Source organism: Actinomyces stomatis, assembly GCF_031292835.1.
Taxonomy (GTDB): domain Bacteria; phylum Actinomycetota; class Actinomycetes; order Actinomycetales; family Actinomycetaceae; genus Actinomyces; species Actinomyces stomatis.
Map to the genome: position 1 here is coordinate 1 of NZ_JASPEP010000023.1, position 44911 is coordinate 44911.

Annotated in this window: 38 protein-coding genes; 12 read left to right on the forward strand and 26 right to left on the reverse strand. The window is 68.3% G+C overall.

The window, feature by feature from the left end; genetic code table 11:
• Both RIV12_RS10650 and RIV12_RS10655 read left to right on the forward strand, forming a co-directional pair.
• On the forward strand, positions 1–388 hold a 388-nt coding region (locus tag RIV12_RS10650; protein ID WP_428978935.1), incomplete at its 5' end, for an alpha/beta fold hydrolase.
• A gap of 138 nt (positions 389–526) precedes the next feature.
• Positions 527–1822 carry an AI-2E family transporter gene (locus RIV12_RS10655; RefSeq protein ID WP_309323737.1) on the forward strand — a complete coding sequence of 432 codons (1296 nt, stop codon included), beginning with the start codon at positions 527–529 and terminating at the stop codon, positions 1820–1822.
• Positions 1823–2008: 186 nt separating this feature from the next.
• Here the strand turns inward: RIV12_RS10655 and RIV12_RS10660 are convergent, their stop codons facing one another.
• From RIV12_RS10660 to RIV12_RS10685, 6 genes are all read right to left on the reverse strand, one after another.
• On the reverse strand, positions 2009–2956 hold the full coding sequence (locus RIV12_RS10660; RefSeq protein ID WP_309323739.1) for a siderophore-interacting protein: 948 nt from the start codon (positions 2954–2956) through the stop codon (positions 2009–2011).
• Between the two features lie 369 nt (positions 2957–3325).
• Positions 3326–4273: an ROK family glucokinase gene (locus tag RIV12_RS10665; RefSeq protein ID WP_309323741.1), complete on the reverse strand. Its 948-nt coding sequence runs from the start codon at positions 4271–4273 to the stop codon at positions 3326–3328.
• 191 nt (positions 4274–4464) lie between these two features.
• Positions 4465–5301, reverse strand: coding sequence for a DsbA family protein (locus RIV12_RS10670; protein ID WP_309323743.1), 837 nt, complete (start codon positions 5299–5301; stop codon positions 4465–4467).
• A gap of 202 nt (positions 5302–5503) precedes the next feature.
• On the reverse strand, positions 5504–5986 hold the full coding sequence (locus tag RIV12_RS10675; RefSeq protein WP_309323745.1) for a fluoride efflux transporter FluC: 483 nt from the start codon (positions 5984–5986) through the stop codon (positions 5504–5506).
• Positions 5983–6558 (reverse strand): FluC/FEX family fluoride channel, encoded by a 576-nt coding sequence (locus RIV12_RS10680; protein ID WP_309323747.1) that lies wholly within the window; start codon positions 6556–6558, stop codon positions 5983–5985. Before RIV12_RS10680 ends, RIV12_RS10675 begins: the two co-directional genes overlap by 4 nt.
• Entirely contained in the window at positions 6551–8221 is a 1671-nt protein-coding gene (locus RIV12_RS10685) for a DUF2079 domain-containing protein (RefSeq protein ID WP_309323749.1), read from the reverse strand. The genes RIV12_RS10680 and RIV12_RS10685 overlap by 8 nt, the downstream gene beginning before the upstream one ends.
• 80 nt (positions 8222–8301) lie before the next feature.
• Here RIV12_RS10685 and RIV12_RS10690 point away from each other — a divergent pair, with 80 nt between their 5' ends.
• Both RIV12_RS10690 and RIV12_RS10695 read left to right on the forward strand, forming a co-directional pair.
• Positions 8302–9771 (forward strand): amino acid permease, encoded by a 1470-nt coding sequence (locus RIV12_RS10690; RefSeq protein ID WP_309323751.1) that lies wholly within the window; start codon positions 8302–8304, stop codon positions 9769–9771.
• Entirely contained in the window at positions 9768–10637 is an 870-nt protein-coding gene (locus tag RIV12_RS10695; protein ID WP_428978936.1) for an inositol monophosphatase family protein, read from the forward strand. Before RIV12_RS10690 ends, RIV12_RS10695 begins: the two co-directional genes overlap by 4 nt.
• A 100-nt stretch (positions 10638–10737) precedes the next feature.
• Here the strand turns inward: RIV12_RS10695 and RIV12_RS10700 are convergent, their stop codons facing one another.
• The 6 genes from RIV12_RS10700 to RIV12_RS10725 form a co-directional block, all read right to left on the reverse strand.
• Positions 10738–12054, reverse strand: a complete 1317-nt coding sequence (locus RIV12_RS10700; RefSeq protein WP_309323755.1) for a GDSL-type esterase/lipase family protein — start codon at positions 12052–12054, stop codon at positions 10738–10740.
• 203 nt (positions 12055–12257) lie between these two features.
• Positions 12258–12467, reverse strand: a complete 210-nt coding sequence (locus RIV12_RS10705) for a hypothetical protein (RefSeq protein WP_309323757.1) — start codon at positions 12465–12467, stop codon at positions 12258–12260.
• 267 nt (positions 12468–12734) lie between these two features.
• Positions 12735–13043, reverse strand: coding sequence for a hypothetical protein (locus tag RIV12_RS10710; protein ID WP_309323758.1), 309 nt, complete (start codon positions 13041–13043; stop codon positions 12735–12737).
• A 147-nt stretch (positions 13044–13190) separates the two neighbouring features.
• Positions 13191–13475, reverse strand: a complete 285-nt coding sequence (locus tag RIV12_RS10715) for a hypothetical protein (RefSeq protein ID WP_309323760.1) — start codon at positions 13473–13475, stop codon at positions 13191–13193.
• Between the two features lie 1215 nt (positions 13476–14690).
• On the reverse strand, positions 14691–15380 hold the full coding sequence (locus RIV12_RS10720; protein WP_309323762.1) for a response regulator: 690 nt from the start codon (positions 15378–15380) through the stop codon (positions 14691–14693).
• Positions 15377–16576, reverse strand: coding sequence for a sensor histidine kinase (locus RIV12_RS10725; protein WP_309323764.1), 1200 nt, complete (start codon positions 16574–16576; stop codon positions 15377–15379). The genes RIV12_RS10720 and RIV12_RS10725 overlap by 4 nt, the downstream gene beginning before the upstream one ends.
• Positions 16577–16870: 294 nt before the next feature.
• Between RIV12_RS10725 and RIV12_RS10730 the strand changes: the two genes are divergently transcribed.
• Positions 16871–18742, forward strand: a complete 1872-nt coding sequence (locus tag RIV12_RS10730) for an alpha/beta hydrolase (protein ID WP_309323766.1) — start codon at positions 16871–16873, stop codon at positions 18740–18742.
• 87 nt (positions 18743–18829) lie between these two features.
• Here the strand turns inward: RIV12_RS10730 and RIV12_RS10735 are convergent, their stop codons facing one another.
• Both RIV12_RS10735 and RIV12_RS10740 read right to left on the reverse strand, forming a co-directional pair.
• A complete protein-coding gene (locus RIV12_RS10735; RefSeq protein WP_309323767.1) occupies positions 18830–20011 on the reverse strand; it encodes an SGNH/GDSL hydrolase family protein in 1182 nt (393 codons plus the stop codon).
• A 304-nt stretch (positions 20012–20315) separates the two neighbouring features.
• The gene (locus RIV12_RS10740) at positions 20316–23270 is read right to left on the reverse strand and encodes a lysylphosphatidylglycerol synthase domain-containing protein (protein ID WP_309323769.1); all 2955 of its coding nucleotides are present in this window, start codon (positions 23268–23270) and stop codon (positions 20316–20318) included.
• A gap of 159 nt (positions 23271–23429) precedes the next feature.
• Here RIV12_RS10740 and RIV12_RS10745 point away from each other — a divergent pair, with 159 nt between their 5' ends.
• The 3 genes from RIV12_RS10745 to RIV12_RS10755 all read left to right on the forward strand — a co-directional run bounded on the left by RIV12_RS10745 (position 23430) and on the right by RIV12_RS10755 (position 25700).
• On the forward strand, positions 23430–24074 hold the full coding sequence (locus RIV12_RS10745) for a hypothetical protein (protein WP_309323771.1): 645 nt from the start codon (positions 23430–23432) through the stop codon (positions 24072–24074).
• 10 nt (positions 24075–24084) lie between these two features.
• Positions 24085–24486, forward strand: a complete 402-nt coding sequence (locus RIV12_RS10750; protein ID WP_075417963.1) for a winged helix-turn-helix domain-containing protein — start codon at positions 24085–24087, stop codon at positions 24484–24486.
• A gap of 209 nt (positions 24487–24695) precedes the next feature.
• Entirely contained in the window at positions 24696–25700 is a 1005-nt protein-coding gene (locus RIV12_RS10755) for an alpha/beta hydrolase (RefSeq protein ID WP_309323773.1), read from the forward strand.
• A 29-nt stretch (positions 25701–25729) separates the two neighbouring features.
• Here the strand turns inward: RIV12_RS10755 and RIV12_RS10760 are convergent, their stop codons facing one another.
• From RIV12_RS10760 to RIV12_RS10770, 3 genes are all read right to left on the reverse strand, one after another.
• On the reverse strand, positions 25730–26533 hold the full coding sequence (locus RIV12_RS10760; protein WP_309323775.1) for an ABC transporter permease: 804 nt from the start codon (positions 26531–26533) through the stop codon (positions 25730–25732).
• Positions 26534–26538: 5 nt separating this feature from the next.
• Complete coding sequence (locus tag RIV12_RS10765) at positions 26539–27294, reverse strand: ABC transporter permease (RefSeq protein WP_309323800.1); 756 nt, start codon at positions 27292–27294, stop codon at positions 26539–26541.
• 104 nt (positions 27295–27398) lie between these two features.
• Positions 27399–28523: an ABC transporter ATP-binding protein gene (locus RIV12_RS10770; RefSeq protein ID WP_309323777.1), complete on the reverse strand. Its 1125-nt coding sequence runs from the start codon at positions 28521–28523 to the stop codon at positions 27399–27401.
• A 144-nt stretch (positions 28524–28667) separates the two neighbouring features.
• Between RIV12_RS10770 and RIV12_RS10775 the strand changes: the two genes are divergently transcribed.
• Entirely contained in the window at positions 28668–30254 is a 1587-nt protein-coding gene (locus RIV12_RS10775; RefSeq protein ID WP_309323779.1) for a sensor histidine kinase, read from the forward strand.
• Positions 30255–30381: 127 nt separating this feature from the next.
• Positions 30382–31116 carry a response regulator gene (locus RIV12_RS10780; RefSeq protein WP_075417876.1) on the forward strand — a complete coding sequence of 245 codons (735 nt, stop codon included), beginning with the start codon at positions 30382–30384 and terminating at the stop codon, positions 31114–31116.
• 10 nt (positions 31117–31126) lie between these two features.
• Here RIV12_RS10780 and pulA read toward each other — a convergent pair whose 3' ends face one another.
• From pulA to RIV12_RS10825, 9 genes are all read right to left on the reverse strand, one after another.
• Entirely contained in the window at positions 31127–34051 is a 2925-nt protein-coding gene (gene pulA / locus RIV12_RS10785) for a pullulanase-type alpha-1,6-glucosidase (RefSeq protein WP_309323802.1), read from the reverse strand.
• Between the two features lie 477 nt (positions 34052–34528).
• Entirely contained in the window at positions 34529–34798 is a 270-nt protein-coding gene (locus tag RIV12_RS10790; RefSeq protein ID WP_309323782.1) for a type II toxin-antitoxin system antitoxin, read from the reverse strand.
• A 3-nt stretch (positions 34799–34801) separates the two neighbouring features.
• Positions 34802–35794, reverse strand: a complete 993-nt coding sequence (locus RIV12_RS10795) for an SPFH domain-containing protein (RefSeq protein WP_309323783.1) — start codon at positions 35792–35794, stop codon at positions 34802–34804.
• A gap of 337 nt (positions 35795–36131) precedes the next feature.
• Positions 36132–38723 carry a heterodisulfide reductase-related iron-sulfur binding cluster gene (locus RIV12_RS10800; protein WP_309323785.1) on the reverse strand — a complete coding sequence of 864 codons (2592 nt, stop codon included), beginning with the start codon at positions 38721–38723 and terminating at the stop codon, positions 36132–36134.
• Between the two features lie 376 nt (positions 38724–39099).
• Positions 39100–39417 (reverse strand): DUF4235 domain-containing protein, encoded by a 318-nt coding sequence (locus tag RIV12_RS10805; protein ID WP_309323787.1) that lies wholly within the window; start codon positions 39415–39417, stop codon positions 39100–39102.
• Positions 39418–39693: 276 nt separating this feature from the next.
• Positions 39694–40059 (reverse strand): hypothetical protein, encoded by a 366-nt coding sequence (locus tag RIV12_RS10810; RefSeq protein WP_309323788.1) that lies wholly within the window; start codon positions 40057–40059, stop codon positions 39694–39696.
• A 73-nt stretch (positions 40060–40132) separates the two neighbouring features.
• On the reverse strand, positions 40133–40567 hold the full coding sequence (locus tag RIV12_RS10815) for a TetR/AcrR family transcriptional regulator (protein ID WP_309323790.1): 435 nt from the start codon (positions 40565–40567) through the stop codon (positions 40133–40135).
• Positions 40568–40655: 88 nt separating this feature from the next.
• Positions 40656–41723 carry a YdcF family protein gene (locus tag RIV12_RS10820; RefSeq protein ID WP_309323792.1) on the reverse strand — a complete coding sequence of 356 codons (1068 nt, stop codon included), beginning with the start codon at positions 41721–41723 and terminating at the stop codon, positions 40656–40658.
• Positions 41724–42024: 301 nt separating this feature from the next.
• Complete coding sequence (locus RIV12_RS10825) at positions 42025–42456, reverse strand: winged helix-turn-helix transcriptional regulator (protein ID WP_309323794.1); 432 nt, start codon at positions 42454–42456, stop codon at positions 42025–42027.
• Between the two features lie 111 nt (positions 42457–42567).
• Here RIV12_RS10825 and RIV12_RS10830 point away from each other — a divergent pair, with 111 nt between their 5' ends.
• Positions 42568–43398, forward strand: a complete 831-nt coding sequence (locus RIV12_RS10830; protein WP_309323796.1) for an NAD(P)H-binding protein — start codon at positions 42568–42570, stop codon at positions 43396–43398.
• Between the two features lie 337 nt (positions 43399–43735).
• Positions 43736–44821 (forward strand): thiamine ABC transporter substrate-binding protein, encoded by a 1086-nt coding sequence (locus RIV12_RS10835; protein ID WP_309323798.1) that lies wholly within the window; start codon positions 43736–43738, stop codon positions 44819–44821.
• The last annotated feature ends 90 nt before the right edge of the window (positions 44822–44911 follow it).

A 44911-nucleotide genomic window follows, 5' to 3' on the forward strand; every position in this document is an offset into this window, starting at 1 on the left:
CGCCCGGGAGCGGGCTCGTACCGCCGAGGTCGCCGACCTGCCCGCCGCCGTCGGACGCGCCCTGGAGACCATGCCCGACGCCGAGGCCCTCCTGGGCGTGTGGGCCTCCCAGCGCACTGATCCGGCCCTGCTGCTCTCCGGCGTCGTCACCCCCGAGGTCCCCTGGGACGAGGCGATGGCCGCTCTCGACGTCCCCACCCTGCTGCTCACCGGTGACCGGCCCGGCAGCGCCCGCGTGGGACGCGAGGGCCTGGAGACCGCCGCCCGCAATCCCCGCATCTGCCCGGTCCTTGTCCCCGGGGCCGGCCACCAGGTGCGCCGCAGCAACCCGCAGGCCTTCTACCGCGCCGTCGACACCTGGCTGGCCGAGGTCCTGCCAGTGGGGTGAGGCGAGTCCCCAGGCAGCCGGAGCGCTACCGGAGTGCCGCCGCTGGCCGTCGCCGCGGGTGCGAAGGACGGGGAGCTCCTGCGGCGCGCTGAGGCCGTGGCGTCGGGGTGCGTCGTCGGTCCGTGGGAGGATGCGCCCATGGCAGCTGTGTCGGAAAAAACTCGGAAGGCCTCCGTCCCCGTCCCCGGGGAGCGCACGCAGGGGGAGACCGTCGCCTACCTCCTGGCGGCGCTGACGATCGGCTCGGTGGGGCTCTACCTCATTCAGGACCTCTTCGCCCCGGCTTTCTTCGCCCTCACCCTCGTGGTGACGGTCCGGCCACTGGTGTCCTGGATGACGCGCCATCGGGTACCGCGCTTGGTCGCGGCGACGGCGGCGATCCTGCTCATCTTCACCTTCGTCGTGCTGCTGTTCGCGGCCCTGGCCGTCGCGGTCGCCCAGCTCGTCGACACCCTGCCGCAGTACGCCCCCAAGTTCCAGGCGATCTGGAAACAGGCCGAGACCCAGCTCAACGGCATGGGGGTCGACCAGTCCACGGTGCTCAAGCAGGTCACCGACATCCTGGACACCTCCCAGCTCGTCACGGTGGCGCAGACGGTCCTGGGGCAGCTGACCTCGGCCAGCGCGATGCTCGGCGTCATGGCGATGGTGGTCGTCTTCCTCATGTTCGACACCGCCAAGATCGAGATCCGCGCCGCCGCCCTCAGCGTCCTCAAGCCGGGTATGGCCGCCGCCATGGTCTCCTTCTGCGAGGCAGTGCGCTCCTACTGGATGGTCTCGACGGTCTTCGGCCTCATCGTGGCCGTCATCAATGTGCTGACCCTGTGGTACCTGGACGTACCGATGGCCATCACCTGGGGCGTGGTCTCCTTCATCACCAACTACATCCCGAACATCGGCTTCGTCCTGGGTGTGGTCCCGCCGGCGGTCCTGGGGCTGGTGGACTCCGGGCCCTGGACCGCACTGTGGGTGGTCCTGTCCTACGTGGCGGCCAACTTCGTCATCCAGTCCCTCATCCAGCCCAAGTTCACCGGGGACGCGGTGGGACTCAACACGACGACGACCTTCCTGTGCCTGCTGTTCTGGTCCACCGTCATCGGGGCGCTGGGGACCATCCTGGCGGTGCCGCTGACGCTGTTCGTCAAGGCCCTCCTCATCGACTCCGACCCCCGCTCGCGCTGGGTGGGGATCTTCCTGTCCGCCGGCGACTCGCCCGTGCGTGACCCCGATGAGCTCGACCAGGAAGTGCTCGACCAGCTCGACCTCGACGGCGACGGCGTCGGCGAGGCGGATCCCGACCACGGCCGGCCGGTTGTTGAGCGGATCGCCGACAAGGCTGAGAAGGTTGGGGCAACGGCCCAGAGTGCCGACAGCGCCGAAGACGTCGACGGCTCCGTGCCATCCGGCAGCCGTCAACGCTCCCAGGCGGACTGACCGCCTAAGGACGAGCTGGGCGCCCCTGGGAATCGGCGACTGCGCTTCGCCGCGAGAACGTACTTCTCCCGCAGACGACTGAGGTCCACCCCCAGTCATCTGCGGGACAACGCAGTTCTCGCGCGGAAAGTACGTTCTCGATGACGCGATCTGCCGTTCAGTTGGCCGGTGCGGGAGCCCTCGGGCTCAGGCCTCGGCGCGGCCCTGGCGCCAGTAGCCCATGAAGGCCACAGAGCGCCGGTCGATGCCACGTTCGCTGACCAGGTGGCGACGCATCGTCCGCACCGCAGCCGCCTCCCCGGCGAGCCACGCGTACAGGGTGGTGCGCTTGAGTGCGTCCCCGCCCTTGGCGTGGCGCGGCACGTCCCACAGCAGCTCACGGTCGACGTCGATCTCCTCGACCTCCTGCGGCACCCCTACCGGACACAGCTCCTCGGCGGCCCGGCGTACACCCTCGACGAGCAACTCCCCGTGCGAGCGGCCGTTGCGCCCAGCCACCCGCACCTCGATCCCGGGGTGCGTAGGCAGGTAAGGGGCATCCGCGTCACCGGGCATCTCGACGACGGCGACTCCCCGCGCGCTCGCGGGCAGGTCCTCTAGGATCCGGGCGATCGCCGGTGCCGCCGTCTCGTCCCCGCCCAGCAGGTAGCGCTCGGTCACTTGCGGAGGTACGAAGTCCACGCCCCCGGCATCGCCGTCCCACTGCCGGTTCGGCCCCAGCAGGACCGCCTCGGTACCGACCTCAGCCTCAAGGATCCACCGAGAGGCCGGGCCGAGCGGATCGTGCACCACCATGTCGACGTCCACCTCCGCACGCGTTCCGTCCGGAACCTCCACCTCGCGGCGAACCGTGCGCGTCGTGTAGGTACGGATCGGGCACCGGTGCTCCTCGGGCAGCTTCATCAACCGGCCGTACCAGTCCTCGCCGTCGGGTAGCTGCTTGTAACCCGACGCCGGCGCCGGCAGCACCAGCTTGATCCGCTGGTCCCAGCCCGGGTCGGCGTAGTGGACCAGATCATCCCCGATGAAGGTGAAGCGCCGCATGGACGGCGTCACGTCGCGGACTGCCGCCACTGTGACACGGAAGAAGCGGAACGGAGATGTCGGTGAGGCGGACGGTCTGGCTGGGCTCATCTCGGGACTCCTTCGTGCGTCTGGTGGTGTGGTGTTGGGGAAGCGCCCTCGAGGCCGCTCTGAGGACTGCTTGAGGCGGCTATCAGACGGCACCGGTAGTTGGGCGATCGGATGGGGCTGCTCCCGTTCTCCGGTGCCGTGCACGCCATGGCGGCCCTTGGGAAGGATGATGGGCGTGCCGAAGGCCGGACCGGAGATGGGCCTGGAGGGCGGGGCGAGTATGTCGACGCTAACCGAGGTAAGCCATACCTAACAATGGGTGGGTCGGTGCAATAGCTCACGCTGACGCCGCGTCATCTCGCAAGGTTCCCGTAAGAGCCTGGATGGCTGATGGTTTCCAGGCCGACCCGAGGATGGTGCCCGGGTGGTTCAGGACTGGCGGGCGAGGTCGGCGGCGCCGACGAGACCGGCCTCCTGGCCTCCCTCGGCCAGGACCACCGGAATGGTGGGCCGGTAGGTGCCGGCCGTGAGGTTCTCGGCGAAGGCCTTGCGGGCGGGAGTCAGCAGGATGTCGCCGGCCTCGGCCAGGCCACCGGCGATGACGATGACCTCAGGGTCCAGCAGCGCGCACATGTCCGCCAGCCCCACCCCCAGCCAGTGGGTGAGCTGCTCGTAGCACTCCAGGGCGGCCGGGTCGCCCTCGCGGGCCGCGGCGGTGACGGCCTTGCCCGAGATGTGCTCCGGGTTGCCGCCGGAGAGCTCAATGATGCGGGCCGCGTAGCCGGGGCGGAACTGCGCCAGCTCCCAGCCGTTGACCCCCAGGGCCGTGCCGGCGCTGTAGCGCTCCAGGCAGCCTCTCAGTCCGCAGCCGCAGGGGCGTCCGCCGGGGACGACGTTGATGTGCCCGATCTCCCCGCCAAATCCGGCCGCCCCGCGCAGGAGGTGGCCGTCGACGATGATCGCCCCGCCGACGCCGGTGCCGATGGCCACGATGAGGGCGTTGCGCTTGCCCCGGGCCGCCCCGAAGCGGGCCTCGGCCCACCCGAAGGCGTTGGCGTCGTTCTCGACGACGACGGGCAGGCCCACGCCCTCGGAGATGACGTCGCCGATCCGCATCCCGGTCCAGTCCAGGTTGGTGCCGTGCGCCATCGTGTTGCGGTCCGAGGACACCATCCCGGCCGCCCCGATGCCCACGGTGGCCACGTCGGGAAAGTCCTCCTGCAGCCGGTGCACCACCATCGTGATCGTGTCGATGATCGCCTGGCGGCTGAAGGCGGGAGAATCGCGCCGAATCGTCTGAAGAACCTTCCCGTCGTCGTCGACGACGCCGGCCGCGATCTTCGTTCCGCCGACATCCACGCCGATGCTCAGTGCCATGCTCGCGCTCCTTGTTGAAACGACCGTTGTTGACGTTGCCATCCGCGTTGCTGCTCGTCAGACGATCGATGGGACAGGTGGTGGAAGAATAGCGTCCCCGGGCCCGCCGGTGGGGCGAGTCGGGGGATGAACCCTGAGGCGGATCGAGTGAGCACGCCGCCCGACCCCGTCGTTGCTCCGCTCCGTGGTGGTCAGTTAGCCGACGCCGGTGCCGCGGGGCTCGTGGCTCCCTTGGTCTCCTTGGCCTTGGCGGCCTGGCTCTTGACGACCGCCGTCATGTAGTCGGCGTCCTGGTAGCCGTTGATATAGGTCTCGCCCACGATCATGAACGGGGTGCCCTGAATGCCGATGGAGTGGGCATGGTTGGTGGCCTCGGAGACGGCCTTGACGGTCTCGTCGGCGGTCATGTCGGCGCGGAACTTCTTCAGATCCGGCACCCCGGCCTTCTTGGCGAAGTCGACCAGGGAGTCCTCGGTGTAGGCCGGGTGGTCCTTGGGGTCGGCGGCGGCGTAGACGGCGTCGTGGAACTCCCAGAACTTGCCCTGTTTGGCGGCGGCCCGCCCGGCCTGAGCGGCCAGGGGCGAGGTCTCACTGATCTGGGCCAGGTCGCGCCATTCAATGCGCAACGTCCCCTGGTCGACCAGCTTGTCCAGCTCGGGCTCGACGTTCTGGGCGAACTGGGTGCAGTAGGGGCAGGCGAAGTCGGAGTAGATGACCATGACGACCGGTGCGTCGACCTTGCCCTTGGCCTGGCCGTCGGCCGGGTCGCGATGGGTCTCGGAGCGGATGAGCTCCAGGGTCTGCTGGTCGGCGACCGGAGGGGCCGGTACGGGCTCGCGGACCGCGGTGGAAGAATCGGAGCCGGAGGCCTGGCTGGTGGCGGCGGCGTCATGGCGCCGGGAGGCGACGTTGTGCAGCAGCACCGCGGCGAGGACGGCCAGGATGACGGCGATGACCACGAGGGTGATCACCGTGGCGCGGTTGGTCCTCGACTGGGTCGGCGTCGGAGAAGGCGGCTGAACACTCATGGCAGCGAGTCTGTCAGAGGAGGCACGCCCCACAGCACGCCTGATACGGCAGATGAGAGCACAGTTCGTCACAGCCGTCTCAGGTTGGTCTCGGAGCGACGTCGTCGCGCATACTTCGACCGAATCTTCACAGGCGACACGTATACGCGTCGTTTTTGAAGATTCGGTCGAAGTGAGTCGGGGATCCCGGCCGGACGCTGCCCTAGCGCAGTGCTGCGCCGCCGGCCAGCCCGAGTCCGACGGCGCCCAGCGTCGCCACCGTCATGAGGGTCGTGTGCACGATGGCCGGCCCCCACCGCCCTGCCAGTACCAGGCGCGCCCCCTCGACGCAGGCCGTGGAGAAGGTCGAGTACCCGCCCAGGAATCCGGTCCCCAGGACAGTCAGCGCGGTGGTGGCCCAGCTCCCGGAGTGCGGCGGGCCTCCCGCCCAACCCACGAGCACGCCCATGAGGAGGCAGGCCGTCACGTTGACGACGACGGTGCCCCACGGCATCCGCAGCGCCCGCACCCCGGAACGACGCCGCTGCAAGGCGCCCGCTGAGGCGTCCCGGACGGCTCGGCCGCTGAAGCGGCTGACGGCGGTGTCCACGCACCAGCGGCAGGCCGCCCCCACCCCGCCGGCCATCGCCAGGGGGAGCCAGTCGGCGAGCCAGGTCGCCAGTCCGGGGGCAGCGGCCCCGCTCATGACGCCTCCGGGAGGAGACCGCCGTCTGCGTGGCCCGGGCGGTGCAGGCGAGAGGCCAGCCACAGCCCGAGGCCGGCCGCGCCCAGCCCGGCCGCCATCGACCCCACCAGATAGGCGGCGCCGAGGACCGGGTGGCCGGCGTCCCCTCCGGGGGCCAGCAGCCGGTGGCTCTCCAGGATGAAGGTCGAGTGCGTCGTCAGCCCGCCCAGCACCCCCGTGCCCAGGGCCAGCCTCAGGCGGGGACGTCCTTCGCCGAGCGTCCCGAGCAGCAGACCCAGGGCCAGGGCCCCGACGACGTTGAGGGCGAGCGTCGTCACCGGCAGGTGCCCGGGTGCTGTGGGCCAGGCCCGCGCCAGGGCCGCGCGCACCAGCGTGCCCGCGCAACCTCCCGCGGCGACCAGGGCCAGGGAGGCGGCCACTGACGGAGCCCGCCCGACCACTGGCGGGGAGCCCGCAGCGGCCGTGGGTGATGGCTCAGCCTCTGGGTCGGGGACGGCCCCTGGTTGGGGAACGCCCCCGGCCGCGGAGGCGTCGCGGGTGTCAGCATCGGCGCCGGGGCCCGCCTCAGTCATCGCGCTTGGCGATCTGGTAGCCGTCCTTGTTGAAGATGAGGGAGTAGGTGGCCCCCTGCGTGGTGTGCCTCTCGCCCCAGGTGGCGGCGTCGGTGGTGCCCCACTGGTTGTTGCTGTTCCGGCTCATGACGATGTACTCCTTGTCGGGGCCGCTCGTGCCCGACCAGGAGACCTCGGCCCGGGGTACCAGGTAGGCCAGCAGCGACAGGTCGGTGACCACCGTGGCCCCCTCGGGGATGGTGGCGATGACCTCGCGGGCGGTGGCCACCCGCCGCGTCTCGGGCTTCTTCGCCTCGTCGGTCTCCTTGGCCTCGGCGCTCAGTGGGTCGAAGTTCTGGTCGGTGGCCTTCCACAGCGGGAGGTAGGGGCCGGTCAGGACCCCGGTGACCACGGCGGTGAGGATGCTCGTCGCGACCACGAAGCGGTGCCGCATCGGCACCGTGAGCCAGGTGGGGAAGGCGGTCGGGTGCCGGTGCGGGACCTCGACGTCGGACTCATCAGCGGTGCTCTCGTCCTCGGAGGTCTCGGCTGAGGAGTCCATGACCTCCCGGCCGTCGACCCCCACCTCTCTGACGGGGCGGTCGGCCACGTAGGAGCCGTGCGCTCGGCGGCGGGCGACGACATCGAGCAGCGCCCCCAGGGCGATCGGCATGAGGGTGACGTTGTAGTGCCAGTTGTCCCACACCCAGTAGAACTCCACCGACCCCAGGAACCGCCACGCCAGCGTCGGCAGCACCACGAGCAGCCACGGTGAGGTCACCCCGACGATCCCGCTGGTGAGAATCAGCATGACGACCACCTTGACCTTCTGGGCCAGGGCGTCCGGTGAGGTGGGCTTGTCCTGCGAGCTCAGCCCGTAGTCCCACACCCCGTTGATGTTGAAGGCCGGCAGGAACACCAGGATGGAGAAGAGGAAGGCCGCGATCCCGCCGACGATCATGCCCACGCCCAGGCGCAGCCCCCGACGCCGGTTGCGGGCGGCATCGGCCTCAGCGGCGTCGTCGAGGACGTCGGCTCCCCGGCCACCGGCCCCGCTGACCGTGCAGCTGCGGTACCAGGCCGGCACCAGCGAGGTGAGCATGACGGCCACCCCGATCATGAGGACCGTCAGCCCCATGTCCTCCTTGACCAGGACCAGTGGCGCCGACCAGGCCGTCACCGCCACCCAGCGCCGCTCCACGAAGGCGACCGAGGCGCAGGCCAGCATCGGCATGGCGAAGGCGATCTCGTGGAACTGCGCGGCCACGGCTCCCTGCATCCCCCAGGACAGGACGTAGACGAGCCCCAGGGCGCCGCCCACCCACTGATTCGTCAGCCGGCTGGCCAGGCGGGTCAGCGGCCAGGCCGAGACCGCCAACAACAGGTCCTGGGTGATGAGCAGGCTCAAGGGGGTGGGGAAGAGCCGCCAGATCGGTCCCAGGAGAAGGAGAATCGGGTGGAAGTGATCACCCAGGAGGTTGTACCCATCACCCTTGACCGGCACGATCGGGGCCTGGAAGTGGGAGTAGGCCTTGGCCAGCTCGGAGAAGATCGCCAGGTCCCAGCTGGGGACCTGCTTCATCGTCTCCCACTGGACGATCGAGTAGTAGATCATCACCCAGGCGCCGATGACGACGACGATCGCAGCCGGAATCGAGTGGCGGACCTGCTCCTTGAAGTTCACGGCGCTGAGCCTACCCGTGTGAATCGGGGATGAACCTCGTAGCGCTAGGCTCGTGGCGTCACCCACGATCAGGAGACGAGATGTCCCACACGCCGCCGCCCGCCGATTCCACCTCGGCGGCCGAGTCCTCAGCGCCGCCCATGCGGCCTGACCTCGACCCGATGGTGGAACACGACGCCGAGCCCCGGCTCCAGCGCCACCTCACCAACCGCCACGTCCAGCTCATCGCCATCGGCGGGGCGATCGGAACCGGGCTGTTCATGGGGTCGGGAAAGACGATCGCCCTGGCCGGTCCCGGTGTGTTCCTCGTCTACGCGATCATCGGCGCCATCCTCTTCCTGGTTATGAGGGCCCTGGGCGAGGTGCTGCTGTCCAACCTGTCCTACAAGTCCTTCGCCGACGTCGCCCATGACCTCATCGGGCCGTGGGCCGGTTTCTTCGTGGGCTGGACCTACTACGTGTGCTGGCTGGTGACGGCTGTGGCCGAGGTCATCGTCATCACCGGGTACGTGAGGTACTGGTGGCCGGACCTGCCGTTGTGGATCACGCCGGTGGCCACCGTGGTCCTGCTGTTCAGCCTCAACCTCGCCACCGTCAAGGCCTTCGGGGAGATCGAGTTCTGGTTCTCCATCATCAAGATCGTGGCCATCATGGCGCTCGTCGTCGTCGGTGTCTTCATGGTGCTGCGCGGGTTCACGGCGCCCAACGGCGCCCACGCCCAGCTCTCCAACATCTGGAGCGGAGGCCTGTTTCCCAACGGTGCGAGCGGGTTCTTCGGGGCCTTCCAGATCGCCATCTTCGCCTTCGTGGGCACCGAGCTCGTGGGGACCGCGGCCGCCGAGGCCAAGGACCCGGAGGTCACTCTCCCGCGGGCCATCAACGCCATCCCGGTGCGCATCGTCCTGTTCTACCTGGGGGCGCTCGCGGCCATCATGGCCGTCACCCCCTGGCAGGAGATCAACCCCAAGGACAGTCCCTTCGTGGCCATGTTCGCCCTGGCGGGGCTCGGCGTGGCCGCCAGTGTCGTCAATTTCGTGGTGCTCACGGCCGCGGCGTCGTCGGCGAACTCCGGGGTCTACTCGACCTCCCGGATGCTCTTCGGCCTGTCCTGGGCGGACAACGCCCCCCACATCTTCCGCAAGCTGACGGCCCGTTCGGTGCCGGGTGTGTCCCTGGCCGTCACCTGCGCCAGTCTGCTCACCTCGATCCCGTTGCTCTACACCTCCAAGTCCATCATCGAGGCCTTCACGACGGTGACCACGGTGGCCAGCGTCCTGTTCATTCTCGTGTGGTGCATCATCGTCGTGAGCTACCTGCGGTTCCTCAGCCTGCGGCCCGAGCTGCACCGGGCCAGCACCTTCCGCCTGCCCGGTGAGCGCTGGGCGGCCTGGCTGTGCCTGGCCTTCTTCGCCTTCGTCGTCTGGACCCTCACCCAGGCCCACGACACCCGTATCGCGGTCTTCGCCTCACCCCTGTGGCTGGTGGTGCTGGGTGTGGCCTGGTTCGTCCACAGCCGCCGACTCGCCAGACAGCAGGAGCTCCAGTCGTGAGTGCTGGTGGTGGAGGGGCAGTGACACCGAAGCCGTCGGAGGGGTCGACGTCGTCGGCCTCCCTGGAGGACCTGCTCGCTCGCGGGGTGGCTGCGGTCCGCCGGGCGGCCGCCTTCGCCCTGGACCCGGGTGAGGAGCTGCGCGTCGAGGCCAAGGCGCATCGCAACGACCTGGTCACCCAGGTCGACCGCGGCGTCGAGGAGCGCATCGCCGGCCACCTGGAGGCCACCGGCATCCCCATTCACGGCGAGGAGGCGCACCGCGTCGAGGACTTCGAGGACTACCGCGGGCAGGCCTGGGTGCTCGACCCCATCGACGGAACCCTCAACTACGTGGCCACCCACCGCGACTGGGCCATCTCCCTGGCCCTGGTCGACGACGGCGAGCCCGTGGTCGCAGTCCTCGCCGACCCCGTGGCGGGCCGGCTCTACACGGCCATCCGCGGACGGGGCGCATCGGTTCAGCCGCTCACGGTGGAGGCGGCGGGCGCCGACGGTGCGACGCCGCGGACGCTGGAGCCGGTGGAGGACCTGCCTCTGAGCGAGGGCATGCTCATCGCCCACTACCAGCTCACGCAGGACGCGGGCATCGGTCGGGCCATCGAGGCCTCGCGCGGCATGCGCTGCTACGGGGCGGCCGCCCTGGAGATGGCGGAGGTGGCCGCGGGCGGCGCGGTCGTCTACACCCAGCCGCTGCTCCAGCCCTGGGACGTCGCGGCCGGGGCGCTGCTGTGCACCGAGGCCGGCGTGGTTCTCACCCGGATGGACGGGGCGCCCTTCGATGTGCGCCGCGCCGGCTCGCTCCTCGTGGGCACCCCGACCGCCCACGCCGAGGTGCTGAGGCACCTGCGCGCCGCCGGCGACTGAAGCTCGCGAGGATGGGCCGCTCCGCGCGGTCGTACCTGAGGGTGTGCCTTCGAGGAGTAAGGGCACGACCGAGCGACCTACCCCGCGAACGCGCGGACGGTCAGCCGGCGGCCGGGGAGACCTGGCTGGAGAAGGTCTCCTTGCCCTGGTTGTCGGTGATGACGGCGGTGACGACGGCCTGCTCATCGGCGGGGACCGTGGTGGTTGCCCGGGCACCGGTGAGGATCTCCTCGGTGCCGTCGGCGTGCTGGACGTACCAGTCGACGCTCGCGATGGCGCCGTCGGTGTCGGTGGAGGCCGAGGCGTCCAGGGCCAGCTGATCGCCGTTACGGGAGACGCTGATCGCAGCCACGGGCCGGGCATTGGCGGCCTGCGCCTCGACGTCGGCGAGCTGGGCCGGCTGGGTGGTCCGGTTGGCGACGCCCAGGGCCTTGATGACGGCGTCGGCCGTGGCGCGGTGGCCGTCGATGTTGGGGTGGAAGCGCCCGGTCTCGAGCAGCCCGAACATCCACGAGCCGTGACGGCCGCACAGCTCGTGGCGCTCGAAGTTGTCGGTGGGGTCGGCGAACAGGTAGCCGTGGCGCAGGGCCGCGGCCTTGAAAGCGGTGTTGAGCTCGTCGGTCTTGGCGTTGATCCAGCGCTGGTCCACCTTGGTGACGCCGTGGCAGCGGCCCAGGAGGAGCCCGCCGGAACCGCCCTGCTCGGGGAAGAGGCGCGGGTAGCCGACGGCGACGACCGCTGCGTTGGGGGAGCGGGTGCCGATATCGGTGATGATCGACTCGTAGCTGTAGACGCCGTCGAGCGTGGTCTTGCCGGCCAGGGCGTCGATGGCGCCGTCGACCGCACCGGTCACCTCCGCGTCGCTGCTGCAGCCGGCCGCTGAGAGGAAGCCCCGGTCTCCACCGCCGATGCAGTCGCCGAGAATCCTGGCGAAGCCGGCGTCATTGCCCCCGATGGAGAAGGTGACCAGGCCGGTGGCGGGGCCGAGTCGGTCGAGCTGGGCGACCTCTCCCCAGGACTCGTTGGCCTCGTAGAAGCTGCGGGTCCGGGCCCCGGAGCAGGCGCCCATCTCCAGGTTCCGCCCGATCCTCTTGCTCACGATGTGCGCGTAGGAGCCTGCTGAGCGCCGGCAGGTGTTGCCGTCCGTGACGTCGGTGCCCTCTGCGTAGGGCGGCACCCCGAAGCCCGAGGCGTAGGAGTCGCCCAGAGCCACGTAGGCCCCCTCCGGCAGGCCGCTGAGGTCGGGTGGGTCGAGATGCACCGCGGGTGTCGCCTGGCTCGCGCCGAGCAGAACCGCGATGACCGTGAGCATCACCAGCCGCCCGGCCGGGCGGCGCCGACGGCGTGGGTGGTGAGTGGTCGAGTCGGTAGAGCCGACCTGGTCGGCGGGCTGTGGCGGGGTGCCGGACGCGGGCAAATGGCGCTCCTCGGATCGTGGTAGGGCGTTGAGTCAACCACGACCCGGCAGCGGTACCAAGTCGGCGACTTCGGGAAGGGACGGATGCGCCGTCGGCGCCCTGATGGCCGCGCTTTGCCTTTCTAACAACAGATTCTTCACAGACGACCCGGAGCCGCGTCGTCTGTGAAGAATCTGTCGATATTGGGCCGGGATTCTGGCTGTTAACCGATGGTGGGGGAGGTCTGGGTGGTGAAGGTCTCCTTGTCCTGGTTGTCGGTGATGACGGCGGTGACGACGGCCTGCTTGTCGGCGGGGACCGTGGTGGTTGCCCGGGCACCGGTGAGGATCTCCTCGGTGCCGTTGGCGTGCTGGACGTACCAGTCGATGCTCGCGATCGTGCCGTCGGTGTCGGTGGAGGCTGAGGCGTCCACGGCCAGCTGGTCACCGTCGCGGGTGAGGGTGAAGGAACCGGCGGGGTGCGGAACTCCGCATGCTGGCTTACCTCTGCCTGCTTTACCCAGGATGTGGTGGAGCTGGGCCTTGGAGATCGGCTCGGTCAGACGAGCGTGATTGTCTGCCCCAAGGCCCAGCCATCTACAACCGCCTCGCCCAGCCCCAGACGGGCGTAGGCATCGTGTAGGGCCTCCCACATGACTTGGACACGATCTGCACCGGCGGGCCCTTGCGAGTTTCGTGGATCAGTTACTGTACAATTTGAAAGGCTCGTTCCAAATGTCTCGCTCCGTCGTTCTTACGTGAGTGTGATTGGAACGAAAGTGAGCGGTGGCTGTGCGATTTCCGCAAGCAAGCAGGCTTTCATGTCGAGGCGCTTGCGATGATCCGGGCGTGTAAAATTCGATGTCGAGTTCGCGGCACTTTCCGGAACCGGGGCCGGTGACGCTGAAATCGCGCTCGATAACTGCAGCATTGGCTGATGTCGCCAGGCTACTTGCCAGGATCACGCCAACGACGCCGGCTGTTAATGCCCCCTTGATTGATGCCTTCATTCTGTGTCTCCCTTTCGATACTGAGGTGATGGTGGGCCGGTGTGCACCACAGTCCTTTGTGGTGCACACCGGCCGATGTTGAACTGTGACTACGCGGATTTCCTGAGCTGTTGTCGACAGTTGCGCGAGAACTGAGGGCTAGGGGATTCAGATACGGTACACTCGGTTACCGATGATCCGCCACTTAGTGTGGTTCGAGTTGTAGTTCCGAACTGTTTTGCCAGTACCGCACTTAGTCATGCGTTCGATCCTTGAGTGCTGCGCGGATCCCGGCGTGTAGAATTCAATAGTAATCTCATGGCACTTCCCCGGTCCGGGGCCCGTCACGTAGAAGGGGCCTTTGATAGCGGCGGACGCGGGAGAGGCCATTCCTCCTGCAAGGATGATGCCTGCGGCGCCTGCAGTGATTGCGCCCTTCAGATACTTCTTCATGATCGCTCCTTGTTTCTGTGGTGATGACTAGTGATGTCGTCAGTTGGGTGAATAGCGCAGCCATTCGAAGATTGTGCGTAACCGTGCTATTCGTGCGGTTCGACATACGCGATGTGGGTGCTCTTTATTGCGTGATATGATCTTCCTTTCCTGGAATGTGCTGCATTAGAAATAAGGTCGATGGGTGGCAGTGTGGTTGTTCGTCGTGAAAATTGTCAGCAGAACCCAATAAGCCAACATGCCCAATCAAGGCCAGAATTTGAATCAGTTGGATTTGGTAGGCGCCTGGATGGAAGGAAGAAAAACATTGAGACTCCCTTTTAGGTTGATGTGGTCGGTGTGACGAATCAATAGTGGCACCACTTTCACGCCAGGGGATCGGCCGATCGGTTGGTCCATGTGGATGATAGTCGCATCGATAAGATATAAGACTTCCACCGCGTATATTGACAGTTTTTGCTTTTAAATGTTTTCGGCATCCCACTGTTATGGAGTGGGGAGGTGAGTCCGCCTCTACGTGACGTTCTGGGCAGTCTCAGAGTGATGGCCGTGCAGATCGCGATCAGAGGAGAGATGTTGGAGCGGAAGCGATTGCCAATACGAGCGCGGTCAACAACACCGCCGATGAGAATGTTACCAATAATGATTATCGCTGCGTTGCTCTGGGGTAGCCAGTCCCGGACCCTATCCCGCGCTGTCGATGATTCGTCGACTTCGGCCGGTTAGGCCGGTACTCGGTGATGTGAGTTGAGCCTGGTGCTCGGTCGCTGCGGAAGATGCTTGAAGGCGCCTTTGTCCATTTGGCGGCGGCAACAGGATCGACAGATCTGCCTGCGCTATGTCCCCGCGGATGGGACTGACGTGTGCTTGTGCGACGTACACCCCTGCACATCGTACGTCGCGGCCGAGCACGAGGACGACCTCAAGAAAATGCGCTACTCCAAGGAGCGACAGGATGCCTCAGGTCATTGCTGGGCTACTGGCCTTCCGCAACGGCCTCCCGCTTCAGACCGGGTGCAAGGGTGACCGTGCTGAGCCTGTCGTGATCATCCCCATCGTCGAATCTTTACCAAAGCTCATACCATTCGGAAGTCTGTAGCTATCGCTGACTCAGAACCGTTCACAATCGATGTTTCTCACTCGTGATTTCCTGCCATGGCTGGTTAGTTGCATGCCCTCATTTGTCGAAAACTATGCACGTTTATCGGGAAAATTCTAGGCGAGTCCGTGACGCAACGCTTTGACTACTGCGCCTACTCGATCGTGTACTCCAAGTTTAGCGATGAGTGTAGAAACATGAGTTTTCACTGTTGCCTCACTGACGTTGAGCCGTCTGGCGATTTGCTTGTTAGATAAAGCGTCAATCATGAGTTTCAACACTTCGATTTCGCGAGGTGATAGGCAGCTAAGTTCGGGAGGGCCGGAGGTATCTGCTGCCTTCGTCTCCTCAGTGGGCCTTGGTTTGGCTTCGTCCGCCGTTGATGGAGTTCTCGTGCGTAGCTGGTTTCCAGGGCCGGGGGATAGTACTAAATTTCCTCCGACCGCTTGACGAATTGCTCCGGCGATGGATTCGATCGAGTCTTCTTTCGCGATATAGCCGTTCACTCCGACCGCCAGGGTACGGTCAATTAGTTCTCTATTGATAAACGTCGTGAGTATCAGTATCGCGATGTTGGGCAGCTTTTTGTGAACGATAGTTGATAAGGTGATCCCATCCATTCGGGGCATTTGAATGTCAAGAAGAATGGCCTGGACAGACGAATTCTTGGGCGAGCCGAGAAGTTGGATCACTTCTTCCCCGTCGCTAGCCGTCCAGGCCACAGAAATGTCACTCTGTGCATTGAGAAGCGTGGTGAGTGCATGGCGAACAAGGGCGTCATCATCGACAATGCCGACATCAATCACGTGGTGTACTCCGTGTCCTTAATCGAGGGGATAGGAATGATTGCGCTGACGAGCCATGTTCCGTCCTCATTTGAGGTCGTGAGTGTGCCATCGAGCGCTGCCAGTCGTTCTTGCATACCCAATACGCCCATACCAGAAGAAGGTAGAGGTGAGGTTCGACTCTCGCGCACAGAGTTGGTGGAAAGCAGCCGGACATGCTGCTGGTTCTGAGAGATAAAGAGACTTGCAGGTTTATTGGGATCGCCATGTCGGATGATGTTTGCGGCCATCTCCCTGAGAACGCGAGACAAAATCGATATTTGACCTCGGTTGAGATTCACGTTGTCCGCTATATGACACTCTATCTGAAACCCTGCGTTGCGAAGATCTTGCGCCACGAGGCGCATGGATGCCTCGATGCTCTGACGTGGCTGCATGGACACCTCAAGCGTAGGAAGTGAAGAGTAGTTGGAACTTTTTCGTAGGGCGTAAAGAAGTATTCGCAGTTCATGGAGGGCGTCGGCTCCGGTTCCGGCAAGTGCAGAGAAGTCATTACGAGCTTCTTGAGGGTAAGATGGATTCTCGGCTGCGAGCCGGGCACGAAGTACGGTTTGCGACATGGAGTAGGCAACGAGATCGTGCATCTCTTTAGCGATCTCATCGCGAACTTCATTTAGGCGTTGCTCAGTAGCGCGAAATTTGTTTCTCCAATATTTTTCAGCCTGATAAACCGTGACGCCGATCGTGATTAATATTAGACCTGAGATGGCGTTAAAAAGAAAAGTCCTTATCTCTTGAGTCGGAGGCTTGGTGGGGGCGAGAGCGAGTGCGTATGCCGACTCATTGAATAGAAAAACTATGGCTAGTTTATTTATGGATAGAAAGCGACCGAGAAAAAAGTGAAATAGTAAATTGGTTATTATCATGTCGCTGACGGACGCATGCGGTGCGATGAGCAAAACGAGCCAGCATGCAGAGTATGCAATGCTCGCCGGATGGGGGAAGAAGGGGATGAGCGAACATAAAAGGGGTGCCAGCGTGACGAACGGAATGTCTGAGGGGAGCATAACGTCGCGCGCTATTGGTAGGGAGACGTTGATGAGAGCAAAAACTATGCTGATGATAATGTAGGGCGTCGGTACGGTTTGAGAGTTCTTTCTGACATGCTTTAAAAGCCTCAAAAGAGCGGGCTGGGTAGAACGGAACGCTGCTGTCACGATGTCCGTCCCTCCTGACTCATGTCAAAAACAACCACACGATCGGATCTTGCTGGTATAGCGTACGACAGGGGCGGAAGGTCAGACAAATTTCGAGTATGGAGTGTCCCCCTCTGACATCAGCGGTGTGCGTCGCTACCCGATCCCGACTTCACATCATCTTCCTGCTGTCTCATCCGAATGGATGAGCGATCGTTCCTTGGTGGGGCCGACCCTCATTCTTTGGTCGGTGCCGCTGGGCACTCGTGGCAGGTGAAGGAACGCTGTGCGGCAGGCACAGGTCGCGTTTGTAGGATGCCGGACATGAGAAGAACAGCGAGGCAGCGCCCGGTCGACTCAGGGCGCGCCAACCCGGCGCAGACGGCTGCGGAGTCCTTGATGACAGGCGGCTCGCCGCGCCGTCGACGTGCGGGGATCAGCGCCTTGGCGGTCCTCGTCGGCGGGTGCCTGAGCGCCTGCGGGACAGGAGTCGCCCCCGCAGCGGGCGGCTCGGCCACCGTCCCGGGCCCGATTCCCTCCGGCCTGGAGTCCTTCTACCGCCAGGCCGTCAACTGGTACTCCTGCGGCGCCACCGACGGCATGGAGAAGACCTCCGAGAAGACCGCCCAGGCGAGTGCCTCCACGACGACCGCAGCCACGACGTCGGCGCAGACAACGGCCGCCCCGAGCTCCGACGGCGCGACCGAGACGTCCGACTCCTCCGAGGAGGAGACCGATAACGCCAGCTTCAGCTGTGCCGTCATCACTGTCCCCCTCGACTACGCCAATCCCAAAGGCGAGACCATCTCAATCGCCATGAAGAAGCGCGCCGCCACCGGCGGCCACTCGCAGGGCGCCCTGTTCATCAACCCCGGTGGCCCCGGCGACTCCGGGGTCTCCTTCGCCGAGCGGGCGGGCAACGCCTTCAGCCCCGATCTGCTCAGCGCCTACGACATCATCGGCTTCGACCCGCGCGGGGTCGGCTCCTCCACGGCCATCACCTGCTCCAGCGACGACGACTCATCCGGTAGCACCGCCGAGCCCTCCGCCTCCGGGGACACCTCGGCGTCGCCGTTGGCCTCGAGTGCACCCTCCGCAGGCAGCACGGCTTCCGCAACGGCCTCCGCCGGGACCGCATCGAGCGGCGACTCCTACGAGGAGTGGGCGGAGTCGACCCGGCAGTCCTTCCAGGAGCTGACCGAGCAGTGCGCCTCCAATACCGAGCCCGCCGCCCTGCTCGACCACGTCGACACCGTCTCCGCGGCCCGGGACCTCGACATCCTGCGGGCGCTGGCCGGTCAGGAGAAGCTGAACTACCTGGGCTTCTCCTACGGCACCTACCTCGCCTCCGTCTACGCCGATAACTTCCCCGCCAACACCGGGCGCATGGTGCTCGACGGCGCCATCGACCCCTCCCTGTCCCTCGCCGAGCAGGGGCTGGGGCAGGCCAAGGGCTTCGAGCAGGCGCTGCGCACCTACGTCGACTACTGCCAGGCCTCCGCCGGCTGCCCGCTGAACGGCGGCACCGACGCCGGAGTCCAGCAGGTCCGTGACCTCATCACCTCCGCCAACAGCACGCCCCTGTCGACCAGTGACCCGAACCGCACCGTGACCGGCTCGGACATCGTCACTGCCCTGAGCGAGTACCTCTACACCACCGAGCAGAACTGGGAGCCCCTGAACAAGGCCCTCGACCAGGCCATCAACCACCGCGACGGCTCAGCCTTCGCGGCCACCGAGGAGCAGGACGCCGCCTCGAAGGACGACAGCGGTGGCGCCTTCCAGGCCGTCACCTGCCTGGACTACCCGGTGGAGGGCGACAAGACGACCTGGGCCGCGCAGTACGAGGAGGCCAAGCGTGTGGCCCCGATCTTCGGGAACACCTCGGTCGGCATGGACCTGGTGTGCAGCGTCTGGGGACACAACGGGACCCGGAAGCCCACGCAGATCCACGCCCACGGCGCCGCGCCGATCCTCGTGGTGGGAACCACCGGGGACCCGGCCACCCCGTACGCCTGGTCGAAGTCCCTCGCCGAGCAGCTCGACTCCGGCCAGTTGCTGACCTGGGAGGGCAACGGGCACACCGCCTACGGCGGCGACGCCTCCTGCGTCAACGACGCCGTCGACACCTACCTGATCTCCGGCACCATGCCCAAGGAGGGCCTGACCTGCCGCGGCAGCGAGTAACCGTCGCATGAGCGGGCGGGGCCGGGTTCGCTCGGCCCGCCCGCGGTCGTAGTTGAGGGCGTACATCCCCTACGAACATGCGGACAGTCAGCCGGCGGCGGGGGAGGTCTGGGTGGTGAAGGTCTCCTTGCCCTGGTTGTCGGTGATGACGGCGGTGACGACGGCCTGCTTGTCGGTGGGGACGGTGGTGGTTGCCCGGGTGCCGGTGAGGTTCTCCTCGGTGCCGTTGGCGTGCTGGACGTACCAGTCGATGCCGGCGATCGCGCCGTCGGTGTCGGTGGAGGCTGAGGCGTCCAGGGCCAGCTGGTCACCGTCGCGGGTGAGGGTGAAGGAACCGGTGGGGCGCGTGTTGTTCACCTGTGCCTGTGTTGCGGCGGGCTGCTCCTGCGCTGCCTCCTGCTCCTGGGTGTTCAAGGCGCCCATGATCGAGGAGGCCATGGCCTTGTGGCCGTCGGCGTTGGGGTGGAACCGTCCGTCCTCGATCAGGCCGTCGAACCAGGAGGACTGCTGGCCGCACAGCTCGTGTCCGGCGAAGGAGCCGGACGGGTCGACGAACCGCTGGCCGTGGCGCTGGGCGGCGGCCCTGAGAGCGGTGTTGAGCTCGTTGGTCTTGGCGTTGATCCAGCGCTGATCCACCTTGGTGACACCCTCGCAGCGCCCCGGAACCGGGAGGATCTGTCCGGCTCCCTGCGAGGTGAACATGTGCGGGTATCCGACGGCGACGACGGTCGCGCCCGGTGCGCGAGAGGCGATGTCCGCCATGAGCATGTCATAGCTGGTGATGCCCGCGCGCGTGGTCTTGCCTGTCAGGGCGTCGATGGCGCCGTCGACCTGCTCGGAGACCTCTTTGTTGCCGGAACAGGTGGAGAAGGGGGCGGCGGTGACGCACTTGGAGAAGATGGTGGAGAAGCCGGCGTCGTTACCGCCGATGGAGAAGGTGACCAGACTCGTGGAGGCGTTCAGACGGTCGAGCTGGGCGGGCTCGTTCCAGGAGGTCCTGGGCTGGTAGAAGTCGGAGGTGCGGGCTCCTGCGCAGGCGCCGAAGTCGAGTGCCTTGCCGGTCTGGCCGGCCACCTGGTGGGCGTAGGCGCCCGCGGCTCGTTTGCACCCGTTGCCGTCCTTGACATCAGTGCCACTGGCGTAGGGCGGTGCCCCGACGCCGGAGGCGTAGGAGTCGCCCAGGGCCACGTAGCCGCTCCCCTGAGGGGTGGAGTGGGCCGGTGCACCGCCGCCGATGGTCCAGGCCAGAACTGCGACAGAGGCCAGCATGCCCAGACGGAAGAGGGGACGACGACGCCTTCGAGTCGACTGTGTTGCCGCCCGCAGCCTCGTTAAGGAAGTGGAGGAGGAATGAGTGTGGTTGAGCATGCAACATCCTTAGGTTTCGGCTAGCGCACTCAAGAATTCTATCGACACAAATAATATGTGGGTGCTTCGCCTGCCTAAGACGTTTGTTGGTGAGGCGCGGTGGGGGAGCGGGTACGGCACGGGAGGTCGTCTGTGCTGCACGAGGCTGAGGTCCTCGTGCAGCACGGGTGGGAAGCCCGGTTCCGGGCGCCTTTAGCCGCCGGCCCTAGAGGTCCCCGACCTTCTGGAGGCGCTGGAGGCTGAGCCAGCCCACTGGGATCGGGATCCAGAAGGTCACCAGTCGGTAGACGATCGCCGTGGACAGCGCCACCCCGTAGGGGACGCCGGCGGCGACGAGCCCCGCGGTCAGGGCGAGCTCGACCGGCCCGATACCACCTGGGGAGGGCACGATCGAGCCCACCGTGTTGGAGGCCAGGTAGGTGATGGCCAGGACCGCGAAGGGCACCGTGTAGCCGAAGGCCCACAGGCTCGCGCTGAAGGACAGGATGTAGGACAGGGTCAGCATGAGCGCACCGCCCACGCCCAGCACCAGGCGCACCGGGTTGGACATGACCCACACGAGCCGCGGCCACACCTGGCGGTAGGTGGGTTCGATCTTGGCCCACGCCCAGGTGCGCGCCTTGGGAATGGTCAGAACAACCGCCGCCACCACGACGATGGCGCCCGCGGCGACCAGGACCCAGCCCGAGGGCAGAGTCAGTCCCGTGGACTGGCCGGTCATGGCCGCCAGCACCACGAGCAGCACCACGGTGACGACGAACTGGACCACCTGGACCAGGGCCACTGTGGCCACGCCGACCGCAGTGGGCACCCCCTTGCGGTTGAGGAAGCGCAGATTGATGGCCGCCCCGCCCACACCGGCCGGGGCCACGAGCGAGACGACGGCGCTGGCCAGGTGCACCTCGGTGGAGCGCCACAGGGAGAGCCGCTCGGGGCTGAAGGCCACCAGCGTCAGCCCGGCGCCCACGTAGGTCGCCACGGAGAAGACCAGGGCCGCCAGCATCCACCAGATATTGGCCTGCGAGACGGCGGCGGAGACCTGCTGGAAGTCCATCCCGGCCATCAATGTCCACACCGCGACCAGCCCAACCACCACCATGAGAACAACACGCGTGGAGAAGCGGTTGAGGCGGGCCGGCTCGGCGTCGGCCGTGGGGGTGAGCGCCACGAGGGCGTCACGTAGATCCTGGAGCACCTGCCGGCTGGCACCGCGCCGTCCCATGACCTCGCGGGTCTGGCGCGGCAGCACCACCCGCTGGAGCATGGGGGCGATCGAGGCCAGCTGCGCGATGGTCAGTGAGCGGGAGGCGGCGTCGATGGCCCGCTCGGCACCGACCGCCAGCGCCGTCAGCGCCAGCGCCTGAGCCAGGTCCACGCGGCGGGAGAGCTCGGAGGAGATCGTCTCGCCCGAGGCCCAGTCCAGGAGCCACAGCCTCCCGGTCGCATCGACGACGACGCTCGATGCGTCGATGCTCCCGTGCGCCAGCCCCGCGGCGTGAGCGCGCTGGAGCTGGCTCCACAGCTGGTCCAGGACGTCGTCGTCGACCTCGGCCCCCAGGTCGCTGATGGACCGGGCGCCGACGACGTGGTCGGTCACGAGCAGCACGGACTCGGCGGCCTCGGCCATGCCCAGTAGGCCGGGGGTGCGCACCTGGGCGCGGCGAGCCTCCATCGTCATGAGGGCGGCGTGCTCGGCGGCCGGGCGCAGGGACAGGTCACGGGTGGGGGACAGGCCCCTGACGCGGATCTGGTCCCAGATGTTGGAGAGGAACCCGGCCACCTGCCGATCGGCGTCGAGGAGGGTGACGTTGCGGCGCTCGCCGGCCGAGTCCCACACGGCGTACATCCGGTGGACCGAGGCCCGCTCCTGAGACAGGGCGTCGCTGGAGGCCTCGGCCAGAACCGCGGCCAGGTCGACGTCGGAGGCCGGCCTGATCGTGTTCGCGTCCGCCGACGTCTCCGTGCTCCCGGCCCCCGCCGTGTCCGACGGCGTGGGGTCGAGGGTGGAGGCGGACGCCCCGCTCGACGATCCGGCGGTCGCGTCGGTGACCTGCTCGTCGGCTGGGGTGGAGACGTCCCCGGCGGGGCGCTCGAGGCTCGCCGGCTCCTGCGGGGCCGGGTTCAGCGGGTTCTCGCGCACCTGCTCACGGACCTGCTCGGTGTAGCCCAGGGGGGCGTCGGTGGTGACGACCCAGGCGCGCGCCTCGGGGGCGCGGTCCATGCGGACCACGCGCACGGCGTCGATCCCGGCCCGACGCAGGGCGCGCACGAGCGTGACCCCGTGGGCGCGGCGGTCCTCCACTCCGAAGACGTAACGGACCAGCAGGCCGACGGTGCGGCCCAGCAGCAGGGACAGCACCGCCCCCGGCAGGGTCAGGGCGCCGCGCAGGACGGCCATGCCGAGGACCACCCACAGGGCCGCCCAGCCCGAGCGCATCACGGTGGAGCTGTTGCGATCACCGGCACCCGTGAGCAGGCCCGCCATGGAGGCGAAGACCGTGGAGACGCCCAGCTGGGCGGTGCCCGAGGCGGTGACCGTCAGCCCCATGACCAGGGCGGTGGGGCCCCAGGCCACGAGGCCGGTCATCGCGGCGATGGCGACCGAGTAGCCGGCGATCCCCGACAGGACGGCCTGGCCGCAGGAGCGCCAGGAGCGGCGCAGGACCCGGTCCAGCAGGACGGCCAGCGGCACGATGAAGGTGGCCAGGCCCTCAATGGTCTGCAGGGGGAAGACGAGGATGCGGCGCAGCACCACCGCCAGGGCGTTCTGGACGTCCTGGGTGACGCCGGTGGTGGTCTCTCGGGCGTAGATCGCCAGAACGAGGACGGCGAAGATGCCCAGGAGCGTCAGGGTCAGGTCGAGCAGGTCCTCGGTGCGGCGCAGGCGGTGCGCGGTGGTGTCCACCAGCAGCGTCGTCGAGCGGGGGGTGGCGGGGCTGGAGACCGCGGCGGGCTCGGCCATCGGGGCGACCCCGATGACGGGGATGCCGACGGGGGAGGTGGAGGCCGACTCGGCTGATGGTGCCGAGGTTGCCGAGGTGGCCGACGGGTTGGATGCCGCAGATGCCTGCTGGGCGACGGCGCTGGGCGGCTCGGTGAGCGTCGAGGCGTGGTCGAGGTCGCCGGCCGGCGGGGGCGAGCCTGGTGCGGCATCTGTCATGGCGGCGATTCTAGGGGGCGAGCCTGTGCACACCCTCCTACGTCGGAAGGAACCGCTCGGCAACGGCTGACTCATTCAAAGTAGTTTGCAACGCAAACTAGAAGCCGCTATCCTGGAACTGGTTTGAAACGCAAACCACTGTTCACGAGGAGGTCCACCATGAGTGCTGCCACTGAGCACCAGAAGGTTCCGGCGGGGCCCGACGAGGCCCTCGCTGTCATCGACGCCCAGCGGAGCGCCTTTCTCAAGCGGCACGGGATCAAGGCGACCCCGCTCCTGACCGCCTGGGGGCTGGCCTGGCTGGTCGGCTACGCCGCCCTGGCCCTCTACCGCAGGCCGGACTACGGTCTGCCGTTGGCGCCGTACCTGTTCTTCTGCGGCTGCCTCGCGGCGGCCCTGCTGTTCACCTTCGCCTACGTCGTCCCCAAGACGCGCGGTATCCGCGGTCGGAGCAGTCGCGAAGGCACCTACTACGGTCTCGCCTGGGCTCTCGGGATGCCGCTGGGCGCCATCATCCTGAGCCGAGTGAATGCCTTCCTGGCCACCCTCAACACGAGTCAGGCCAATGAGGTCTCCAGCGTCGTGTCCAACGCCGTGCCCTGCCTCGTCGTCGGCGTCATCTTCCTTATGAGTGCCGCACTGTGGAACGAGACGGTCATGGGGGTCCTGGGCGGCTGGATCCTCCTGGTCACCCTGGTGGTCACGATTGTCGGGATGCCCTGGGCCTGGTGGATCATGTCCGTGGCCGGTGGGGGCGGCATGCTGGTGGCCGCCGTCGTCGGTGCCGCCACAGGATCGAAGTGAGGTGTGTGACATGACCGGAGTGGTGCGGGCGCAACGGTCCGGAGGGGTGGAGGACTCCGGCGGGGCAGCGGAGTCGGCAGGGCCGGCCGGTGCTGGCGCCTCCGCTGCCTCCACGGTCTCCGCCGTCGATATCGACCCTGTCATTCACGCCCAGGCCCGCCTGCGGATCATGGCGACCCTGGCCGCCGTGCCCGTCGGCGACGAGCTGCACTTCCCCCGGCTGCGCGAGCTGCTGGACATGACGGCCGGCAACCTGTCCACTCACCTGTCCAAGCTGGAGGGGGCGGGCTACGTTCAGCAGAACAAGACCTACTCCGGGCGCAGTCCCGCCACGTACCTGGCGCTGACTCCTGAGGGGCGGGTGGCCTTCGAGCGGTACGTGCGCAATCTGCGTGCCCTGCTCGACGCCTGAGGTCCTCGGGGGGTAGGTCTCGACAAAGGGGTTTTATTAACCGTTCGGTTAGCGTATGGTGTGAATCAAGTCTCATAGGTGGGTGCCGATGGGGGTGCTGCCGTGAGGCCCTGTCGCAAAGGTCGGCCGGTGTCCGTCGGCCGACCGGACTCCGGGGCGGGCAGCCCGCCCCGCCATTCCCGTCACCGTCGACCACCCAAGGACACACCATGCCTCTCAGTGCACAGACCACGCCCACCGACTCGCCATCCCGTCTCCAGCCCAGCCGCGTTTGCGCCCATCGGCTCAGCCGACGGACCCTGCTCAAGGGGGTGGGCGGGCTCGCCGCCGCCTCCTTCATCGGGGGCGGCGCCGTCGTCGCCGGATCGGCCCCGGCGCAGGCCGCCCTCACCGTGGCCGAGCACGAGGACCACGGCCGCATGCAGTACTACAAGCTGGCCACGTCGTCGGTCGGCTTGCTGCCGCGCGTCAATGTGCTGCTGCCCGACGGCTACGACACCTCGCGCCGGTACCCGGTGCTCTTGCTGCTGCACGGCGGCGGCGAGAACTACTCGACCTTCGACACGAAGTACGACATCCGCAACCACACCGCGGGACGCGACCTCATCGTCGTCATGCCCGACGGCGGGGCGGCCGGCTGGTACTCCGACCCCGAGTCCTCCAACGTGGGGCCGCGCAACTGGGAGACCTTCCACATCAAGGAGCTCATCCCCTGGGTCGATGCCACCTTCGCCACCACTGCGCAGGCCTCCGGCCGCGCGGTCTCCGGCTTCTCGATGGGCGGCTTCGGGGCCTTGAAGTACGCCGCGAAGTACCCCGAGCTCTTCGGGTCGGTCTCCAGCCACTCGGGGCCGGCCGACCTGCGCATCCAGGACGGCGCCGTGGTCCACTGGGCGAACTTCACCGCCGGTGCCACCGACCTCAAGGGCGGCACCATCTACGGGATTCCGTGGGACCAGGCGCGGGTGAGCGCCGACAACCCGGTCGAGCACGTGGAGAGCTACCGCGGCAAGCGCGTCTTCCTGGTCTCCGGCACCGAGAGCGATCGGTACGAGAGTGTCGTCCTGCCCAGCCAGCAGAGCTTCGGGAAGGCGCTCGCCGGCGCCGGGATCGGCTACGAGCACTACGAGGACACCGGTGCCCACATCGTGCGCTGGGGCCGCATGCAGCAGGACATCGACTCCCTGCTCAACCACTTCGCCAAGGCCGGGTGAGAGCCGGGCGGCTGCCCTGGCCGATCTGGCTAGCGCACGCCGCCGGTTCGGCGGGCGACGAGGACCAGCAGACCCCACATGACAGCGCCTACGCCGACGGTGGAGAGCAGGAGAGGAAGCGTGCTCGTCGCGTCCAGTTCCCCGGCTGTCATGGCTGTTGATCCCAGAGACAGCGTCATGCTGACAAGCCCTTGGGGAGTGGTGTAGGCCAGAGGGCTCTGTGCCGCTCCCAGGCCGAATCCGATGATGCAGCCGACGAATCCCAGTGCCACCGGCGCGGCGAAGGACCGCATGAGCATGCTCAGCAGTGACTGCAGGGCGATGAGCGGGATGATGCTGACCACTGCCAGAAGATTTGAGGCGACGATGGTGCCGGGCATTGCAAGACCGAGACCCATCACGAATGCTCCTGAGATCCAGGCCAGCACGATGAACGCCACCTGCATGGTCAGCACCGGAAGCAGAATGACCAGGGTCTTGGCGAGGATGACGGATACCGGGGAGTGCGGGGAGGTCCGCATGGCGTTCCAGCTCGTGCCCCGGTGCTCCATCCGCCAGGCGGCGGAGGCCAGCAGGGCCACACCCAGCGAGCAGAAGAACATCGAGTAGAACAAGGATATCTGGGACGTCAGAACTCCCCATTCCGCGGAGAAGACCGCCTGATTTCGGTAGAAGTTGAAGGTGCCGGTGATAACTGCGAGCAGCGGCAGCAGGACGGCCACCACCCACACCGAGGAGCGCTTGAGCTTGATGATCTCGGAGGCCAGCAGGGACGGGAAGCCACCGCTGCCCACGCTGCGGGCCGTGGCGGGGGTACGTGCAGGAGTGCTCACGGGGGCTACCTCTCGATCCTGTTGAGCCGGTGGGTGACAACGGTGAATATGAGGGCCGTCAGGATGAAGAATCCGGCGATCCACCCCGCCGGGACGTCAATGTAGGTGACGTCCGACTGAGAGTGCGCGGTGGCGCTCATGGCGGCGGGAGTGATGAGGGCGTAGTACCCCCAGGGGGTCCATTGGACTATCTCAGGCGGTACGAGCAGGGTGAAGATTCCGATGAAGCCGCTGAGTAGCCCGGTGCTCATGACGATCATCTGGTTCTCCACCACGGCTGCGAGCCACAGGAAGTAGGTGCACATGGCCAGGTCCACGCAGATGAGGAGGGCCGTGTACGTGACCCAGGGGCCGACATCGAGCGCCACCGACAGTCCTCTGAAACGGGCGAGCATGATGATGCCCAGACTCTGAACCGTCACGGCTGGGACGATGAGGAGTGACAGCGCCGCGAGCTTGGCCCGGCACAGGGTCCCCGGTGTCAGGCCGGAGGCGGCGGCCAGGTTCCAGCCGGAGCCGGTGTGCTCGATATCCGTCTGCCGACTGGCGAGCACTGAGACGAGGATCGGTCCGACCATCGCGTTGAAGAAGCCTGTTGTCAGTAGCAGCCTTGCCCACGGCATCGCATGCGGCTCATGGGAGAGCTCCGTGAATGACGTGCCGAACAGGTTCATGCTGCACAAAGCCACCGATGCGCTGACGATCAGCATCGTGATCGCAGGGGCGCGCAGCCGACGCATCTTGAGGATCTCGACACCCACGGCCGTCAAGAAGCCAGGTCCGGATGAGCTTTGGGAGCCCGGAGAGTGGTGAGACGACGTCGGAGCAACGACGGCGGGTGCTGACGAGAGTGCGGCGCTGGTCGTCACAGCACACCTCCGCGACCGGTGAGGTCCATGAAGACGTCCTCGAGGCTCTGGGCCTCGCGCCGCACCTCGTGCAGTTCGACGCCGGCGCTCACCAGCCGGTTGATGAGCTCGGCGACCGTCTCCTTCGACATCCCCGGGATGCGCACGCCCTGTGGCGTCAGCGTCGGGCCTGTGGCAGAACCGGTGACGGGAACGGCGGTCGGGTTGGGTGAGGCGGACGCGTCGGGGGCACCGGCCGCCGTCAACGCCGCGAGTGCTTGCGTCGGCACCAGCCCGGCCAGGACCTGAGGGTTCAGGACGGCCTGCGGCGTCGGGGTGACGACGAGCACGTCCGGCACCGAGCGCTCCATGAGCTCGGCGCGCGTGCCCTGGAAGACGAGGCGGCCGGCCGACAGGATGCCGAGCGTGGATGCCATGCGGTCGATCTCGTCGAGCAGGTGGCTGGAGACCATGACGGTGACGCCCTCGTTGGAGAGCTCGACCAGCAGCCGGCGTACCTCCTCGATGCCGGCCGGGTCCAGGCCGTTGGTGGGCTCATCGAGGATGAGCAGCTCGGGCTGGCGGGCCAGCGCCAGCGCGATGCCGAGACGCTGCTTCATGCCCAGTGAGTAGGTGCGCACCAGGCGGTCCTTGTGCTCGGTCAGACGTACGAGCGCCAGGGCGCGGCTGACCTGCTGGTCGCTCAGTCCCTGCATCTTCGCCGCGATCCGCATGTTCTCCGCGCCCGTGAGATGGCCGTAGCCGGGTGGGTTCTCGATCATGGAGCCGGTGCGCGACATGATCTCGGCGCGCGTGGTCGGACTGAAGGGCCGCCCGAGCACGCTGATCCGCCCGCGCGTGGGCGCCAGGAGTCCCAGCAGCATCTTCATCGTGGTCGACTTGCCCGAGCCGTTGGGGCCCAGGAAGCCGTAGACGCTCCCGCGCGGCACCACGAGGTTGAGTCCCTCAACGACAGTGCGCTTGTCGAAGGTCTTGGTGAGGTCGTGGGTGAGGATGACGGCGTCGGAGGCCGCCGCTCCGGGGCCCGGTCCGCCGGCCTGCGGGAGGGGAACCGGAGGGGTGGTCCGGGCTGGCTGAGGCGGCGCTGAAGGCGCTGGTGGGATGCGATGCGAAGTCGTCATGGGAACAAGGCTGCTCGTACCGGGTCGGGTGATCATCAGCCCGTGGTCTGCTTCTGGAACCGGTGACATGGCGAGGCTCATACCCGGGTATGAAATCCCGGCGGCGCCCTCTGGGGCTCGCGATCGCGACGGTACGGTTCAGGCATGAGAAAACGGCTGGGTCGCGAGGCGGCGCGGGCGGACTCGGCGGCTCCAGCGCCGACGTCGGCCGGGCGTGTGCCCCCGGCGGGTCCGATCTCGGCCGCCTGGCGCGACCTGCGCTCGGCCCCGTGGACGACGGCGTCCGACGTCATCATCGCGCTGGCCTTCTTCTTCCTGTTGTGCATCGGCCGGCCCGACTCGGCTCCATGGCTCATCGAGGGGGCGGGGCCGGTGTTCCACTCCCTGCTGGTGGGGGCTTGCGCCCTGGCTCTGGTCGTCCGGCGCCACTCCCCGCTGCTCTTCGTCCTGGTGGCCGGCATCTGCCTGAGCGCGCACCTGGTGCTGTTCACGGAGTTCTCCGTCTTCTTCGTCGTGACCGGCTTGATCGCGGTGGAGACGACGCAGTCCCGCCTGGAGGCGCCATGGCGATGGGTGGCGCTCGTCCTCGAGCTCGTGGGCGTGGGCCTGGCGACAACTCGCGTGTACCACCTCATCGGTGGCTACATCCACGCGGGTGAGGCGCGGATGGTCGTCGTCGTCAATATCTGGCTGGTGACGATGGTGACGGCCTTCGTCGGCGCTGCGCGGCGCCGCAGCCGCGACCGTTACAACCGGGCCCTCGAGCGGGCCTCGGTGCTCGAGGCTCAGCAGGCCGCCGAGCGGCGCCTCGCGGTCATTGAGACCCAGCAGCGCATCGCCCGCGACGTCCATGACCTGCTCGGCCACAGTCTCACCGTCATCGCCATGCAGGCCGAGGGTGCCCGCGCCATCTTGGCCACCGATCCGGCAGCTGCCGACGAGGCCCTGGCTGTCATCGGAGAGACCTCCCGCCGCTCCGTCGATGAGGTGCATGCCCTGGTCGACATGCTGCGTTCCGATGCCGATGCCGCCGATGTTGATGCGGCCGCGGCTCCCGGTTCCGCTGCTGGTAGGGGCTCTGATACCGGTGCCGCCGGTGTGGGCGGTTCCGGGGCTGCCGGCCGTCTCACCGGTGGTACCGGCGGCGGGGCATCCGGCACTGTTGAGGCCGGAGCCGAGGATGGCACCGGAACCGGAGAGGCGACGTCGGGCCAGCACGTGGAGCTTCTGCGCGAACCCGTGCGTCAGGCGCAGCGGGCGGGACTGCCCGTCATCCTGGAGGCCGACCCGACTGGCCGGATCCCCTCGGCGGTAGCGCAGGTCCTTCACCGGGTGGTCCAGGAGTCGCTGACCAACGTGCTGCGCCACGCTCCCGGTGCGGTCACGAGAGTCTCGCTGCGCACCGGGGCGGGGCTCGTCATCCTCGTCGTCGAGAACGCCCAGGTCCCGAAGTCGCTGGTAGGAGATGCGGACCCTGCGCCGAGGACTGATGACCGTTTGTATCGCCAGAACACCGGGGAGCAGATGGACGCCATGCCGGCGGAGGCGCCGTACGAGTCGGTCGCGATGCCTTGCCTTGCGGTGAGCGTCTCCGAGGGCACGAGGCACTGCGGCTTCGGTCTCATCGGCATGCGCGACCGGGTCGCCCAGCTCGGAGGCACCTTCACCGCAGGTCCCACGGCTGAGGGTGGATGGAGGGTGACGACAGAGCTCCCCTGTGTTCCACAGTGAGAGCCGATTCCGCTCGTATGGCGAACCTCGCAGGGTGTCGTCGGCACTTCGTCAGTACAAAACCGCACAAGCCGACCCTGGAGGGCGGATACTTCCGGTGAGTTGCCGTCAAGAAGGGGAGGTGCCTGTGATCCGCCTGGGTCTGGCCGATGACGAGCCGCTGTTCACCATGGGGCTGGCCATGCTGCTGGGGGCGCAGCCGGATATGGAGGTCGTCTGGCGCGCCGTCGACGGCAACGACGCCCTCAGGCGCAACGCCGCCGACCCCGTCGACGTGCTCCTCCTCGATGTCCAGATGCCCGGGCTGGACGGACTCGCCGCGACTCGAAAGCTCATGGCCCGCGGCACCACCGGACGGGTCGTCATCCTGACCACCTTCGACACCGACGGCTACGTCATGGGTGCCATCGAGGCCGGTGCAGCCGGCTTCCTGCTCAAGAACACCCCGCCCCAGGACCTCATCGCCGCGATCCGCACCGTTCACGACGGCGACTCCGTCATCTCCCCGGGGCCCACTCGCCGGCTGCTCACCGCCGTGCGCACCGGCCAGGTCAGCGGCGTTCTTCCCGGGGGCGGTGCTGGGCGCCACGCCTCCGAGGACTCGGTCGAGGCGGTTCGGACCGCCGAGGCCTCCCAGCAGGTCGCAGCCCTCACCCAGCGCGAGCGCGAGATCCTGACACTCATCGCCCTGGGGCTCACCAATCAGGAGATCTGCGACCGGGAGTGGCTGTCCATGCCCACGGTCAAGACCCATGTGAGCCACCTGCTGTCCAAGACCGGCTGCCGCGACCGGGTCCAGCTCGTGCTGCTGGCCCTGCGCGGCGGCGTCGTCGACCTCGACGACGTCCTGGGCCGGGCCTGAAGGCGAGCACTCAGGCCGCTTGCCGCTGCACCAGGACGGCCACGGTGCGCGCGGGAACCGAGATCGTTCCGCTGGCGCGGTCGAAGCCGGTGCGGCGCACCACCTCATCGGCCCCCTCGGCCTGGATGGGGGAGAGGCGGAAGTTCCGGCCCGCCAGCTCGGGCAGCGGCTGAGTGAGCGTCTGCCCCGAGGCGTTGAAGACAGCCAGAACGGCGTCGAGCTCGGGGTCCACGTCGCTCCCACCCCGGGTGTCGTCGATGAGCATGACGATCACCCCCGCCGGCGCCCCGAAGCCCGCCCCCGGGAAGCTCAGCTTGTCCTGGATGAGGCGGGCGGACCCCAGGCTGAACAGTGGCGTCGAGGCGCGAAGCCGCAGCAGGTCCAGGGCCTGGGAACGGGCCGCCGCAATCTCCTCGGGCGAGGGCCGCAGCCAGTCGTCCTGCAGCAGCGGCCCCTGGATGCCCCAGGAGCCCTCATTGCGGCTGGCCGGCGGCAGGCCCCGCCCGAAACCATTGGACTGGCCCGTGAAGTCGATGGCATTGAACCAGTCCCCGGAGTTGTAGGAGTCCCGGTCCAGGGACTTGCTGCGCAGCAGCTCAGTGCCCGCGCTCCAGAAGGCCGGCGACTGCGCCAGCGCCACCGTGGCCAGGCACACCGTGTTCATCCGCACCCGCTCGGCCACCGGCATGCCCTGAGGCAGCTTGTAGGCCAGCAGGTCGTAGAGCGTCTCGTTGTCGTGGGCGTCGACGTAGTTGACGTTCTCCTGGGGGTGGGAGGCGAAGGCCGCCGGCGCCCCGTTGTGGATGAGGTCGATCCCGCGGCGCACCGACCCGTCCGAGATCGTCATGACGTAGTCCTTGAGATTGCCTGCCAGCCCTAAGCGCACCAGGTCCGTGCGGTGCGCCAGGTCCGCCGACTGCTCGTTCCAGCTGCGGTGGTCCAGGCCGCTGGGCTGAGTGAGCAGACCGGTGCCGAAGCCCTGGAAGACGCGGTGGTCGGAGTCGAAGGCGCCCCCGCCGTGGACCGCGTCGCGCAGGCGGTCGTTGAAGGCGCCGATCCCGGTGCCGTCGAGCTGACCCTGGGTGGCCTGCACGAACAGGGCATTGCCCGCGACCTCCCCGAAGTTCCAGCCCTCCCCGTACAGGTAGATGGAGCGGCCGTCGACGCCGTCTGCCTCCAGCGTCAGCTCGTCCAGGGCCGCCCGCACACGCTCCATGACGGCGCGTGGGTGGTGGCCCATGAGGTCGAAGCGGAAGCCGTCGACCCGGTACCAGCGCGCCCAGCGCACCACCGAGTCGACCATGAGGCGCGCGCACAGGGCGTTCTCCGTGGCCGTGTTGGCGCAGCAGGTCGAGCTCGTCACCCGCCCGACGGCGTCGAGCCGGTGGTAGTAGCCCGGCACCACCCGATCCAGGACGCTGCGCGGGTCCTGCCCGCAGGCCGCCGTGTGGTTGTAGACCTGGTCGAGGACCACCTGGAGGCCCAGGCCGTGCAGGGCCCCCACCATCTCGCGGAACTCGACGACGCGCGCCCCGCCGTCCTGGTGGTCCTCGGTCGCGTAGGAGCCCTCCGGTGCGCCCCAGTGGAGCGGGTCGTAGCCCCAGTTGTAGGCGTCGTCGTCGGCCACCTCCGCGATGGCCGCCTGCTGGTCGGTCGAGGCCGGGTGAGCGCCGTCGGGGATGTTCGGGGAGCGCTGTGAGCCGCGGTGCTCGGGGATGGTGGCGATGTCGAAGGTGGGCAGCAGGTGGATCGTGTTCATACCGGCCCGGGCCAGCTCGGCCAGGTGGCGCACGCCCGCGGAGTCGGCCACTGTGAAGGCCCGGTAGGTGCCGCGCAGCTCGGGCGGGACGGTCTCGTCGGCGGCGGAGAAGTCCCGCAGGTGGAGCTCGTAGATGCTGCGGGCCGAGTCGTTGCGGACCGCCGGCGCCCGGGTGGCGGCCCACCGCTCGGGGGCCAGATGCGGGTCGGCCAGGTCGACGGCGACCGAGCGGGTCGAGTCCGTCGTCAGCGCCGTCGAGTAGGGGTCGGTGACGATGTTGGTCTCCACGCGCCGAGTGGAGGGCACGTAGACCCGCACCTCCCACAGGTACTGGCAGCCGGCGGTGATGGGGGCGCCGGGCCGGCTCGTCCCGGCCTCGTGGCCGGGGGTGCTCGCGGCGGAGGCGGCCGGGGAGTCAGGACGGTTGGCGACGACCCAGCGGCCGTCACCCGAGCGGACCGCCGGAGTGCGTCTCGGCGGGCCGGGAACCTCGGGCACCGAGCCCAACGGGTCGCCGGTCTCCCAGGTCAGGAGGGTCACGGCCTGAGCGGTGGGTGCCCACAGGGCGAAGGAGGGGCAGCCGTCCGCGAAGGTGACGCCCAGCTCGGCGCGGGTGGCGGTCTCGGCGTAGAGGTGATCCAGGAGGATGGCGGTCTGCACCCCGGTGAAGGCGTCGAGGTGGGCGCCGCTGACGTCGGCGGTCTCGGAGGGGTCCGGGACCCCGACGTACTGGGCGATCGCGACCTGGCCGGTCAGGGCGGAGGTGACGGCGTCGTCGTCGAGCAGGGGTGTGCCGGCGGTGTCGGTCGCGCTCAGGGCGATGTAGCCCTCCAGGTGGGGGTGCGCGGCCAGGACGTCGCCGGGCAGGTTCCCGACGATACGCAGGGGCGTGACCGTCGGGGCGGGCATACCGTCCGCGCCCAGGATCCGGCCGTGGATGGCCGCGGCGCCGCCGTCGGGCGCCGTGATGAGACGCAGGGCGAGGCCGGAGTCCGGGAGGGGGTCACCGGCGTCGGTGACGACGACCTCGCGGTCCATCCCCCTGGGCAGCAACGACAGCGGCCACGCCAAGGTGGTGGGGGTGACCCAGTAGGCGCGCTGCTCCTCGCTGCCGGCCACGGGTGGGAGGGCCGCGGTGGTGTCGAGTGTGCAGGTGAGCGTGTAGGTGAAGGTCATGGTGGTGTCCTCCCGAGTGGAGGCGCCGTGGTGGGACGCCGCCGGTCCTGCCGGTCGTGTCGCGTGCGGCCCCGTGGTGCGGGGATCGGCGGTGGGACCGCTCACCTCGTAGTCTCCCCTGGGCGGTGGGGCCCTGTCAGCCCGATGGTGGAATTGTCCTGCCCCGCCTGTGGACGTCGGACCGGGCGCCTCGAGCCTGGCAGGTGGACGTCTTTGTCGCCGCCTCAGGCGCTGTGGGCCGCCTTCGTGTCCAAATCGGTGACAAAGGCTGTTCTCGGCCTCTGCGTGCCGATATAGAACCGCATGATTCCGCGGTTCTGTCGGCGGCCCGCTTGGGGCGCGGGCTTCTTTGCCGCAGATTTGGACATCCCACGTCCGCTGTGCGCAGTTCCGGTCGTATACGACTGGCCCGGCTCGCCCAGACTGTGGGGCAGACCGGGTCGGACCGTCGAGTCCCGGCTGCGGTGGCCGTCTCGTCTACTCGCTGCTCGCAGCGGGGCCGAGGTTGTCGGACGGCTCGGCGGCGCGGATCTTGCCGCCATCCTCCCCGCCGTCCTTGCGCGGTCGGCCCCGCCCACGCATGGGGGCGGCCTTGACGCCGCGTCCGGCGTCGTCGAGCGCGCGGCGCAGCAGGACCTCGATCTGGGCGTTGACCGAACGCAGGTCGTCCGCCGCCCACTTGGCGATGGCCGCGTGGACGGCGGGATCCAGCCGGAGCAGGACCTGCTTGCGCTCTCTGCCGGCCACGGCTCAGGCGTAGAGAGAGCCGGTGTTGACGACGGGCTGGGTGCGCTGGTCGGAGCAGAGCACCACCAGGAGGTTGGAGACCATCTGGGCGCGGCGTTCGTCATCCATGGTGACGATGTCGTCGGCCTCGAGGCGCTTGAGGGCCTGGTCGACCATGGACACGGCGCCCTCGACGATCTGCTCGCGGGCGGCGATGACGGCGCCGGCCTGCTGGCGCTGAAGCATCGCCTGGGCGATCTCGGGGGCGTAGGCCAGTGAGGAGATGCGCACCTCGACGATCTCCAGGCCCGCCAGTGCCACCCGGGCCGCGACCTCGGCCGCCAGCTCGGCGGAGACGAGATCCGTGCCGCCGCGCAGCGAGGTCTCGCCCGGGCCGGGCTCGTCGTAGGGGTGGGTGGTGGCCACGTGGCGCAGCGCGGACTCGGCCTGCGCCTTGATGAACTCCTCGTAGGCCTCGACGGCGAAGACGGCGCGGGCGGTGTCGGCCACCTGCCACACGACGATGGCGGCGATGTTGACGGGATTGCCGTCCAGGTCGTTGACCTTGAGCTCATGAGTCTCGAAGTTGTGGACCTTGATGGAGACCTTCCTGCCGGCGGTCAGCGGCGGGACGAGCACGAGGCCCGTGTGACGCACGGTGCCGATGTAGCGGCCGAGGAACTGACGGACGCTGGTCTCCCCGGGCACCACGACGGTGAAGCTGCTGAACAGCGGAAGGGCGATGAGGAGCCCGACGCTCCCGGCGGCGATGCGTAGCACGGCTCCCGGCTCGCCCGCGTCGGCGGCGACGCCGCCGACGATGAGGAGGGTGATCGATCCGGCGGTGAGCGCCAGGATGAGGAGCAGGGCGAGGAAGGCGGGGCCGGATCCCGCGGCCAGGGCCGGCTTCTCGGTGATGTCGACGCGGCTGGAGGCGTGCTCGGGGGCGTTGACGGGCTGGTCGGGCGCGTCAACAGGGGCGGGGGAGTCGGTGGCGTGAGACGAGGGCGTGGGCATAAGAACCTCCTTGGGGTAGCAAAATGATATCTATTTTTTGCGGAGGTGCAAGCGATACGGCCGGACTGCGCCGTCTGTGTGGGGTGGCAGGGTGCAGAGCGGGGGTGCTGAAGGCATTGCGTCATGGCCGGGGACATTCGACGCGGGCGGGTGCCGTTTCGTATGGGCGGGTGCCGTTCCACCCGGTCGGGGACAGTCGACGCCGTCGGGGACGTTTCTGTGCGGCCGGGTGCAGTTCGCGCGTGCGGGGACCGGATTCCTGTCCCTGCACGCGCAGGATGTCCCCGGTGGGAGGGAAGCGTCCCCGGCCGGGCCGACGGGCCATGCCCGCTTCCGTTTACTCCTCGCCGCGGCGCACGGCCTCCAGCATGAGGGTGGCGACATCCGTGACCCGCACGTCCGCCCCTTCAGAGGCGACGCCGTCGGAGAGCATCGTGGTGCAGAAGGGGCAGGCGGTGGCGATGACCTGCGCGCCGGTGCCGATGGCCTCGCGCGATCGTTCCACTGCGATGCGCGTCCCGATCGTCTCCTCCATGAAGGCGCGCGCCCCGCCGCCCCCGCAGCAGAAGCCCCGCTCGCGGCTGCGTGGCATCTCCACCGTGGTCGCGCCGGTCGCCTCCAGCAGCTCGCGCGGCGGAGAGTAGACCTGGTTGTGGCGGCCCAGGTAGCAGGCATCGTGGTAGGTGATCGTCGGGATCACCGGCTCGCCCGTCGCCTTACCGGGCGCCTCCCGGTTCGACGACTCCGCCGGGGTCTCGCTCTGAGGCGCTGCGCTCTCTGTGCTCTCCGCAGGAGTGTCGGCGGCCGGTGAGTCTTCGGCTGCCTCCGAGGCGGGCGTCGACGTGGCCGGGGATGCGGAGACGGATGGGTTGTCGGGCGCCGTCGAACCGCCCGCGGCCTGTGGCGGCAGGGGGCGCAACCGGCCCTCGCGCACGAGCCGGTTGAGCAGCTGGGTGTAGTGGAGGACCTCGTAGCGGCCCCCGATCTGCGGGTACTCCCGCGAGATCGTGTTGAAGCAGTGCGCGCAGGTCACCACGATCCTCTGCGCCCCGGCCTCGTTCAACGTCTCCACGTTCTGCGCGGCGAGCATCTGGTAGAGGATCTCGTTGCCGGCGCGCCGGGCCGGGTCGCCGGTGCAGGTCTCGGCGTCGCCGAGCACCGCGAAGCTCACCCCCGCGGTGTGCAGCAGCTCGGCCACGGCCCGCGTCGTCTTCTTGGCCCGGTCCTCGTAGGCGCCGGCGCAGCCGACCCAGAACAGGTAGTCGATGTCCGCGGCGCTCTCGACGTCGTCGCCGATGACCGGCACCTCGAAGTCCAGGTTCTTGGCCCAGTCCATGCGCTTGCGCGCCGGCAGGCCCCACGGGTTCCCCTTGGACTCCATCTTGCGGAACATGCCGCCGAGCTCCTTGGGGAAGGCCGACTCCATGAGCACCTGCTGGCGGCGCACGTCGACGACGTGGTCGACGTGCTCGATGTCCACTGGGCACTGGTCCACGCAGGCCCCGCAGGTGGTGCAGGCCCACAGGACGTCGGCGGGGATGACCTCGCCGGCCAGGGGGGCCGGCCGCGTGGCCACGCCCGTCTCGGTGGGGGCGGCCTTGGCGGCCAGCAGCGCGCCGAGCACGTCGCCGGTGTGGGCGGTGCCCGGCTCCAGGCCCAGGTTCGTCTCACGCGCCAGGCCGTCGTGCATGCCCAGCGCCTTGCCGACCAGCCCGCCGGAGGTGGGGCGGGAGGCCACCATCTCCTCGGTGACGTCGTCGGGCTCGACCCCCAGGGCGCTCGCGGCCCGCAGGTAGGGGGCGGCCGCGGCGTGGTGGTCGCGCAGCGCCATGACGAACAGCTTGGGGGACAGGGGCTTGCCGGTGTTCCACGCCGGGCACAGGTCCTGGCAGCGGCCGCACTCGGTGCAGGTGGAGAAGTCCAGCAGGCCCTTCCAGGTGAAGTCCTCGATACGGCCCACGCCCAGACGCACCTCGGGGCCCTCGCCGGAGTCCGCGGCCTCCATGGCCTCCTCCAGTGCGTCCATGCTGGCCTCGGTCAGCGGCTCGTCGCCGACCATGAGCGGCTGAAGCGGGCCCAGGGCCTTGGTGCCGTCCACCTCGCGGCGCGCGTAGACGTTGAGGATCGCCAGGAACCGGTGCCAGGCCACGCCCATCGAGGGCTGCAGGCCCACGACGACGAACCAGGTCATCGACAGCACCACCTTGATGGTGGCGACGACGAGGATCGCGTTGCCCAGGGCGCTGGTGCTCAAAGGGGCGAGCAGCGGGCCGGTCCAGGCAGTCAGCGGGAAGTGCGTCCAGGAGGCCAGAGCCCGCTCGGCCGGGTCGGTGGAGGCGGCCAGGAGGGCGTGCTCCAGCATCCGCAGCGCCAGCACGCAGACGACCACGCCGATGATCGTGGCCTCGACGAACTTCGCCTGGGCCGACGTCGACCCGGCGAAGCGCGAGGTGCGCGGACGCTTGCCGCCGTCGGAGTCCGGGGCGTAGGGCGGGGCGGCCCGGCCGGCCCGGGTCAGGCGCCAACGCAGGATCGTCAGCCCCACGATCCCGAACGTGGACAGCCAGGCGATGAGCTCGACGATCCAGGCCCACCAGGCGGCGTGCCCGATGAGCGGCAGCGCGAAGCTGGGGCCGCCCAGCACCTGCCCGTAGCCGGCCACGAGCGTGAGGAACAGCAGTGGGAAGGAGACCATGACCAGCCAGTGGGCGGCCCTGATGAAGGGGCGGCCCTTGAAGGCGGTGTGGCCCACGAGCGCGCCCAGCGTGAGCGCCAGGCGCCGGCCGACCGGGCGCAGGCGCTCCGGTGCGGTCGCACGGCCCACGGCCATGCGGGCGCCAATAGTGAAACAGGCGCGTGCGAAAACTGCGATACCGATCGTCGTGGCGATGACGACGATGACGACACAGACGATCTGCACGGCACTCATCGGGGCGGGCTTCCTCAGGTCTCCGAAGGCAAAGGCGGAAGCGCTGGGAGATGGCCGGTGGCGCCCCGGAGGGTCGCCTGCGCGGCACACCGTTGGCGCTTCCCTTCAGCCTACCTGTGGGTCGGCGGGGAGCTGGAAGAGGCGGCTGAAGCGCGGCAGAGGAAAAAGTGTCACGATTGGCGACTTTTCGAGGCGCGGCCGGCGGCCCCGAGCCCGGCTGGATCCCCGGAGACTAGCTCTGACCTGCGCAGACGCCGTGGTGCCGAGTGTGCGGAGGGTCTTTGCGAACGGTGTGCCGGCGGGAAAAGTCGCCAATCGTGACACGTAGCCACCAAAAAGTGCCGGCCCCGCGATGGGGCCGGCACGGATGGAGTCCTCAGCTGTTGATGGCGCGCAGCGCGTAGGGGGAGTCGGGGCGGCGGGCGCTGTACCACTTGGCGGCCTGGCGCAGCCCGAGCTCACGCACCAGGGTGACAGTGGCTCCGGAGATGATGGCGAAGGTGACGATCTCGGCCAGCTTGTAGTTGAGGAGCTGGTCCTCCTCACGCGGGGCGGGCCGGCCGGAGATCGCCCGCCAGCCGAGCGCCACGACCTTCTCGGCCACGAACCCGGAGGCGAGCGTGGCCACGGCCGCGGTCGCCTTCCACATGAAGTCGGTGGTCTGGTCGATCTCGACGGGGTCCTGTGCGCTCATTGAGTCCTCCTTGCGCCCCGGTCGGGCGGCGTCGTGGGTGCCTGCGTACTGGTGGTGGGCCGGCGGAGTCGGCCCGTTCCGTCCCGATCATGCCGCACCCGGGCCGACGGCGCAGCCAGTGTCCGCCCGCGTGGCGCCGACTGCGGGCCTGCGTGGTCGTACCTTAGGTCGCGCGTTCGCGGGGTAGAGGGTGCGAACCGGCGACCTGTCCTGCGAACGCACGGGAGGGTGAGGGGTCTCGTGGCGCGGGGCGCCTGACTGGACGAGGCAACGGGCTCACGTCCGGGCGGGGCGGATGGCGGCATTGATCTCCACGGCCAGGCCGGCGGGATCGTCGACCGTGAGGTAGAGGTGTGTGAAGCGCTCGTCCTCCAAGGTGATGACCAGCGTGTTCTCGTAGCCGGAGATGTTCCAGAACTGCGCCGTTCCGTTGGCGTGGAAGGTCCCGGAGACCTTGCCGCCCGTCTGCAGCCCGGGCACGTTCCACCCCTTGGGCTCGTGACGCAGTCCGGGGTCGTGCGTGGCGCCGCGCACGTGCACGAGCGGGAACTCCAGCCGGGAGGTGAAGGACCAGATCTTGTCCAGCCCGTGCGGCTCGACGCTCAGGGAGGTATCGGTGATGGTAACGGTGTTGCGGCTCATGATGTCTGTTCCTTTCGTGGGCAGGTCGGCTGGGAGGTGTGCTTCTGGCTGGTGCTGGCGGGGTCGGTGCAGGCTATGCCGGCGGCGAGACCGGTGCTGTTGAGTCCGACGCCGTAGCGCCGGCTCGCTCCAGCAGGCGTCGGCCGAGCGCCTCGGCGGTGACGCCCGCCTGGTGCAGGGTGGTGACGAGGGCGTCGCGCACGGCCGGGTCCCAGGGGGCGAGCTCCATGAGCGCCACAAGGACCAGGTCGAGCTCGTCACGGCCCGCCCCTGCGGAGTCGGCGGATTCGCTCCGGGTGGCCCCGGGGATCAGAGCGGTCAGCGCGTTGGTGAGGCAGTGCTGGAAGAGTCCGTCCTTGGAGCCGAAGACCCCGTAAAGGCTGGCGCGGTTGACGCCGGTGGCCCGCACCAGGTCGTCCACGGAGGCTCCGGCGAAACCGCGCTCGGCGAAGACTGCTGTGGCGGAGTCGATGGCTTCGTTCTCAATGAATGTTCGTCGTCGTCCCATGAATCCAGAATAGACATTCTGGAACGCTCGGTCAAGAACGTTTGTTCTGAAATCTGTGGCTGAGGGATGCCGGGGGATGCTGTTCCGCTCAGCCGATGAGCTCCGTCTGGGCGCCGAGGACCAGCAGCGCGTACAGCACGGCGAAGACGCCGGCGACGGCGGCGCAGGCCAGGGCGGGGCGGCGCCGGTAGGTCAGGACGGCGACGTACTCGCGCAGCCAGGCGTTGACGATGTAGAACCAGGCCGTGCGCGCCGGCGCCACCGCCCACGGAACCCCCATGTCGGAGGCGAGGATCGCGGTGCGCACCGCGTGGAAGGAGCTCGTCACCAGCAGCACCTGCGGGTCGACCATGCCGCGCTCAGCCAGGAGGTCACGGGTGCAGGAGATGTTCGTGCGGGTCGTCGTCGAACGGTCCTCCAGGAGGATCCGCTCGGGTGGGACGCCGCGGGCGATCGCGTAGTCGGCCATGGCGCGCGCCTCGCTGATCGGCTCGTCGGGGCCCTGTCCACCGCTCATGACCAGCAGCGGCGCTCCGGGGCGCAGGGCGTCCTCATCGCGCCAGGCCTCGATGCCGCCCTGGATCCGTGAGCCCAGCAGCGGCCCGACCTTCCCGTTGATGAGCCCGGCGCCATGGACCACGACGACGTCGGGGTGCGGCACGGTCCGGCGCCCGCCCCAGATCCGCTGCACCACCGTCTGGCCCAAGAAGATGAGGAGGAAGACACCCAGGTAGGCGCAGGCGCAGAACATGAGCGCGGCGAGCAGCAGGGCCCAGGGGTTGGCGGTGGCCACCAGGGCGGCGGCGGTCATCGGCGTGGCGATGAGTCCCAGGCCGGCCGCCAGGCACAGCAGGTTGCTCAGGCGCCGGCCCTCGCGGCGGATGAGGACGACGCCGTTGAACATGAGCAGGAACGGCATGAGGGCGATGAGCAGGAAGAAGGTGACGCTGCCCAGTCCCACCGGGACCTTGAGGGCGGGGATGAGTGAGGCGAGGTGGAGCAGTGCTCTCACTGCGGTACCGGCCAGGAGCATAAGAAGGAGACCGTTGCGCAGCCGGCGATTGTCGCGGCGCCGTGAGAGCTTGAGGAGCCCCCACCACAGCGCCAGGGCGGTGATATCGATCAGCGGAACGGGGAGGAGCCAGGGGGTGCTCATGGGGTGGGCTCCTCTCGTAGGACAGGGGCTGGATTTTCTTAGGTGCGGGGGAGGTGGTCTCTTCCCGGCACGGCGCGGGGTGGTGGGTGCCGGCGGGCCGGCGCTCATCATAGGTATGGAGCCGGCGGGTGCCGCCTTGCGCTCACGCGATCAGGCTAGGAGGCGGCCACCGGTGAGCGGGAGCGTCGTGGGGATGATTCGTGGGAGCCGTTCCTCCGCCCTTCGGATGAAGGCGCCGCATCCGGTTCCTCCCCAGGGGGAGGTCGCCGAGCCCGCCTGCGCGGGAAGCTCACACCACGATCTAACGCACGGGTCTGCCCGGGTGAGTGCGGTCGTAATCGGCCTGAGCGTGGGCAATGTCCTCCCGGTGTGCCAGCGACCAGTCGGCGAGGGCTTTCAGCAGATGTGTCAGACTCGCCCCCATCTCGGTGAGGCGGTAGTCGACCTGGGCGGGAACCGTGGGGTAGACCGTGCGGCGCACCAGCCCGTCGCGCTCCAGACGCCGCACCGTCAGGGTGAGCATGCGCTGTGAGATGCCGCCGACGGCGCGCTGCAGCTGACGGAAACGCAGTGGACCGCGCGTCAGCTCCACGATGACCAGCAGAGACCACTTGTCCCCCAGTCGGTCATGAACCGCCCGGATGCCAGGATCCTCGCGGTGTGCCTGGGTGCAGCGCTCCAGAGGTGCCGGATTGGGATTGCCGGTGGTCACATCGCTGTGCGTCGGTGACAAGAAACTGCCTCCTTGTAGGTGCGTGCGCGATGCCTCAGGCTCATGCGCAGAAGGTTCGGTGGCCGCGGGAGCCGGCTTCCGGAGCGCGGTTAAGTCTGAAGGAGCCTACTCATGATCATGGTGACCGGTGCGAGTGGACGGTTCTCCTCAGCCGTCCTGGCGGAGCTGAGCGCTCGCGGCATTCCGGCGGTGGGCGGCAGCCGCACGCCGTCGGCGGGGCAACGGCATGTTGACTTCAGCGTCCCGGACAGCCTGGACTTCAACGGCGTCGACATCCTGCTGCTGGTGCCCGCCGGGGCGCAGGAGGACGACCGGCAGATCGCCTTCAACCGCGCCGCCATTGAGGTCGCGGCGCGCGACGGTGTCTCCCATCTCGTCTACACGAGCCTCACCGGCGCGGGCGACCACCTGTCAATGGCGCTGCCGCACCGGATCACGGAGCGAATCATCATGGCCAGCGGCATGACATGGACCATTCTGCGCAACGGTGTCTACGCCGAGATTCTCGGTGCCCCGCTCTCGTGGGAGAGACAGCAAGAGGAGCCGGCGAGGATCGTGTCGCCGTTGGGAGACGGGGCTGTGGCTGCGGTGGCACGGCAAGACCTGGCCTGCGCGGCGGCTTCCGTCCTCAGCGACCCGGGTAGGCACGAGAGGAAGGTCTACGAGTTAGTGGGAAGTAGAGCGGTCTCCACCGCCGACGTCACAGGCCATTTGGGCTGCGAGGTGAGAGACATCAGCCTGGGCGAGTACCGGCAGCTGCTTGCCGAGGTTGGAATGCCGGCCTTCCGCCAGTCCTTGATGCTCTCGATCTCCAGCGTCATCAGGCACGGGTTCCTGGCCGGAACGAGTGGCGACCTCCCCCGTCTGCTGGACGGGGATCCCATGGATCCGCTCGGTGCCGCAGCCGAGGCTCTGGCTGCTCGGCGCGCGGTCGTACCTTAGGCTGCGCGTTCGAGGGGTAGAGGGTACGAACGGGCGACCTACCCTACGAACACGCGGGAGAGTAACGCGGCAGGGTGATGGGTTTCGTGGTCCGGGCTGCCGGAGTTGGTGTCGGCGGGCGGCCTCGAACTACAGTTGACCTGCAACGACAGGGGAGCGCCCCGTCGCCGGCCCGGCCGCACTGGCTGATGGGCCGCCGCCGACGGCGCTGAGAGTGCGGAAGCCCGCAGACCCTCGAACCTGCTCCGGTTAGTACCGGCGAAGGAAGTCGAGACCATCTCCCCGGCGCGCCGCAGGTGGTCGCCGGGCCCTCCGGAGAACCATCCAGGAGGCACACATGAGCATCCAGTCCACCCGCCGTCCCGGCCGGCCCCATCCGGCCCTCAGCCGCCGCGCCCTGCTTGCCGGAACCGCCGCAGGCGCCGTCGGCCTGAGCCTGGCCGCCTGCGGCAAGAGCAAGAAGACCGACTCCAAGACCGTCACCGTCGTCACCCACGACTCCTTCCACGTCTCGGAGGACCTCCAGAAGGCCTTCACCTCCGAGACCGGCTACACCCTCAAGGTCGCCACCTCCGGGGACGCCGGCGCGCTGGTCAACAAGCTCGTCCTGACCAAGGACGCGCCCCTGGGTGACGCCGTCTTCGGCATCGACAACACCTACGCCACCCGCGCCCTCGATCAGGGCGTCATCGACACCTCCGCCACCGTCACCCTGCCCAAGGGGGCCGAGAGCTACGTCGTCGCCGACACCCCGGCCCTGGCGCCCATCGACGTCGGCGACGTCTGCCTCAACATTGACACCGGCTACTTCTCCGGCAAGGGCCTCAAGCCCCCGGCCACCTTCGAGGACCTGGTCAAGCCCGAGTACAAGGGCCTCCTCGTGGCCATCAACCCCACGAACTCCTCTCCCGGCATGGCCTGGCTGCTGGCCACCATCGGCCACTTCGGCGCCGGCTCCTTCGCCGACTACTGGAAGAAGCTCATCGCCAACGGAGCCCGGATCGCCGAGGACTGGACCGCCGCCTACGAGACCGACTTCTCCGGCAGCGGCAAGGGCACCTACCCCATCGTCGTCTCCTACGCCTCCTCGCCTTCCTTCACGGTCTCGAAGGACAACAGCTCCAGCTCCACCTCCGCCCTGCTGGAGACCGCCTTCCGCCAGGTCGAGTACGCCGGCGTCCTCAAGGGTGCCGCCAATCCCGAGGGCGGCAAGGCCTTCGTGACGTGGATGCTCTCCAAGGCCGTCCAGGAGGACATCCCCGGCCAGATGTACATGTACCCGGTCCTGCCCGACGCCACTCTGCCCGAGGCCCTCACCAAGTTCGGGCCGCTGTCGAAGTCGCCGGTGAAGGTCGACCCCAAGGAGATCACCGCCCACCGTGAGGAGTGGCTCAACTCCTGGACCGGGGCCGTCGGCAAGTGAGCGCGCCGCGCGAGGAGACTCCAGGGGCCGACGTCGCCGCGCCAGCCGACGCCGGAGCCTCCCCGGTGCCGGCACCGGCATCGGGGGCGG

Coding starts and splice junctions, on each gene's coding strand:
- RIV12_RS10655 (WP_309323737.1), top strand. CDS start 527: ATGGCAGCTGTGTCGGAAAAAACTCGGAAGGCCTCCGTCCCCGTCCCC.
- RIV12_RS10805 (WP_309323787.1), bottom strand. CDS start 39,417: ATGAGCGCACAGGACCCCGTCGAGATCGACCAGACCACCGACTTCATG.
- RIV12_RS10660 (WP_309323739.1), bottom strand. CDS start 2,956: ATGAGCCCAGCCAGACCGTCCGCCTCACCGACATCTCCGTTCCGCTTC.
- RIV12_RS10775 (WP_309323779.1), top strand. CDS start 28,668: ATGAGAAAACGGCTGGGTCGCGAGGCGGCGCGGGCGGACTCGGCGGCT.
- RIV12_RS10730 (WP_309323766.1), top strand. CDS start 16,871: ATGCCGGACATGAGAAGAACAGCGAGGCAGCGCCCGGTCGACTCAGGG.
- RIV12_RS10800 (WP_309323785.1), bottom strand. CDS start 38,723: ATGAGTGCCGTGCAGATCGTCTGTGTCGTCATCGTCGTCATCGCCACG.
- RIV12_RS10675 (WP_309323745.1), bottom strand. CDS start 5,986: ATGAGCGGGGCCGCTGCCCCCGGACTGGCGACCTGGCTCGCCGACTGG.
- RIV12_RS10680 (WP_309323747.1), bottom strand. CDS start 6,558: ATGACTGAGGCGGGCCCCGGCGCCGATGCTGACACCCGCGACGCCTCC.
- pulA (WP_309323802.1), bottom strand. CDS start 34,051: ATGACCTTCACCTACACGCTCACCTGCACACTCGACACCACCGCGGCC.
- RIV12_RS10735 (WP_309323767.1), bottom strand. CDS start 20,011: ATGCTGGCCTCTGTCGCAGTTCTGGCCTGGACCATCGGCGGCGGTGCA.
- RIV12_RS10740 (WP_309323769.1), bottom strand. CDS start 23,270: ATGACAGATGCCGCACCAGGCTCGCCCCCGCCGGCCGGCGACCTCGAC.
- RIV12_RS10830 (WP_309323796.1), top strand. CDS start 42,568: ATGATCATGGTGACCGGTGCGAGTGGACGGTTCTCCTCAGCCGTCCTG.
- RIV12_RS10815 (WP_309323790.1), bottom strand. CDS start 40,567: ATGGGACGACGACGAACATTCATTGAGAACGAAGCCATCGACTCCGCC.
- RIV12_RS10715 (WP_309323760.1), bottom strand. CDS start 13,475: ATGAAGAAGTATCTGAAGGGCGCAATCACTGCAGGCGCCGCAGGCATC.
- RIV12_RS10795 (WP_309323783.1), bottom strand. CDS start 35,794: ATGCCCACGCCCTCGTCTCACGCCACCGACTCCCCCGCCCCTGTTGAC.
- RIV12_RS10665 (WP_309323741.1), bottom strand. CDS start 4,273: ATGGCACTGAGCATCGGCGTGGATGTCGGCGGAACGAAGATCGCGGCC.
- RIV12_RS10710 (WP_309323758.1), bottom strand. CDS start 13,043: ATGAAGGCATCAATCAAGGGGGCATTAACAGCCGGCGTCGTTGGCGTG.
- RIV12_RS10755 (WP_309323773.1), top strand. CDS start 24,696: ATGCCTCTCAGTGCACAGACCACGCCCACCGACTCGCCATCCCGTCTC.
- RIV12_RS10690 (WP_309323751.1), top strand. CDS start 8,302: ATGTCCCACACGCCGCCGCCCGCCGATTCCACCTCGGCGGCCGAGTCC.
- RIV12_RS10750 (WP_075417963.1), top strand. CDS start 24,085: ATGACCGGAGTGGTGCGGGCGCAACGGTCCGGAGGGGTGGAGGACTCC.
- RIV12_RS10835 (WP_309323798.1), top strand. CDS start 43,736: ATGAGCATCCAGTCCACCCGCCGTCCCGGCCGGCCCCATCCGGCCCTC.
- RIV12_RS10820 (WP_309323792.1), bottom strand. CDS start 41,723: ATGAGCACCCCCTGGCTCCTCCCCGTTCCGCTGATCGATATCACCGCC.
- RIV12_RS10770 (WP_309323777.1), bottom strand. CDS start 28,523: ATGACGACTTCGCATCGCATCCCACCAGCGCCTTCAGCGCCGCCTCAG.
- RIV12_RS10810 (WP_309323788.1), bottom strand. CDS start 40,059: ATGAGCCGCAACACCGTTACCATCACCGATACCTCCCTGAGCGTCGAG.
- RIV12_RS10670 (WP_309323743.1), bottom strand. CDS start 5,301: ATGAGTGTTCAGCCGCCTTCTCCGACGCCGACCCAGTCGAGGACCAAC.
- RIV12_RS10745 (WP_309323771.1), top strand. CDS start 23,430: ATGAGTGCTGCCACTGAGCACCAGAAGGTTCCGGCGGGGCCCGACGAG.